General features: G+C 46.2%; 36 protein-coding genes (1 of these 36 running past the window's edge). 11 read left to right on the plus strand and 25 right to left on the minus strand.

The features are described 5' to 3' along the window. Positions 1-117 precede the first annotated feature (117 nt). The 16 genes from NCI00_RS19415 to NCI00_RS19490 all read right to left on the minus strand — a co-directional run bounded on the left by NCI00_RS19415 (position 118) and on the right by NCI00_RS19490 (position 28,693). Positions 118-360 (minus strand): sulfatase-like hydrolase/transferase, encoded by a 243-nt coding sequence (locus NCI00_RS19415; protein ID WP_253530321.1) that lies wholly within the window; start codon positions 358-360, stop codon positions 118-120. A 70-nt stretch (positions 361-430) separates the two neighbouring features. Next, on the minus strand, positions 431-2,959 hold the full coding sequence (locus NCI00_RS19420; protein WP_253530323.1) for an alkaline phosphatase D family protein: 2,529 nt from the start codon (positions 2,957-2,959) through the stop codon (positions 431-433). A 111-nt stretch (positions 2,960-3,070) separates the two neighbouring features. Continuing rightward, on the minus strand, positions 3,071-4,738 hold the full coding sequence (locus tag NCI00_RS19425; RefSeq protein WP_253530325.1) for a RagB/SusD family nutrient uptake outer membrane protein: 1,668 nt from the start codon (positions 4,736-4,738) through the stop codon (positions 3,071-3,073). A 4-nt stretch (positions 4,739-4,742) separates the two neighbouring features. Continuing rightward, complete coding sequence (locus NCI00_RS19430) at positions 4,743-8,147, minus strand: TonB-dependent receptor (protein ID WP_253530327.1); 3,405 nt, start codon at positions 8,145-8,147, stop codon at positions 4,743-4,745. 204 nt (positions 8,148-8,351) lie between these two features. Beyond that, a complete protein-coding gene (locus NCI00_RS19435; RefSeq protein ID WP_253530329.1) occupies positions 8,352-9,356 on the minus strand; it encodes a FecR family protein in 1,005 nt (334 codons plus the stop codon). A 12-nt stretch (positions 9,357-9,368) separates the two neighbouring features. Continuing rightward, positions 9,369-9,926, minus strand: a complete 558-nt coding sequence (locus tag NCI00_RS19440; protein ID WP_253530332.1) for a sigma-70 family RNA polymerase sigma factor — start codon at positions 9,924-9,926, stop codon at positions 9,369-9,371. Between the two features lie 360 nt (positions 9,927-10,286). Beyond that, positions 10,287-11,831 carry a sulfatase gene (locus NCI00_RS19445; protein ID WP_253530334.1) on the minus strand — a complete coding sequence of 515 codons (1,545 nt, stop codon included), beginning with the start codon at positions 11,829-11,831 and terminating at the stop codon, positions 10,287-10,289. Between the two features lie 108 nt (positions 11,832-11,939). Beyond that, positions 11,940-13,397: a RagB/SusD family nutrient uptake outer membrane protein gene (locus NCI00_RS19450; RefSeq protein ID WP_253530336.1), complete on the minus strand. Its 1,458-nt coding sequence runs from the start codon at positions 13,395-13,397 to the stop codon at positions 11,940-11,942. 28 nt (positions 13,398-13,425) lie between these two features. Beyond that, complete coding sequence (locus tag NCI00_RS19455) at positions 13,426-16,803, minus strand: SusC/RagA family TonB-linked outer membrane protein (protein ID WP_253530338.1); 3,378 nt, start codon at positions 16,801-16,803, stop codon at positions 13,426-13,428. A gap of 170 nt (positions 16,804-16,973) precedes the next feature. Beyond that, positions 16,974-18,098, minus strand: coding sequence for a FecR family protein (locus tag NCI00_RS19460; protein ID WP_253530340.1), 1,125 nt, complete (start codon positions 18,096-18,098; stop codon positions 16,974-16,976). 23 nt (positions 18,099-18,121) lie between these two features. Continuing rightward, a complete protein-coding gene (locus NCI00_RS19465; protein WP_253530342.1) occupies positions 18,122-18,733 on the minus strand; it encodes an RNA polymerase sigma factor in 612 nt (203 codons plus the stop codon). A 275-nt stretch (positions 18,734-19,008) separates the two neighbouring features. Beyond that, positions 19,009-21,495 carry a hypothetical protein gene (locus tag NCI00_RS19470; protein ID WP_253530344.1) on the minus strand — a complete coding sequence of 829 codons (2,487 nt, stop codon included), beginning with the start codon at positions 21,493-21,495 and terminating at the stop codon, positions 19,009-19,011. A 72-nt stretch (positions 21,496-21,567) separates the two neighbouring features. Further along, positions 21,568-23,280, minus strand: coding sequence for a RagB/SusD family nutrient uptake outer membrane protein (locus NCI00_RS19475; RefSeq protein WP_253530347.1), 1,713 nt, complete (start codon positions 23,278-23,280; stop codon positions 21,568-21,570). A 19-nt stretch (positions 23,281-23,299) separates the two neighbouring features. After that, positions 23,300-26,701, minus strand: coding sequence for a SusC/RagA family TonB-linked outer membrane protein (locus NCI00_RS19480; RefSeq protein WP_253530350.1), 3,402 nt, complete (start codon positions 26,699-26,701; stop codon positions 23,300-23,302). A gap of 189 nt (positions 26,702-26,890) precedes the next feature. Further along, positions 26,891-27,994 (minus strand): FecR family protein, encoded by a 1,104-nt coding sequence (locus tag NCI00_RS19485; protein WP_253530354.1) that lies wholly within the window; start codon positions 27,992-27,994, stop codon positions 26,891-26,893. A gap of 78 nt (positions 27,995-28,072) precedes the next feature. Continuing rightward, positions 28,073-28,693, minus strand: coding sequence for an RNA polymerase sigma factor (locus NCI00_RS19490; protein ID WP_253530357.1), 621 nt, complete (start codon positions 28,691-28,693; stop codon positions 28,073-28,075). A gap of 254 nt (positions 28,694-28,947) precedes the next feature. On the opposite strand from NCI00_RS19490, the gene NCI00_RS19495 reads away from it, so the two are divergent. Beyond that, positions 28,948-30,447, plus strand: coding sequence for a phage tail-like protein (locus NCI00_RS19495; protein ID WP_253530360.1), 1,500 nt, complete (start codon positions 28,948-28,950; stop codon positions 30,445-30,447). Between the two features lie 87 nt (positions 30,448-30,534). Next, on the plus strand, positions 30,535-31,956 hold the full coding sequence (locus NCI00_RS19500) for a phage tail-like protein (protein ID WP_253530362.1): 1,422 nt from the start codon (positions 30,535-30,537) through the stop codon (positions 31,954-31,956). A 73-nt stretch (positions 31,957-32,029) separates the two neighbouring features. Here the strand turns inward: NCI00_RS19500 and NCI00_RS19505 are convergent, their stop codons facing one another. From NCI00_RS19505 to NCI00_RS29380, 9 genes are all read right to left on the minus strand, one after another. Beyond that, entirely contained in the window at positions 32,030-34,228 is a 2,199-nt protein-coding gene (locus NCI00_RS19505) for a beta-galactosidase trimerization domain-containing protein (RefSeq protein ID WP_253530366.1), read from the minus strand. An 11-nt stretch (positions 34,229-34,239) separates the two neighbouring features. Further along, positions 34,240-35,427, minus strand: coding sequence for a right-handed parallel beta-helix repeat-containing protein (locus NCI00_RS19510; protein WP_253530369.1), 1,188 nt, complete (start codon positions 35,425-35,427; stop codon positions 34,240-34,242). A gap of 14 nt (positions 35,428-35,441) precedes the next feature. After that, complete coding sequence (locus NCI00_RS19515) at positions 35,442-36,131, minus strand: hypothetical protein (RefSeq protein ID WP_253530371.1); 690 nt, start codon at positions 36,129-36,131, stop codon at positions 35,442-35,444. 16 nt (positions 36,132-36,147) lie between these two features. Beyond that, positions 36,148-37,788, minus strand: coding sequence for a RagB/SusD family nutrient uptake outer membrane protein (locus tag NCI00_RS19520; RefSeq protein WP_253530373.1), 1,641 nt, complete (start codon positions 37,786-37,788; stop codon positions 36,148-36,150). A gap of 21 nt (positions 37,789-37,809) precedes the next feature. Beyond that, complete coding sequence (locus NCI00_RS19525) at positions 37,810-41,307, minus strand: SusC/RagA family TonB-linked outer membrane protein (protein WP_253530375.1); 3,498 nt, start codon at positions 41,305-41,307, stop codon at positions 37,810-37,812. A 162-nt stretch (positions 41,308-41,469) separates the two neighbouring features. Next, positions 41,470-42,468, minus strand: a complete 999-nt coding sequence (locus NCI00_RS19530) for a FecR family protein (protein WP_253530377.1) — start codon at positions 42,466-42,468, stop codon at positions 41,470-41,472. A gap of 21 nt (positions 42,469-42,489) precedes the next feature. Next, the gene (locus NCI00_RS19535; protein WP_253530378.1) at positions 42,490-43,047 is read right to left on the minus strand and encodes an RNA polymerase sigma factor; all 558 of its coding nucleotides are present in this window, start codon (positions 43,045-43,047) and stop codon (positions 42,490-42,492) included. A gap of 208 nt (positions 43,048-43,255) precedes the next feature. Then, entirely contained in the window at positions 43,256-44,365 is a 1,110-nt protein-coding gene (locus tag NCI00_RS19540) for a glycoside hydrolase family 88/105 protein (protein ID WP_253530379.1), read from the minus strand. 52 nt (positions 44,366-44,417) lie between these two features. Further along, positions 44,418-45,926 (minus strand): family 16 glycosylhydrolase, encoded by a 1,509-nt coding sequence (locus NCI00_RS29380; protein ID WP_256498286.1) that lies wholly within the window; start codon positions 45,924-45,926, stop codon positions 44,418-44,420. 384 nt (positions 45,927-46,310) lie between these two features. Between NCI00_RS29380 and NCI00_RS19555 the strand changes: the two genes are divergently transcribed. The 9 genes from NCI00_RS19555 to NCI00_RS19595 all read left to right on the plus strand — a co-directional run. Next, the gene (locus tag NCI00_RS19555) at positions 46,311-48,113 is read left to right on the plus strand and encodes an FAD-dependent oxidoreductase (protein WP_253530380.1); all 1,803 of its coding nucleotides are present in this window, start codon (positions 46,311-46,313) and stop codon (positions 48,111-48,113) included. Then, positions 48,083-49,912 (plus strand): 2-oxoacid:acceptor oxidoreductase subunit alpha, encoded by a 1,830-nt coding sequence (locus tag NCI00_RS19560; protein WP_253530381.1) that lies wholly within the window; start codon positions 48,083-48,085, stop codon positions 49,910-49,912. The genes NCI00_RS19555 and NCI00_RS19560 overlap by 31 nt, the downstream gene beginning before the upstream one ends. Positions 49,913-49,964: 52 nt before the next feature. Next, the gene (locus NCI00_RS19565; RefSeq protein WP_114459516.1) at positions 49,965-51,017 is read left to right on the plus strand and encodes a 2-oxoacid:ferredoxin oxidoreductase subunit beta; all 1,053 of its coding nucleotides are present in this window, start codon (positions 49,965-49,967) and stop codon (positions 51,015-51,017) included. Between the two features lie 258 nt (positions 51,018-51,275). Next, on the plus strand, positions 51,276-52,514 hold the full coding sequence (locus NCI00_RS19570; RefSeq protein ID WP_253530382.1) for a flavin-dependent oxidoreductase: 1,239 nt from the start codon (positions 51,276-51,278) through the stop codon (positions 52,512-52,514). A gap of 3 nt (positions 52,515-52,517) precedes the next feature. After that, positions 52,518-52,967 (plus strand): DUF3237 domain-containing protein, encoded by a 450-nt coding sequence (locus tag NCI00_RS19575; protein WP_114459517.1) that lies wholly within the window; start codon positions 52,518-52,520, stop codon positions 52,965-52,967. A gap of 101 nt (positions 52,968-53,068) precedes the next feature. Next, positions 53,069-53,836, plus strand: a complete 768-nt coding sequence (locus NCI00_RS19580; RefSeq protein ID WP_253530383.1) for a 3-hydroxyacyl-CoA dehydrogenase — start codon at positions 53,069-53,071, stop codon at positions 53,834-53,836. A gap of 119 nt (positions 53,837-53,955) precedes the next feature. After that, positions 53,956-55,323 carry a glycoside hydrolase family 140 protein gene (locus tag NCI00_RS19585; protein ID WP_253530384.1) on the plus strand — a complete coding sequence of 456 codons (1,368 nt, stop codon included), beginning with the start codon at positions 53,956-53,958 and terminating at the stop codon, positions 55,321-55,323. Between the two features lie 131 nt (positions 55,324-55,454). Further along, a complete protein-coding gene (locus NCI00_RS19590) occupies positions 55,455-57,479 on the plus strand; it encodes an OmpA family protein (RefSeq protein WP_253530387.1) in 2,025 nt (674 codons plus the stop codon). Positions 57,480-57,524: 45 nt separating this feature from the next. Then, positions 57,525-57,671, plus strand: the start of a protein-coding gene (locus NCI00_RS19595) for a metallophosphoesterase family protein (protein ID WP_253530390.1). It continues 1,146 nt past the right edge of the window; 147 of the gene's 1,293 nt are visible here — the first part of the coding sequence; the start codon lies at positions 57,525-57,527; its stop codon lies beyond the right edge, outside the window.

Raw genomic sequence — 57,671 nt, forward strand, 5'->3', positions numbered from 1 at the left:
TTATCAAAGCCAGAGGCCACCCGGACCGACTGACTTCTTTACTGGATTACAGCGATTCTATGATCAATATCAAGGTTATTTACTCTCGAAAGAAATCACTAAAGATGTGTTGATACTTTAGGTGAGCATACAGGCACGCGAGGGGGCACATTTGGCATTGGGGGTGTATGCGTTTTTGAACAAGAGTCCTTCTTTGGCTATGCGATCAAACGCGGGTGTGTTGACCCATTTTCTACCGTAAGCACTCATATCAAGCCCCGCATCGTCGGCGACGATGTAGAGGATATTGGGCTTTTGGGCGAAGCCCGTAGTAGATGCACCTATGAAGGCGATTAACGAAAATAAAACGTTTTTTAACATGCTCTCATCAAGTTGAATACGCCAAAAAACGCTGACAAGGTGTCTGAATCTTGTCAGCGTGGATAAAAAATCAAGAAATGCTTAGTTCTTCTTTGGGGTCACTACTTATTTCAATTCCTTTCAGGGTTTTTTGTGCGGTATCTTCGCCAACCACAATCGTATATTTCCCATTTTCAAAAACCGAAGCCACAAAACTATCTCCTTTGCTTCTCATTATTTGGATTACTTCTTGGGTCGCTTCGTTGATGATTTTAACCAGTTGATTGGGCTGCTTAAATTTCAAGCGAGGCAAATAACCCATGGCACGCCGCCCGTCATTGTCGTGTTGGTTGATCGTGAAAGGCCAACCGGGAAAGGTGTTTTCGGGGGTATCTTTGTCCAAATCAGCCAAAAAACGAAAAGCTTCTATCTTGATGGTTCGCGCTTGGGTGTCAAAAGTAATCAACCCAAACCCAGAGGATTTCATTTGAGATAGCAAGTATCGATTTTTTTCCTTGCTAAAATCATCTTCAGGGTTGCCAACGGCATAGATGTAATTGTCGTTTCCGAAAATATCACGATAACAGCCCGTATTTGGCAGATTATGTGCAGGTCTGTTGGTAAATGGAATATTGACAGCATCGGGCTGGCCCCATCTTGGATACCCTGTGGAAATAGCGGGCGTGCAGAAAGTCCATCCGCTATCGCGGGGTTCGTCTATGCTGTATTGTACCAAAAAAGGTACGTGTTGGTCACCGTTGATATGAAATGCAGCGGCTTTTCGTATTACTTTTAGCACTTCATCACGTTGTTTTTTTGGCCATCCTCCAGAGTCCATATCGCCAAAAAAGTACTCTTTTTGAGGGCCGTGGTGCGTACCTACATTGGAGAACAAAGTTTGGCTCAACAGCACTTTCATATCAGCATCTTGCCAATCTTCTATCCATTTGTGGAGAAATTCCATTTGTAAGTCCCCAAAAAAAGACAAGCTGTCGGCCTCCAACTCGCCTTGCTTCATTCGTTCCGTAACATGGTCTATACGTCCAACGCCTTTGCGAATCATCTCAGGGCCAGATTTAAAGAGGCGGTCGCTCACGATGGCAAAGCTCACGCGGCCATATTGGAGACTGGTAAACCAATTGGTAATACCGGATTTCAGGGTGTCTTTGGTGTAGGGGTCGGGCAAATGTCCACACTGGGTTTTATTGACCACATTGACCATTTTGGGCGTTTGTACAAATCCGCCGTGGGCATCTTTTACTTTTTCCCATTTTTCAAAAGAGACCAATTCACCTGCTTCCCCCCACAAATTCCCCTGAAAAACATCGTGGTCGTCGGGGGTGCAGATGGTGGGGCGGTCGCGCATGATATTCCCAAAAGCCCAGCCAAACATGTACCATTTCCCCAAATAGCTAAGAATAGATTTATCTTCTGGGAAACGTTTGATGGGATAGCCTCCATTTTCCTCATAGAGTTGGTCGCCCGAGAAAAAGAGCATATCAGGGTTGATTTTTTCCAAATTTTCAACCAATGGCCTGTACGGAAATCCAAGGTGATTTTGACAAGTAAGCCCTCCAAACTTTAACGGTCGGCCTGTGGGTTCTTGTCTAATCGTACCAGGGTATTCCGCCAGTTCGCCATCCAACTTATAAAGTACTTTGTACGAAACCTCATTTTTCGTATCCCAGTTGTCAAGCACAAAATGGGCGGTGTAGGAATCGGTTTCGATGATAGCCGTCTGAACTTTTTCCCACGCATTATTTCTGAACAAATGTAGATCTACCTGTTGGCTGTCTTTCTTGCCTACGGGCGGCAATTGGGCCGTCATTTTTAGTTTTGAGCGCGAAATCGTGTACATTGTCCATAGTACTGGCCCAAAGCTATTGTGGGGGATATAGGCTACTTTTGAGCCCGACAGCTCCATTTTCGTCCACCAAAAAGTACTGCCGTTTTTTAGGTTGATGTTATTCTCAAGGGCGACATATCCTTCTAACTCTCTATCCAACACAAAGTTTAGGCTTGCTTTTTGACGTTTGTTATCTACGGCAGTCAGCGTGAGGGTAGTTTTGCCATTTCCGCTATGGCCTGTTATCTCCAAACTAAATTTTTGGAAATTGAAGGAGGCGGGCAACGCGACCTTTTCGTTGGCAATAAAGAGCTGATGGTTTAAATCAACCCCTGCTTGGATGCCTTTGCCCGTAAAGCAAGTCGCTTTTACATTGATAGGGTCGGTTAGGTCTTTGATGCCAATGCTAAAACCTACCGCCCCAACGCCCTTTTTTTCTTCCAAAAGGCCTAATTCAGCACTTAGTTTGAAGTCGCCGGCTTCCTTTTGAAGGAAATGCGTCAAAAGTTGGAGTCGAGCATTTTCTCTAACTCCCGAAAATTCCAGTCTTTTGTTTTTAATTTCCCAATCTTCCATTGGCACGCTCCAAAACGATTTTCCAATCCAAATCCTGTCGGTAAGGTCAGAAAACGACTGCTTGAATTGTACGTCTTTGGTAAAGACGAGCCCTTTCAGCATAGAATTATCAACTTTTAGCAACTGATTTATTTCGGGTGAAACGACGGGCAAGGTCAGCCCTAAATTTTGTATAAATTGTCTTCTATCTAATTTCATTGAAAGTGTTATTGATTTGGAAACTTGTTGTTTAGGTATAAAAAAGAGTTACGAGACCTTATGATTGGAGGCTGTAACTCTTTAAATGATGTGGATATATTCAATGAATGCTTATTTTAGCTTTGGATTGACGTTAACCTCCGACTGCGGAATGGGCCAGCGGTCGTCAATTCCTTTTCTAAAACTCTTAGAAGTGATATACCATCTGAACTTAGGGTCAAGTTTTTTTGAGGTTTTGGCGTAGAGTTGAGAATTGGGAAAAGGTGCGCCCCAAAAATCCCCCTTTAGCACCTCCGCCCCAATATCCCAGCGGAAAATATCCCAAAGACGAATGCCCTCAAAGGCTAATTCTATTCTGCGCTCGTTTCTAAGGATAGGTCGGAGCAAATTAGGATCTGTTACTTTGATTGGAGGCATCTTTACGGAGGCGCGCCCACGTACGGCATTGATGGTTTGGTCTAAAAGTGCTTGTGATATGGGTTTCCCTGCTTCTAATTCGGCCTCTAAATAGCTTAACAACACCTCGGCGTATCTTATGATGGGCATATTGCCGCCGTAATCTGTCATCAAACTGCCATTAAAATTTTCGTCAAAAAACTTACGCAAGCCATAACCCGTTCTGGTCGCTTGTTTTGAGTAGGTAAGTTGATCCAATGATTTGGTAGAATCAGGGTGACACACATACGTTTTTGAGCCAAATTTTGAGCCATCCCACAAGAGATTATAGCGAAATCGTGGGTCTCTGTTTTCACCCATATTTTTATAGTTGAACTTAGGACTATCATAAGACAGCGGGGTGCCATCGTCGAAACCGTAGGCATCGGCTATACTTCCTGTTGGGTTGACGATATGCCAACCCGAAGCCACCGCTGGGAAGGCATGTTGAGTGAGCGCATTGGAGGTTTCGCCAGGTACATACTGCATACTAAAAATATTCTCACTGCTGTTTTCATTGGCGGGGGTAAAGAGCGATTGATAGTCGGGGTCTATTTTGTTGGCACCCAAATCAATGATTTGTTTATAGGCAGCAGCGGCTTCGGTAAATTTCTTTTCTGCAAGATAGATTCTTCCCAAAAACGCCAGTGCGGCCTGTTTGCTGGCTCTGCCCGTTTCGTCGGCTTTGAGCGCACCAAACGAAGGAAGATTGGCGGCAGCTTGCGTCAATTCGTCAATCACAAATTTTACAACTTCACTCTTAGGGGCTTTGTCCACATTATTGGCTTTATCGGGCGTGAGTGTTTTCTTTACTAACGGAACAGCACCAAAATATTGAGATAAATAGAAGTATTGGGTAGCTCTGATGAACAAAGCCTCCGCTTTCATGCGGTCTATTTTGGCTTGTTCCATTTTAACCTTGTCTATGTTTTCCAAAAAGTCGTTGCAAATGGCAATTCGGCTGTAAGAGCCTGACCAATAGCCAAGTATTATGGCGTTGTCGGGCAGTAAAGTGCCATTTGTAAGCCTGTTTTGCATAGAATTGTCGCCACGGCGATCGTAAAGATTATCGGTGGCAAACTCTAAAAATACCAATCCGCAATAATTCCACCAGTCTGTAGGCACTACCTGCGTACCGTAGGTCATACTGCCTCTATACACACCCGTTAGGGCAATTTTGGCATTGGGTTCGGAAGTCCAAAAATTATCTTTGGCAAAAGCATTGCTGGGAAACTGTTCCAGTGCTTTTTCACAAGAAAATGAAATGGTCATCAGTAGTGTCAGTACTATGGCTTTACCGTAGTAAGACGTTTTTATGATAAGGTTATGTTTGAGATAGTTCATATCATTAAAATTTTAAATTGATACCAAAAGTGTAAGTTCTTAAAATAGGATAGTAGTCACCTCCCGTATTGATTTCGGGATCCCAACCTTGTCTAAAGCTGTTGAAAGAGAACATATTTTCTCCTGTGACATAGAGTTTTAGATTGTTCAGCCTCATCTTTTCAAGGATATTCTTAGGTACGTTGTATCCAAGTTGAACATTTTTAACTCTCAAGTAAGCCGCATTGATGACCCAAAAGTCTGAAGTTACGGTATTGGGCGTGCCGCTATTTGTCACCTCTTCCAATCTCGGATAGGCTGGATACCTTGTGGGTTGGTCGGGATTAAATCGGCCATCCATTTGCCATTTTTGGATATTGCCCAAGTTAAAAAACGCATAGCCAGCATAGCCCGTCAGCGTGCCTTTGACTCCAGCCACCCCTTGCATAAACACTGAAAGGTCAAAATTGCTGTATGAAAGTCCTAAATTAGCACCGAAGGTGTATTTTGGGATACGGCTTCCAAGGTAAGCTCGGTCGTAGATTGGATCTACTTTGCCATCTGGCATACCATTGGGGCCACTGATGTCTTTGTACCTGATGTCGCCTGCTTGTGGTCTTGGCGTAACGGCCGTTTGTACTGGCCACTCACTAATATCACTGGCATTTAAGAAAACACCGTCTGAAAGATACCCATAGTACATTTGCATGGGAAAGCCGATGAACAAATCTGAGCCATTGCCCACGTAGCCGTTGGGTTGGTTTACATTTCCAAGGCCCAAAGTCAACACCTTGTTGTTGATAATTGAAAAATTTCCATTGAAAAAATACTTCCAATTCCCTTTTTTACCTCGGTATCCCAAGTCAAATTCCCAGCCTGTGTTTTCAACAGCTCCTGTATTGGTTTCACTGATCCCTACACCCAATACGGTGGACACGCTCGAAGAAGGCCTAAAAAGAATATCTCTTGTGTTTCTGTTAAAGTAAGTAACATTCAGATTAAGGCTACCATTGAAAAAACTGGACTCTAAGCCTAAGTCATAGGTCTCTGTTGATTCCCACTTGATGTTGGGGTCACGATAGAGGGCATAAGCGGCCCCTGTACTTATAGTGTTACCAAAGGGATAGTTCCTGCCTGAATTTAGCACCTGTTGGTAAGGGTAATTTCCGATATTTTGGTTACCCAATACGCCCCATGAAGCCTTCAATTTCATATCGGTAATCCAAGTAATGGGTTTCATGAAAGCTTCTTCCGAAACTCGCCAACCCACCGCCGCCGACGGGAAAGTAGCGTATTTGTTTCCTGCAGGAAATCTCGAAGAACCGTCTCTGCGTATGGTAGCCTCAAATAGGTAGCGCTCATTGAAGCTGTATTTGGCTCTCGAAAAGAGCGATTGAATCGCCCAAGCATCGTCATAACCACCGACACGTTGATTGGTAAATCCGCCCATGTCCAACACTGTGTAGTCATTGCTCGGAAAATCTTGTCTATACCCATTAAAATAAGACTCATTTTGCTCTTCAAACGAATAACCCGCCAACAAACTAAAGCTGTGTTTATTGATTTCTTTGGCATATTCGCCGGTGTATTGCATGGTTTTGAAAATCACCTTATTGCTCGATTGGTTCAAATACGCTTGATTCTGAAACACATTGGCATTTAAGCGTTGTGAAGCCAAATAAGACCTTTGCTCAAACAACGAAAAATTATACCCGCCAATCGCCGATAGGGTCAGACCATTGATGGGTTTCCAATCCAACTTACTATTGATACCAAATCTTGAGTTAGGATTTATCAAATAGGAGTCGGAGGCAAGCCAGGAGACGGGTGTACCACCGCTTTCGGGCCCTACACCATAATCGCCGTTGGAGGCTTGTCCCACAAAAATTGATGGGTATCTAATGGCATTCTGAATGAGCTGATCTAAGAAACCTCCTCCTTTATTGGCGGTAGCTTGTGGCTCTTTACGGGTTTCTAATGCGCCAAATATCCGTGTGTTCAACTCGATTTTATTACTTAGCTTATTTTGTATCGTCAATCGCTGATTGTAGCGTGTGAAGCTATTTTTTGCAACAATTCCTTCCTGGTTCAAAAACCCACCTGACAGGTAAAAGCGGTTTTTATCGTTTCCGCCATTCAACGTAACAGTATGCGCTGTTTGTAAACCCGACCTTGAAAAAATTTCCTCTAAAAAACGGGTATTTGGAAAATTGTCTGGGTCGCTTTGATTGCGATATTTTTCAATCGTAGCAGGCGAAAAACTCTGACTTCCTGAGGCAATGTTGTACATGGCGGCGTAGTCGGCAGAATTGACAAAATCAGGAAAAGCAGTGGCATCATTGAAACCCACATAGCCATCATAACTTACAGATAGCTTGTCGGATGTGCCATTTTTAGTGGTAATCAAAATAACGCCATTGGCAGATCTTGCTCCGTAAATTGCGGCAGAAGAAGCATCTTTTAAAACAGAAATGGTTTTGATATCATTTGGGTTGATGTCGTTCATCGTTCCTGCAATTCCATCTATCAAAACAAGTACATCGGGCGTAGCCCCAAAAGAGCCCACTCCTCTCACCCGAATTTGCCCCCCACTTGCCCCTGGGCGTCCTGTATTTTGAATCACAGTGACTCCTGGCATTTGTCCTGTGATGGCCTGAGATGCCTGCGTAACAGGGCGGTTGTCAATATCTTTCGAAGAAATCTGTGATACAGAGCCGATTACGTTTACTTTTTTTTGCGTACCGTAACCCACCACCACCACTTCTTCAAGGGCTTTGTTATCTACTTTCAGGCTTACATTTAGCTGGGTTTGGTTTCCTACCACTATTTCTTGTGACAAATAACCCACAAACGAAAACACGAGTACAGCATCAGCATTGGCCACGTCGACTTTATATTTACCATTGGCGTCGGTCGTTGTGCCGCGTTGCGTACCCTTCACCAAAATACTCACGCCTGGCAGCCCTGAGCCGCTTTCATCGGTGACGCTCCCTGTGATGGCAATGTCGGTTATTTCAGCTCTTTCTGTGGGTTCATGTATGTTTGGGGAGATTGCCCCCACACTCTCTTTTTCTTTTTTAAGCAAAATTCGGTTATCGCTCACCACATAACTCACCGCTAAGGGTTTCAATAACTCTTTCAATACTAAGTCTAAGCGTTGGTTACTAACTTTTATTTTTACCTTTTGGGTAATGTTGATGGCACTTGAACTATAAATAAATCGAACTTTGGCTTGCTTCTCAATCAGGTTAAGCACCTTTTTTATTTCAACTCCGTTGATGTCCAAAGATAGTGGCTGGTTTAGCACATCTTGCGCTTTGGACGTATGGGCCGACGAAATCCCACAGCAGAAAATAACAAACAGAATCTGTTGAAATGACATTTTCATAATAGTCCAAACTTGCGTTTGAATCTGTAAATTTTTGTACATAACTTGTGAAAGTTTTTAGGTTTTAGGGATCTTTTAACTGGGTGTGCTTTTTGTTTTGACGAACAAAGCCCAAATTGACGTTTGAGCGTGGTACACAGCAAGCCGATAATGTTGACGCAGTGTCGGCTTGTTTACATTTTAGATTATGCCATAGGCAGTAAATGCTGGGTTAAGGGGTTCATTAATATTGAATGAGCTACCTACTTACTGGCAGCCACTTCCTTGAATAAAGACGGTTGTACCGCGCACTTCGTATTTGGCACTGATAGAGGCGCATACGAAGTCCAACTGCTTATACATGGAGAGTCCGTTCAAATCGCCTGTGAATGCGCAAGCGTTGAGTACAGGATTGGCCACCACAATTTCTACTCCATATACCTTTTGTATAAGCGCCAATACCGTTTCAATGCTTGCTTCTTCAAATTGAAAGTCTGCGGAAGCAATATCAGCAACAATAACTTGAGGGGTGTCCACAATCTCTTGTCGAATGGTTTTTAATTCATTATCAAAGAGTGCTTTTTGATTGGGCGTTAATATCACACCGTGGAATTTCTTAGACAGTTCAGGCTCTTTTGCATAGACCGAAACCCGCCCTGTTTTTACGGACACCTCAATCATTTTTCCGTTAGGCTGTGGGCTAATGCGAAAACTTGTACCAAGCACTTCGGTTACTAAATTGCCCGATTGGACTAAAAAAGGTATCTTTTCATTACGTTTCACTTGAAAAAATGCTTCACCTTTCAGATACACGGTTCGGGTTTGTTGATTATAGTTTTCGTCGGTAATGATGCTGGCATTTTTTGCAAGAATCACAATACTACTGTCGGGCAGTACCACCTTTTGTTGCGAACTATCAATGTTTTTGGTCTCAATACCGTGCGTAGGCTGGCTGGCAAGCCCTGGGGATGTAGGGTTTATGAATACAAAATACCCAATGGCCAAAGCAACACAGGCAGCAGCCACTCCCGACCAAATCCATTTTAAATGCGGCCTTATTTGGGATTGCGATAGGGGCATAGCATTGGTCTGAATGCGTTGCCAAAGTCGGTTATCTATTGCTTGAAGTTCTGAGTTGCTTTCAAAAATTGCCTTGTCGTCGTGGTGGTTAAAGTGCAAATTCGCCCATTTTTCCATCAAAGCGATTTCGGTGGGAGAGCAATCGCCCTTCATAAATTTATCGGAGAGTATATCAAACTCATGCTTTGTCATCAGGACGAAATTTTAATTATCTGAATGAAAATCCTGCAAGTATAGTCGCAACATTTTCAAAGATTTAGTGATGTGGTATTCTACGGCTTTTTCGGTCAAATCCATTTGGGAAGCAATTTTCTTGACAGGGAGCTCTTCTATTTTACTCATCTTGAAAATTGTGGCGGTTTTTTCGGGCATTTTCTTCAAGGCTTGCTCGATAGCCTTCGACAATTCATTGACATTGAAAATCTCGTTGGTATCTATTTTCTCATACACCTCATGTAAAATCTGGTATTCGCGGTACTTGCGAAGGTTGATTTGGGATTTGATGAATTTGTTGGTCAAATTGCGGGCTGCGATAAAGAAATATACTTTCAGATTTTGAATTTGAGATTGTTGGCGATTTTGCCAGAGGCTCAACATCAAATCATGCACAATTTCTTCGGCTTCCTCCTTTGAACCCAGCTGTTGATACACAAATCCGTAGAGCTGACGCCAATACCTCCGATAGATTACTTCAAAGGCTTTCGCATCATCTTTTTTCAGAAAATCAATCAATATGTCATCAGTTAGATGAGGGTAGTGCATCTGTCAACTATCGTTCAATTTTGTTTAAGGTTCGCTTTCATCGCCAAATCCCTAAAATAATTTCTATTTTTATTTTAAATAATACCAAAACACCCAAGAATAGCGCATTGAGGGCAATAAAAAAAACAAGACAGACGAAGTAATGAATATCGCCTATCTTGTTTTCAATTCGCTACTTTATGTTATGAAAGTGCATCCGGTAGATATGTTTTCGCGCACGCACCATGTAGAGAATGTGGTGCTGTTGGAGAAGAAGTAGCTATGCCACAGTCGCTCGCAAGATGGGCGCGACTGTGGCGTTTTTTTACTTGCAAAAGTTCCGCAAACACTGAAAAAAGGGATGCGGCGACACGATAACGCCTATTCTGAAAATTGAGGCTTTAATACATTCCCGTTTTTATCCATTGGGTACAAAGCTCCTTCATTTTCCAGTTGTTTACACATGAGGTCGAATATTTGTCTGAGCTTTTTGGGCATTGTTGGAGCCAGATTATTTTGTTCGTAAGGGTCTGTTGAGAGATTAAATAGTTCAAATTGGGTATGAGCGGGGTTCAATTCAGGAAAATAATGATAGACAAGTTTCCATTCACCATTACGATAACTTGTAAAATATTTGCTTCGATGGTCATGCGGAAAGTGCATGAGGAATGTTGCGGGTTTTGAAACATTAGGCTTTCCCGCCAGATTGGCAGCCAATGAGAAGCCATCTATTGGATATTCTTTTGGTTTTTTTATGCTCAATAGATCTAAAATAGTAGGATAAATATCCATGATTGTTCCCAGTTGGGGTTGTACAGCGGCTTGCTTGATCGGCATTTTTTTCTGCCATTGATTGTTGGATTGAGGTTTGGCCCAAGCGGCAATAAAAGGGATTCGCATTCCACCTTCGTAGTGTGTTCCTTTTTTGCCCCGAAGTGGTGCAGAACTCGAAACCTCATGCGTAGGGCCAAGCGGTGCATCAGAGCCGTTGTCACCCAAAAATAAGATAAGGGTATTTTGAGCAATTCCTAATTTTTCTAACTCATCCATTATCTGACCTAATGAGTGATCTATTCCTTCAACCATGCTGGCAAACTTTTGGGCATCTTCACTCATTTTGTCCGTAGCATAATGTTCTTTAAAAGCGGGGTCAAAAGTAAAAGGGGTATGTACTGCATAATGGGCCATTTGCAAGAAAAAGGGCTTTTTGTTGGCTACCGCCTTGTCTATTTCCTTTTTGGCTTCGATGGTTAGGGCATCCGTTAAAAAAGTATCGGTTTGATGGTATTTTTCTAAATGGGGTACTTGTTGCCTTATGTTTCCATTGTTCAATTTTTGGGCGTAATTATCTTTCCCCAAATAGCTACCAGGATGCCCTATGGCTGTGCCGCCTATATTGATATTGTACCCCAAATTCAATGGATTTTCTGCTACAGACCCAAAAGGACCAAAGTGCGCTTTGCCTACATAGATGGTTTCATAACCTTGTTTTTGAAGCAACATGGGTAAGGTTGCTGTGTCTGTCTTTTCGAATCCTTTCCAGTTCCAGTCTTTTGGCCCAAAATCACCTCGGTTGTTTTCGTCAGGATTTATCCATTGGGTAGTTTTGTGGCGAGCGGCGTTTTGGCCTGTTATGAGACTTGCACGCGAGGGAGAACACACACTTTGGGCATAAAATGTAGAAAAACGTGTACCCAAAGACGCTAATCTTTCCATGTTGGGTGTTCGATACCATTTGTTTAAAGGGTGGCTTTTAGGCTTGCCTTTGGCGTCAGTAAGGAAAGGAACGGAAGTGTCCATGAGGCCCATGTCATCTACCAAAAAGACAATGATATTTGGCTGGGTAGGACTTTGAGACAGGGAAGTAGTTACGGCCAAGAAATAAAAACTACACAAAAAGGAAATTCTTGACAAGCTTGAAAACATACGAAGAAGGCTTTATGTAAGTTGGAGAAATTGGTTTTCTTAATTCATTTCAAAAAAGGTCATTTAAACTATAAATGACCTTTTTTGAACTCTAATCTTAAACAAAATTTAGTAGCCGTCATTTTGTTTAAGATTAGGATTTGCATCTATTTCGGCTTGTGGAAGAGGATAAAGCACATGAAAAGGTTTGGCGTTTTTACCTCTTTCTAAAGCACTTGAAATAAACCTACCCATTCTGATTAAATCTTCTCTACGCTTTCCTTCTGTAAAAAACTCCCAAGCCCTTTCTTTCAGAAGATGCTCCCGCAATGCTTCTTTTGTGGGAAAACTACTTAAAGTGATGTTTGGAACATTGGCTCGTTTTCTGATTTGATTTATTAAATCTATAGATATTTGATTGGGGCCTGATATTTCATTGAGTGCTTCGGCTCGGCTCAATAAAATATCTGCATAACGAATGACAGGAATGTCGTTTCCGTTGTTCTCTGATACGGCATTGGGATCTGGAATGTATTTGAAGCTCCGTGCATTGTCTAATGGTTTTCCATTGGCATCTTCAACGAGTTTTAATTTTGCCCCTTTGGTATCGGTATATTCAAGCAACATCATTTTAAAACGCCGATCATTCGGATCAAAAGATTTAATGAAGGATGTGTAAGTTCTGAATTGTGCACCATAATTTATCCAATTGGTTTGAATTGGATAGTTGGGAGGAAATGCATGGGGCATATACGTATTAGAATAACCTGCTTGTGCTACACAAGGATACACAAAGATAAATTCGTTATTGTTTTCATTATCAACAGAGAAAAGGGTCTCGATGGAAGGGAATAACTGGTATTTTCCTAAAGCAATGATTTCTTGGGCAGCATCTGCACTTTTTTGCCACTGCTTTGTATTCAAGTAAAATTTACACAAAACAGCCAGTGCCGTACCTTTATCTGCTTTGCCTCGTGCATTTGCTTTTACAGGCAGAAATTTGGCCGCTTCGCTGAGTTCTTTTGCAACAAACTCATTGAATTCTGTATCGTTTGGTCGAGTTAGTTGGAAGTCAGTTGTTTTAGTTGTTAATAAGAGCGGTACTGCCCCAAAATAGCGGTGCAAGTGCGTATATGCCTCCGCCCGTATAAACCTCGCTTCTGATTTGTAAAGATCTAATTTTGCGGGAGAAATAGAGGTAATATTGTCGATATTATCCAACAAAACGTTAGCATTTCGGATAGCGCGGTACATACGTGCCCAGATAGAAAGGAGAAAAGGAGAAGAGGCATCCCATTGAAAATTGATGTAGGGTAAGGCATCTTTTTCAAATTGGCCTCCGCTTTCCAGTGTAATATCCGTCGGGAATTCTGAAAGGGTAAATTGATCTTCTCGCATCCCGCCCCCGGACTGTACTTGCAGCTGGCTATATGCACCCACCAATACATTCTGGATACCAGTTTCATTTTTCAAAAACTCTTCCGGCGCGTACTGTGTATATACTTCTTCCTTCAAAAAATTATCGCAACTTGACCCAACAAACAGTAGGCCGCCAAAGATTATCAACTTAAGATATGTATATTTCATTTTCTTTTTCTGTTAAATGTTTGTGTACTCAAAAACCAATGTTTGCCCCCAATCGAAGGGTTTTATTGAGAGGATAGTTGTTGTAACTAGCTCTTTCTATACCTGTTCCAGAGGCATTGGCATCGGGGTCAAAGCCTTGAAAGTCGGTAATTGTCAATAGGTTGTCGGCAGCAACATAGACGGATAATGAACGCAAAAATTTCTTTTTGGGCAAAGAAAAATCGTACGAAAGGGTGATGTTTTTCATTCGTACAAAAGAAGCATCAGTCACGGTAAGACTATTTACGGCCAATGCCCCCCCGTAGGAACTTGGATTGACGCCCGAAGGATATTGGGCGGTAGGGTTGCTTGGAGTCCATCTGTCAAGGTAATGAACCGCAATACGATTACGTTCAAAATTGACAGGGTAGAGTGATTCAACAATATTGTTATCCATTGTTTTAATGCCATCCACCGCCGTCATTAATACGTTAAGATTAAATCCTTTGAATGAAAAGTTATTGCTAAAACCTGCCGTGATATTAGGAAACGGACTGCCAAGAATGGTTCGATCATTGGGGTCTATTTTGCCATCGTTGTTTTGGTCTACAAACCTTGGGTGACCTGGCTTGGCATTGGGTTGGGCAGAGCCAGTAATTTCCCCAGTATTTTGGAATATGCCATTTGTTTCATATCCATAGTAAGCCCTCATGGGATAGCCTACTTTTACAATGGCATAGTTGGCCGTGAAACCTACCCCTCCCGTAATAATTTGTGGAATGTAATCGGGTAGCTCTTTGACTTCATTTTTAAGGGTTGACAAAGTAAAGGTAGTACTCCACTTAAATTTATTGACCAAGTTGTTGGTTTGAAGTGTCAAGTCAACGCCTTTGTTGAGCACTTTCCCGAAATTCACTCGAATACTTCCAAAGCCAGAGATATTTGGTAGCGGCTTGTTAAACAATTGGTCACGGGTTGTTTTGCGGTAATATTCAAGTGAGCCACTGATACGTCCGTTTAGTACACTAAAATCCAATCCCAGGTCTATTTCTTCGGTTGTTTCCCATCTTAAATCAGGATTAGGAATTCTAGCGGGTTCTACACCTTGTACTAAACCATCGCCAAATACGGCTCTACCACCTGCAATAAAAGTCTGCAAAGTTTCAAAATTTCCGATGGCTTGATTACCACTTTGGCCATAGCTTGCTCTGAGTTTTAGCTCATTAAAAACATTGACTGCCTTCATAAAAGGCTCTTCAGAAATCCGCCATCCTACAGCCAGCGACGGAAAAATAGCATATTTTTGTTGTTGAGAGAACCGGGAAGTACCATCTGTTCTGATAGAAGCTGTGAGTAAGTACTTATCCTTGAATGTGTAGTTAAACCTTCCGAGATAGGAGTTAAGTTTATTGACGGAATGGCCGCTACTGATATTGTCTCCTTTGTCGCCATCTCCGCTTTGTAGAAGGTCGGTGAGGGTTGCATCCGACAAAAAGCCCCTCGAAGATGCCCCAAGTGAGAGTGAATTAAATTTTTCGAGAGTGGCTCCGAGAACCACCGATAATTGGTGATTTTGGGCAATTACTTTATTGTAGGTGGTATAAAACTCTCCAAGCCAATGTAGGTTTTCGCCTGACGACACGCTCCCAATACCTCCTGATGATAACCCTTTTTGTGTTAATCGGCTTGTGTAATTATCATTTCTTGTATTTTGGATATCTCCCCCAAACCGCAAGGTGGCAGTCCAGCCTTTTAAAAGGGTATAATCGGCAGATAAGACCCCAAAAGTACGATTGTCAGCCTCTCGTTGGTTTGTACCATAGAGTAGTGCTAAAGGATTCTCCAAAGAGATGAGTGGATTAAACGAGTATTGTCCGTTTTCATTTATTTCTGCCGATATGGTAGGATCAAACTGTAATGCAGCATTGATAGGCCCCGCGTTTTCATTCCCCGAATTGGTTGTCAGAATCGTTTGTGTTATGGCCCTGTTTGTATTAATATTTAAACCAAGCTTTAGGTTTTTGATGGGATTGAGTTCATAGTTCAAACGGATGTTGTATTTTTTTAAGTTAGAGCCTATTACCACACCATCTTGATTTAAATAGTTGAGGCCAATATAATACCTTGATTTTTCGGAGCCCCCAGAAAAGGAGAGCTGATGATTCTGAGCAAGTGCATTTCTGAAGATGGCATCCTGCCAATCAGTACCTTGGCCAATGGCAGTGATTTGGTCTTGTGTGAATTTGGGTGCACTACCTGATTCTAACGAAATATCGTTTAATACCTTCATGTACTGCTGGGTACTCAACAAATCCATTTTTTTAGCTACACTTTGTACACCAAAATAGGTACTATAATTCATGGTAGGAGCGTCACTTTTCCCTTTCTTGGTAGTGATAAGAACCACCCCGTTGGCAGCTCTTGAACCGTAAATAGCAGCAGCGGAAGCATCTTTCAAGACCTGGATAGATTCTATATCTTCGGGGCTAATCGAAGAAGCTGTAGCCCCTGGTAAACCATCAATTACAATGAGTGCATCATTGCTACTGTTGATTGAACCCGCCCCCCTGATACGAATACTTATTGCCCCACCAGGTGCTGAACTACTTTGGCTGATTTGCACGCCAGCTGCCCTTCCATTGAGCAATTGTAAAGCTGAGTTATTAACTCCCTGTGTGAAATCTTTCTCACTGATTGATGCTACAGAGCCCGTCAAATCACTTTTTTTCTGGGTACCATATCCCACCACCACTACTTCTTGTAAGGCTTTGGTATCTGTAAGTAGTGAAACATTCATTTGAACTTTGTTGCCAACAACCAGTTCTTGCGAAAGATACCCTACAAACGAAAATACCAAAATCGCTTTTTCGTCAGGCACGTCTATTTTGTATTTTCCACTGGCATCGGTCGTTGTGCCTTTTTGAGTTCCTTTCACCAAAATACTCACGCCAGGCAATCCTCCCCCGCTTTCATCAGTTACGGTTCCCGTAACGGTTTGGTCTAATTTAGGGTCGAGGGTAGTTGGAACGGGCTTGGGTTCGGCTTCTTCGGGTAGGTTGCCCAAAATACGTCGCATCAAAACAATCTTGTTGGCTTTGATGACTTGGTAGCTGATTTGTCGCGGGGTGAGAATACGCTGCAATACCGACTCTAAGGTTTCGTCTTTGATGTCAATGGTCAGCTTTTCGTCGTTGGCGAGTACTCCTTTTTGGTAAGAAAAAACAACGTTCGATTTTCGCTCAATGCTTTTGAGCACAGATTTGAGGTCTGTATTTTTCAAATTGAGCGTAATTTTTTCCTGAAGCCGTTCTTGGCCAAAGGTATTCTCCGCAAAACTGAGGGTAGTCAGCAGACAAACGAGCAGCAACGGGGTGAGGGTGATTTTCATAAGGTAGAAAATCTCTTTTCTGGTAAAGAAATTTGACATAGATTTGATTGTTTTTGTTTTGGAAAAGGCAAGACACGAAAACGCGGTGCTTCGTACACACCTGCGGATTCAACAAGGGAAAGATGTGACAGCATCTTTCCTCTTTTTTTTGTTTGGGGGAGTTAAGGGATTTTGGGTTTACATATTTGTTGGGTTTAACGACAAATGATTTACTTGCATCCTTTCGATTCGATAATAATCTGGGCATCAATCTCTTTGTAAGCCGCACCGATAGTCTGACAAATTACTTCGAGCTGGTCGTATAGAGAATCATCGCTGATGGTAGTGGTCAAAATACAGCCTGAAAGCGCATCTTCGTTGTAGCGGATTTCAACGCCAAACAACTTTTCCAATTCCTCAAATACCTCCGCTACTTTTACTTCGTCAAATTGCCTTTTTACGAAGGGGCTTTGTGAGACAATGGGTACGGGAACCTCTACCAAACTTCGGTTTAGTACTTCGTTAGTTCGGTTAAAAATAGCCTGCTGATTGGGCAGCAAGAGCAATCCTTTGGTTTCGGGGTCGGCAATGTCGACGCGATTTTGTTTAAATACCGATACCCTGCCCGTCTGTACTTTTACCGTTACTTGCTTGCCATTTTCGAGAGCTGATACCCTAAAGCTTGTTCCCAATACTTTGGTAGTCAATTCGTTGGCATAGACATAAAAGGGCTTGGCAGGGTTTTCGGCTACTTCAAAAAACGCTTCTCCGCTCAGTACCACTTCGCGGCGGTTGGTTTCAAAATGTACAGGAAAACTCAGACGGCTTCCCTTTTCCAAATGTACCATTGTGCCGTCTTCGAGGCGTATTTTTTTGGTGGTTGGGCCATCGTTTGCCACTTCCTGACGGGGGCTTTTTTCTTCAACAACGGCTATTAAATCTTGATAACTGACTTGGTGGTCGGGTTGCCTTGTGGTCCAAAGCCAAGCTACTCCTGCTAAAAACACCAAACTTGCCGCCCACTTGAAAGCTGAATGCCCGCTTCGGCGTACTGGCCCGGCCGTTGTTTGCCAAAAGCGACGTACCAATCCAGTTGGTGCTTCTATTTCATCTCCTTCGGAAATGATGTCTTCAATGTTGGCCCAAACTGCTTTTTGATTGAGGGTGGGGGTATTTTGTCCTTCGGCCTTTTTTACGGCCAAAATCAGTTGTTGGGCCTGTGCTATTTCGTCGGCTTTAGCAGGGTGTTTCTTTATAAATGCCTGCCAAAAAGAGTCTTCTTCTTGAAACAACACCCACCGCACAAACGAGTCGTTGTGCAAGAAATCATTACGTTGAAAATGGTCGTAATTCATGGTATCGAAAACTAAAAAGGTGGTTAATTAATAAGGTGGGATATTTGTAAAAGTAGCAGCAAAATTGGGTGTATGCCTTTGATAGTGAGGCGTAACACGCTATATGCCTTAAAAAGCAAATTGCTGACCGACTGCTTGCTGAGGCTCATGAGTTGGGTCATTTCGTCGAGGCTCATACCGTGATAAAAACGCAGATTGATGGCTTCCTGCTGGCGTTGGCTTAGCTGGGCAATGGCTTTGGCAACGGCCTGCGTTTGGGTAATATGGGTTTCTTGTTCAATAGATTGTTGTTCCGACGAAAACGCCACCAAAAAATCAAGAAAATCGTTGATATCTTCAGAGGTTTCGAGCAGGTCGTTTCGGGTATTTCGGATTACCTGATGGCGCAATGCCCGAAACAAGTAAAACTTTACACTTTCTACGTCGGCAAGGTGCTGTCGTCGTCGCCATAAATCCACAAAAACGTCCTGAATGGCGTCTTCGAGTTGTTGTTTGTCGTTGCAGTACCGATAGCCGTAGTTGGCCAGTACCTCAAAATAACGGTTATACAACTGCTCAAACGCCCGCACGTCGCCCTTCTTAAAAGCAATCCAAAGGGTTGTTTCGTCGGTGTTGTTTTGGGGGCTTCTCTTCATATTTTTGGCAAACACTTCGTTATCTGCTTGGCATATTACCATTTATTCTAAAACAAGTCACAAATCAGTTATAAGTACAGGTACAGGGGTTGTAAAAAAATACCCTTCATTCTGAAATATTTTTTTAGAAAAATGTAAAAAGCTCCAATAAGAGGCAATTTGCTATGGTGGGTGGTTGTAAGACACGGGTCAAAGCCTTAAAAAACAAATCCCCAACGGAAGCCCGCTGGGGATTGATGCTGTTCATTACCTATCTTTTTTTACAAAAACTTCAACTATTGATATGTCAACCAAGCTGTTGCCTCACAATTTTTGTCGGCCGTAAAACGTACCCACCGGGCTTGAAATGCATCTGGGAAAGTGTACTCAAAGGTTTCGCCTGGTTTTACGGTCACTTGTTTAAAATTCATCCAAGGGCCGTGGCCGATGGCTTCTGCTTGAATGCTGAACGTAACGGCCTGATTTGCGTTGTGCGAAAGTTTGAGGCTTTTTTTGTCATAAAACCCAATCAAATACGCATCTGAAGGAGTACCAGCGGTTACTTGACTATTTTTCCACGGGCCGCCTTGACCAGTGGGTTTTCCTAACTTCCAAAGGTCGTCGATGGTGCCCGCCCATACTTTGGCTTTTCCGTCGTTTGAGGCGATAATATGCTCATTGGCAGCCGTTTGGTTGTCGAGGCCTGTCATAACCAATAAGCCACGGTACGATGCATAATCGTGCACGCTGAGCGAGTGAGATGCTACGGGTCTGATTTTAGCAAAACCATCGGCATTTTCGGCGGGGAGTTCGTAGAATGTCCCGTGGGCGTTCAATAAATCGCGCTCGGTGGCTACTTCCCGGCAAATTCTGAGCGAGGCACTGTTGGTTTTGTTGGTAAATGCTTCATTGCCTTTGGGCAATCTCCATCTGCGGCCGCTGTCGTCAATGATAAGCACCGAGGCTTCATCCACCGATATTACGTCTTTAGGAATGGCAAACTTATCGCGGATAAACTGCGCCGTTTTTGGGTCTTCTTTTTTAACCAAATTCATGGCGCTGTCCAATTCGTAATAGCCGTTTTCGGTGAATTTTCCGTTGGAGAATTGCCCTGCCAAAAGCCCCATCGCGCGGCGATTGTCACCCAAGCCGTACATAAGTCCTCCCGAGTAATTTGAAGAACCGATGTTGGTTAATCCAGTAAACATTTTGTCGGCTGTTGGCTGAAACCGGGAGGCATCGCTGTAATTAAAATTGACGGTTGCGGTGGTGGCGCGGTTGCTCTTTACCCGAATCCATTCCCCTGTTTCATTGGCGTTAAAAGTCACGGCAACGCTCTGACCTGCTCCCGCTTCTACCGCACGCAACGACTTCCAGTTTCCTTTTCCATCTATGTCTGTTTCAAAACTAAAGCTAACGCTCTGATTACCTGCGTTATGAATCCAAGCCATGCGTTTGTTCCATCCCGCAAATAAGAAAGGTTCTGACACGGCATTGGCCTCAATTTTTTCGGCCAGCCAAACGGCTCCCTGCGCGGTGTTGGGGCCTAATTCGTCAGGGGTATTGAACGAAGTAAACCAAAGATTGGAGTTGGATTGTCCGGGGCCTTCGATGTTTCCTTTGGTTTTGCGTTTGTTCAAAAACTCTTTTTGGGCTGAGTCGTCGCAACCAAAAACCAGTTGGTTATTCCAACGAGCGTAGTCACCAATGACTTTTAAGTAAGCCGAGCGCGGACGAATGCCAGCGGTATTTTTGGACGTAAATGTTTGAGGGAAACGCCAAAACATTCCGTGCATGGTCATCAGATAATCGGGTTTGTCGGCAGTGCCGATGTCGCGGATGCGGGGCCATTCGGTGTTCCAGCCGTGGGCGCCGTCGTAGCTATGGCTGGTTTTGGGTAGACGGAAAAAAGACCATTTTCCACCATCACGCACGCCCAATAAAACTGATTTATGGTCCCAACCCGTAGCCCAAATCGGGTCGGTATCGGGGTTTTTGTTGCCATAAATTCCGCCCGGACCTGTTACTTCCACAAACTGATTACGGCGAACTACCTTCCAGTCTTTGCCGTTCCATTCGGCCAAAACTCCCGCTTCAATGTCAAATTGCTTCAGCGCCTGCGGGCCTGATTCGCCGTTGTTGGAATACACCATTACGCCCTGTCCAGAATAAACGCCTTTGCCGTGTGCACCGGGCAGAAGCATGCCACTGTGGTTGTTGGCTACGTCGTTTTCCTTCTTTTCTTTGACATTCCCATCTTGGTACAATAGTTTGGTTTTTAGGGTATTTACGTCCATTTCGTAAAATCCTTCTTCCATGGTAGCTATCAGGATTTTGCTTTGCGGGTCGGTCAGTCCACGCGCCAAACCCGTGTAGCGACCGGGTGCTTGCGTGTACGGAATGGTACGCACGTTGCGTTGGGCGTTGATGGCGTAGGGGCCGATAAACAATTGATTGCTTTCTTTGTGAATCATGCGGTTGGCGGGCGTTCCCCCCGTACTTTCGGGCCGAATGGTTCGCTGCAAGCTGGGCGTGATTTCGTAGAGTTTATCCGATGAACCAAAGGGTAAATGTGGCCCGTAGGTAATCACCCAAAGGCGGTCAGCCCAAGGCACTACTGCACCCGTTCCGCACTCACCTTCGTTATTGTAATAGGCGAGGTGGGGGTAAATCCCACTAAATTGGGGGTAGGAGGGCTTGGGTTGGGCGTGGGTGGGTGAGCAAATCAGCACTAGCCCCATTGCTATTCCTGCCCAAATAAAGGCGGTTTTATATGTCTTCATTGTGAACTTTGAATTCCTTATTTAGTTAAATGTTGGGTTTTAACTTACGAATATTGACGGTAAATAATGAGCCTAATATCCGTCGTTTTGCTTCATATTGGGATTGATTTGGATTTCTGAGGTGGGAATTGGCCACAAATATTGGCGGTCGTTCCAAGCCGTGGGCACTAGATTTTTGATGAGACCCGTTTTTGCCATTTCGCTAAAGTCGGGGATTCCGTCTTGGTCAATCGTAGGCGTACCAGGAAAAAACCACAGATTTTGATTCACTACTTTAGACCGTAAATCAACGGGGTCGAGCATTCCATAAATGGGTCGGTTGAGCACTTTGCCCGCAATGCCCCAACGTACAATGTCCATGTAGCGAAGCCCTTCAAAAGCCAATTCCATGCGGCGCTCCATGCGCAATTCGCGACGTAGCTCGGCTTGGTTGGTAGTGGTGATGGCGGGGTAAGCAGTGGTAGCCGAAAGCGCGGCTTTGTAAGCCCTTGCCCGCACTGAATTGATGGCGTCGAGTACCGATTTGTCAATTTGATTTTGTTCAATCTTAGCTTCGGCATACATCAACAATACATCGGCATAACGTACGATAATCTGCTCAGGCTCAATCAAACGACCATTGAGCAGCCACGAATCGTCGACGCCTTTTTTCCAAATCAACCCATTGAAAGACGCAAACTGCGCGTTGGCGCGGTTGTCGTTGTTGGTGACTTTGGTGTTGGTGCTGATACGCGTTACTTGCAGGGCGTTGGGGTGCGGGTCATAAATAAAGCCTAAATGCGGCTGTCCAAACTCCACGATGGTAGCGGTGCAACGCGGGTCGCGATTTTTGAAGGGGTTACGTGGGTCATAGAGTGGCGACTTATCAATGGTTTTTCCGTCGGTACAGAGATAGGAGCAAAACAAATCCCAAGTAGGATTGGCCGCCGCAAAGCCTCCCGAATTCCGACTGATGATGTCGGAGGTAGGGCCTGTGCTCACTTTCAACTCCAACGAACGCGGAATCGAGAAGATAATCTCTTTTGCGTTTTTGGTGCTTTGCAAAAACAGATTGCCGTAGTCGGAGTGCAGCGTGTACTGGTTTAAGTCCATGCAGGCTTTGGCGGCGTCACTGGCTACTTTGTAGTCTTTTTCGTAGAGGGCAAAGCGTGCTTTTAGGGCCATGGCAACGCCTTTGGTGGCGCGCTTCACGGCCGACGCGGCATAACTCGTCGGTAAGTTTGCAATGGCAAAATCGAAATCTTCGTAGATTTTTGTGATGACCGTTTTTTTGTCGGTACGGCCTTTGGTGTAAGCATCTTCGATACTGATAACATCGTCGCTATAAACTACATCGCCAAATTTATTGACCAGCTTGGCATACTGCGATGCGCGGTGGAAACGCGCCTCGGCCAAGTAAATGTCTAATTTGGCTTGGTTTACTTTGGCTTTCGTTTCCGCGCTATTTAGCGCCACAATGGCTCTGTTGGCACGCGCAATGGCCTTGTAAGAATTGCGCCAAAGGGTGGTCGAAAACGCCCATTGACTCGTCACCGTTCCTGATTTGATGGGCGTAAGGGTTTGGCGATAAAAGCCATCATCAGAAAGATAATTGATGCTCATTCCGTCTTCATCCCATTGCCAAAAATCAATGCGATAGAGGTCGTTGAGTGCCAACTGAATCTCGGTTTCGTTGGAATACCACTTTTCGGCCGACGGCTCGGCAAGTGGATAGAGGTCCAGTGAATTTTGGCAGGAAGCCAACAATAGTAAGCTTAGTGCTGTGCTGTATATCTTATTTTTCATTGTGAGTCAGAGAATTATATTAAAAACCAATCGTAAAACCTCCCAAAACCGTCGAAACAATACCCATTCCTTCGGGGTCCCAGCCTTTAGGATATTTGTTGAGTGAGAAAACATCGGTGGCATTGATGTAAAAACGGATGTTGTTTGACATGATTTTTCGAGAAATATTCTGGGGAATCGTGTAGCCAAACGTGATGTTTTTCAAACGAAAATACCCGCCGTTAAACAACCAAAAATCGGATAATGCGCGGTTCAGCCCTTTGTTGGTTTCGGTAAATCTTGGGTATTTGGCGGCCAAATTTTGCTCAGCGGTATTGTTCATACTCCAAGTGCTACCATCCATATAGACAGGAAATACACCCCAGTTTTCGGCATTGTAGTCGGTATAAGATAAGAGTGAAGTGTTCTGATAACCAATGCCTTGAAAAGTAACGCCTAAATCAAAACCGTTGTAATCCAACTTGAAGTTGCCGCCATACATCCATTGGGGCTGCGAGCTACCGAGCAGCACGCGGTCGTATTCGGGGGAGATTCTCCCGTCGGGTACGCCGTTAGGGCCGCTGATGTCGGTGTATTTCATGTCGCCCACTTTTACGTTGGTATTGAGTTTGGGGGAGTTGTTGACATCTTCTTGGGTTTGGTAAATCCCTTCCGAGCGGTATCCGTACCATTCGTCAAACTGACTGCCTTTTCTCTTGATTCGGTCGCCGATAAACTCCGTACCGCCCAAGTCGCCCATAACCGACTGAAATTGAGAGAGATTAAACGAGGCTGAATATCTCAACTTGCCGATATTGTCGGTCCAGCCCAAGTCAAGGTCGATGCCTTTGGTGGTCATCACACCCGTGTTTTGGTTGGGGTTTTCGAAGCCCACAAAAATCGGAATCTGCAATGCCAGCAGCATGTCTTTTGTTTCTTTGTAATACACATCGGCGGTGAGGCGCAGGCGATTTTTTAAGAAATAGGCGTCAAGTCCCAAATCCGTCGATGCCGTTTTTTCCCAAGAAATATCCTGAATGGCATACTGCACTTGGGCGGCGGTTTGCTGCGCTGTTACGAGATTGTTTTGATAAAATAAGGCATTACTAAAACTCATGATTCCGACCGACGGATAGTTGCCGATGCGCTCATTGCCAAGCGTTCCCCACGAAGCACGAAGTTTGAGGAAAGAAACCAGGTTCTGTCTTTTGAAAAAATCTTCTTCGCTGATTACCCAACCCGCCGAAATCGAAGGAAATGTACCCCAGCGGTAATTGGCGTTGAAGCGCGAGGAACCATCGCGACGCACGTTGGCCTGAATCAGATATTTGTCTTTATAGCTATACGTCAGACGCCCGAAATAAGAACGGTAGGCCGTTTCAAAAGCCGTTCCGAAATTGTCTCGGAAGGCGGCTGGGCCTTGGTTCAGATAAGGGTAGTTATCAAAAAGGTACTGGTCACGAGAAGCGCCCATTGACTCGCCTTTGAAGTAGTAATTTTCGTAGCCAGCCAATGCCGTAAAATCATGATTACCAACGGTTTTGAGGTAGTTGGCCAAAAGCTGCGTGGTGATGCTGTAATTGGTGGTACGGTTTTCATCCAAGCGCGTGGTAAGACCGCCACCTATCAACGAAACCACGTATTGGTTGGGGTCGTTGGCGGCATAAATATCTACCTTTTTGTTGAATCGTTTTTGGTTGTTAAAGTCAAATATCGGTGCGATGATTCCCGATAACTTCAAGCCCTCAATGGGTTTGAGGTCAAGCGCCAATCTCCCCCCAACTTGATTGTAAGTGTTGCGATCGGTGCCGCCGTATTTAACCTTGGCATACACGTTTTCGCCCGCTTTTCCGTCGGCAATGCGGCCATCGGCCCAGATTGCGGGATAAATAGGCGAAGAAATCCGAGTACGATACAACGGGTCACTGGCCGTAGGGTCTAAGGCATTGGTTCTTTTGAAGTTAAAATCGACCGTTCCGCCAATCAGTTTATTGATGGTAAAATCGTTGTTTGACCGAACAAAAATCCGATTATAATTTTTGTTGTCGTAAAAACCGCCTACTTTCTCATAACGTACTGAGGCATTGGACTTAACAAATTTAGACCCGCCAATGACACTGATACTGTGGGCTTCTCGTGGGGCTATCTTATTGAGGGTCAGAGCCATCCAATCCGTATCGGGGTATCTGTCGGGGTCAGAAAGGTGTTTTTGGTTATAATCCGTCAATAAATCTTGGCTAAAAGTAGGAAAGCGGTTGGCACCGTTGCCAGCATCGTTCCAGCGGAGTTCGTTGACAAGCTCCATATAACGCTGCGAACGCATATAATCGGGCAACTGCGTAGGCGTGTCAAATCCATTTTCGTAGCTGTACTGAATAGACGCTTGGTCGGTTTTGGCTCTTTTGGTCGTAATCAAAATCACCCCCGAAGCCGCACGTGAGCCATAGATAGAAGCCGACGCCGCATCTTTCAGCACCGATAGGTTTTCGATGTCGTTGGGGTTGACCTGATTTACATCGCTCACTGGCACACCATCCACGATGACCAATGGGTTTGAATCGCCGATTGTAGTAACTCCTCTTATTCTTATGGTTGCGCCTCCCATGGCGCCGTTGGCCCCGTTGCGGGTCACCGTCACGCCAGACATGGCCCCTTGTAGAGCTTGTGCCACTTGGGTTTCTTTGCGCTCTTTAAACATCTCACTGTTGATGGTCGAGACCGCTCCAGTCAGGTCTTTTTTTCGCTGAACGCCGTATCCCACGACCACCACTTCTTCGAGGGCTTTGGTGTCGAGTTTTAGAGACACATTGAGCGTTGTTTGGCTACCGATTTTTATTTCTTGAGAAAGGTAGCCCACAAATGAAAAAACCAGTACCTCATTGTTGTCCGACAGCGCCAGTTTGTACTTTCCGACGGCGTCGGTGGTTGTACCGCGTTGGGTGCCTTTGATGAGCACGCTGACGCCCGGCAATCCCTGCCCGTTTTCGTCGGTTACAGTTCCCGTCACGATTGATTCGGTCAGTTGATATTCCAACGATTTGGTGGGCAGGTCATTTTCCCAAAGCCCCGTTGTGGAGGCGTTGTCTTTTCGTAAGACAATGCGATTGCTGACCTGTATGTGTTTGATTTTTAGGGGTTTTAGAAGACGGGTTAGTACGCTCGACAATGGTTCGTTGGAGGCGTTGATAGTTACGGGGCGGTCGAGTTGTAAGGCTCTTGAGTTGAAGGAAAATTTCACCTGTGCCTCCTTTTCGAGTTGGAGTAGTACTTTTTCCAAAGCTATATCCGAAACATTCACACTTACCTTTCGGTCAAGCATACTTTGACCCTTTACTGGGGTGGCCATTGCAATGCTCGAAAACACGATGGCCAAGGTGAGTTGTAGGAGTGACGTTTGCACAATTCGATATAGTAATCGTTTGTTGGTCAATGTTTTTTTCATACTTTTGACTTGTTTTAAGTTAATACTTTTTACGGAGGTATTGGCAAAATCCTCCCCGTGCCCTTAGCAGAGGGCATGTCAACGGAACACGTTAGGGGAAGCATCGGGCGTCGAAAATGTAGCAGCATTTCGACGCTTTTTTGTGGGTAAGCAGGGGTATTGTTAGGTCATAGGCAGCAAATGTCGGGGTTAGTTACATCCTTCTGATAAAATAGTGATTCGGTTGCCGTTCATTTCATAACGGGTCGTGTTGCCCAAACTCTCGCAAATAATCTTGAGTTTTTCGGGCAGGGGTTGGTCGCTGAGGGAAGTCGTAAGATAGCAGTCTTTCAATTTCTCCTGCGGGTAGTCAATCTCCACCAAATACGCCTGTTCAATGGTTTTCAGGATTTGGGCAACGGGTACGTCCGAAAATTCAAAACTCAGTTGTTCGATGGCAGTAACTGATTGTGCATCAGGTTTTTCGCGGGTTAAATCCGTTATTTTCTCGAAAATAAGTGTTTTCCGGGCAAATCGAACTCCCTGATTGGGCAACAACTGCACCGTTTCGTTATTCAACTGCGAGATGGCTTGGTTGGAGCTTACGTTTACTTTTCCCGTCCGTACTACTATTTCCACGTTGGGTTGGTCGGTGTAAGCTTTCACGCGAAAACTCGTCCCGATAACCTTGGTGACAATCTCGTTGGCAAAAACGAAAAAGGGTTTCTTCGGATTTTTGCTAATTTCAAAAAAGCCTTCGCCCGACAAATACACTTTGCGTTCGTCGCCTTCAAAGCTTTTTGGATAGCTGAGCTTGCTTTTGGGCTGAAGCAGTACCGAGCTGCCGTCAGAAAGGGTAATCAACTGTGGTTTATGGGTGTTGTTGGCCTGTTCAATCAGTCCTTGGCTATCTTGGTTGATAAGTTCGGTATAAGTAAGTGTATTCTGCGTCAATGTTTGGCGCTTAAACAACCATCCCAACGCAAGTCCCAGCACCAAAACCGCCGCGATACTGCGCCACCCAGCACGACGCCAAAGCGGAATCGAAGGCACGGTAGTTTCCTTTTCAATGGATTTTATTTTGTCACGGGATGCCTGTAACGCAGCGGCAACTTCGGACGAAGAAAGAGTTGGCTCAGGCACTCGGGTGGCCAATACCCACAACCGAGCTTCGGCCACAAGTTTGGCCCGTTGGGGGTTTTCTACCGTCCATTCTTCCCAATGTTCACGTTCTTTTCCTTCCCGAACCCATTTTTGGAACGATTCATCGGCCAAAAAATCTTCAATCTTTTTATAATGGTTGCGCTGCTGCATCTGAAATAGTGTTTCAAATGCAGAGAGGACAGGCTTTGGGGCCGATACTCACTAACGTGGTACTTTTTTTTGAAAAATTTAAAGTATTCTCGAAAAGAGCATAAAAAGGAGGGTTAAATCACCCTTCCATTCTTTGCGGAGGTGTTGGATGCAGCGGTGCAGAAGATTGGAAACCGACTGGTGATTGATGTCGAGCATCTCACCGATTTGCTCAATCGTTAGTCCTTGATGATAACGCAGATAGAGCGCTTCTTTTTGCCGAGGAGGCAAGGCGTTTATCAGGCGGTTGAGTTGCGAAACCTGGGCTGAGGTTTCTTCGTCGGCAATGAGTTGGTCTTCGATGGAAAAATCCAACGAAAATTGCACAGCATCCAAGGGCGCGGTTTGTCTAAAAATAGTATCACGCTCGTGCAAACGCGCTATACGCTTCCTGACGCTTGAGAGGAGGTAGGCTTTGACTACTACGTTGTCGCTCAGAGTGTTGCGATAAAGCCAAAGGTTTACAAACACATCCTGAACGCAATCCTGCACCCGTTCGGGGTAAGAACTCAACGAATTTCCGTAGTTGATCAGCGAACGATAGTACCGCTCAAACAGGGCAGAGAAAGCCAATTCATCGCCTGCTTTGAGGCGCTGCCAGAGGGTTTCGTCAGTGAGTGAGGAGTTTACCACTTCAAATACGGGTTGAATTTTATTCAAAATTCAACAAAAGTAGGAATAAATAAAACTTTATGAAGATTCGGCACTTAAATTCAAGATATAAATGCGCTTCAAAAATAGGCGTATTTTCTGGGATGGCTTACAAGTCAGGGCATTGGGTATCGTTTTGCCGTTGAATAATATTTTACAAAAAAAGTAGAAAACAGCACCGCTTCTAAAGGCATTGATATTTATATTGGAGTTAGAATTTATTAATGCAGCGTTCGTTTTTTTACCCTAAACTTTACTTGTTCATGAAAAAAACACTCATTTTAACCTATTTCATTACATTTTCAATACTTTTTACGGCCTTAGGGCAGTCTACCAGTATCTTGCCGGGCATCATTTTGCCGCAAATGACCACCGCCCAGCGCACGGCTCTTGTATCTCCACAAAACGGCATGTTGGTCTACGATACCAACACCCAAAGTTACTGGTATAGGCAAGGGGGAACATGGGTAAGCCTCGCGGTAGGAGGGGGTGTAAGCAATTATTGGCAGTTGGCAGGCGCAGGTGGCAATGAAATCCAGAATGTGAATACGGGTGGGTTTTGGTCGGCCAATCCTACGGGGCTGACCAGCTCAAGTACTAACACTACCCATCCCCCCACTGCGCCAGTGAGCGGCGCGGGCACACGGTTGATGTGGATTCCTGCCCGCTCGGCTTTTCGGGTAGGGACAGTAGAATCAGAGGGAAGTAATTTTTGGGATGCCGCGAATATAGGGTTGTTTTCATTCGCCTCTGGGTACAATACGTCTGCTACTGGAAGCTTTTCTACGGCTCTTGGGGCAACTAACACTGCCAGCGGTTTTGGCTCTACGGCCATGGGTGTTTTAAGTACCGCCAATAGCAATTATGCAACGGCGATGGGGAATTTTACCGTAGCTAGTGGTAATTCGGCTACCGCCATGGGAAATAATGCCATTGCTAGCGGTAATTCATCGACCGCCATGGGAATTTCTACTACCGCTAGTGGTAGCTTTTCTACTGCCATAGGAAATACTACTACCGCTAGCGCCAGTAGTGCCATTGCCATAGGAACCAGTGTTGTTGCCAGTGGGGCTGGTTCTACTGCCATGGGTAGTAGGGTAAACACTAACGGAAAAAACGGGGCTTTTGCCATCGGTGATGCCGACCCATATCAGCAAGGTGCAACCATTGTAGGATCTCCCAATCAATTTGTAGCTCGCTTTGCCAATGGCTATTGGCTGATGACCTGCGGTGACACAGGCAACGGTAACCCTTCCAATAATGTACGCACGGGCATCGTAGCCGGGCCGGGAGCCAATGCCTGGTCGGCCATCTCGGATTCTGCCAAAAAAGAAAAACTTTTGCCCATAGATGGTGAGGGTCTACTGCACAAAATCGCCAAATTCAAACTCACAACATGGAACTACAAAGGCCAAGACCCCAAAGCCTTCCGTCATTATGGCCCGATGGCGCAGGATTTTTACGCGGCTTTCGGCCATGATGGCTTCGGTACTATTGGTTGTGATACACTTATCAACCAAGCCGATTTTGACGGTATCAACTTTACGGCTATTCAGGCATTGGTTAAAAGAACCAACGAGTTGAGGCTAAAGAGCGATGAGCTAACGGTGATGAATGGTGATTTGAGAAGTACCAATGACGAATTGAGAATGAAAAATGAAGCTTTGGAGGAGCGATTGGCCAAGATGGAACAGGAATGGGCCGCATTGAGGCAAATGTTGGAGAATAAAACCACGGCAAACACTATTATAGTGGAAAGATAGCTCAATACAGTCATAAATAATTGATTTGGAGGTACTTTTGTTTTTGTTCTGTAGCGAAGCTCACATTGTCCATTATCTCCTATTCTCATGAAAAAACTATTCATTTTTGCTTGCCTCATTACCCTTACCTCCCTCTTGACCGCCTTGGGGCAGTCCACCACCATCTTGCCGGGCATTCTTTTGCCGCAAATGACCACCGCCCAGCGCACGGCCCTTGTCTCGCCACAAAACGGCATGTTGGTCTACGATACCAACACCCAAAGTTACTGGTATAGGCAAGGAGGAACATGGGTAAGCCTCTCGGTAGGAGGGGGTGTAAGCAATTATTGGCAATTGGCGGGCGCAGGTGGCAATGAAATCCAGAATGTGAATACGGGTGGGTTTTGGTCGGCCAATCCTGTAGGGATGACGAATGTTTCCGATAATACCACCAATCCCCCCACTGCCCCCGTGAGCGGAGCGGGCACGCGGTTGATGTGGATTCCCTCCCGCTCGGCTTTTCGGGCAGGGACAGTGGCGTTAGATAGGAGTAGTGATTGGGATGCCGCGAATATAGGGCTGTTTTCATTCGCAACAGGGTACAACACCCGCGCTGGCGGAAGCTATTCTACAGCTATGGGTCATTTTACCATTGCCAGTGGCAATTACGCCACGGCTCTGGGAGCAGGTACCACCGCTAGTGGCAGTTACGCCGCGGCCATAGGAATAGGTGCCCGGGCCACTGGTAATTATTCTGTAGCTTTGGGATTTAGTACACTCGCCAGTGGTCCAAGTTCTACGGCAATGGGAGATATTACTACCGCCAGTGGTATTACATCAACCGCAATAGGAACCAGTGCCGTCGCCAGTGGCCATTATTCTACAGCCATGGGGTATAAGGTAAACACCAATGGAAAAAATGGCTCTTTTGTCATTGGCGATTACGACCCCTACCTTCAAGGAGAGACGATTGTAGGATCTCCCAATCAATTTGTAGCTCGCTTTGCCAATGGCTATTGGCTGATGACCTGCGGTGACACAGGCAACGGTAACCCTTCCAATAATGTACGTACGGGCATTGTTGCAGGGCCTGGGGCCAATGCGTGGTCGGCTATCTCGGATTCTGCCAAAAAAGAAAAACTTTTGCCCATAGATGGCGAAGGGCTACTGCATAAAATTGCAAAATTCAGACTTGCCACTTGGAACTATAAAGGTCAAGACCCCAAAGCTTTCCGTCACTATGGCCCCATGGCGCAGGATTTTTACGCGGCTTTCGGCAAAGATGGCTTCGGTACTATTGGTTGTGATACACTCATTAACCAAGCCGATTTCGATGGCATCAACTTTGCGGCCATTCAGTCATTGGTCAAAAGAACCAATGAGTTGAGAAGTACCAATGACGAATTGCGCATGAAAAATGAAGCCTTGGAAAACCGATTGGCCAAAATGGAAAAAGAGTGGGAAGAATTGAGGCAGATGCTGGCGAGTAAGACTATAGAAAACAATATTACAACCGAAACCAAACATTAAAATATCACTCCCCCTATGCCCCTTGAAAGGGCGATTGTATCAATATTTAGGGGTTTAATAAATAATAACACGTTTATTTTTCGGCGCGAATCCAACGACCGCCCTTTGTCGCTAATGTGAGTTGCTTGATGTTGACCGTTTCACCCGTGATGGCGTCCGTAATCCGTTTGTATTTCAGATTTTTAAAGTCAAGTGCGACGGTTTTGGCGGCAGCATCATTCAATAAAAAATAATGATCTGCTTCGGGAGCAGCCAAGCGATATACCAAAGCGTTAGGACAGGAATAAGGTGATGAATAGGCACTAAGGGTATATTGCAAAATGGGTAAAGAAGACTTTTCAGCATTTTCAAACGCATTGAGTGATGCCTGAAAACCCAGCAGTATGGCCTTGCCTTTGCCGAGGGTATGTTCCAACACGGCGGGTTTGCCGTTGTTGTATTTTTCAACAACGCGGGCCGCAGTAGCTGTTGAGTTGATGGTAAAGCCCTGCACTTCTTTACCTGCGATAGTGAGTTGCCGATTGGTGCCCGAAAATTGAAAATCATCAATAGTCGCCCCAAAAAGCTGCTCAAAATCCGAGCCTTTACCCGTCGGAAGATTGACTGTATTTTCATCGTACCAGCCCGAGGGCAAGTCCATGACCAGTCGTCCGCCATCCTGCACGTATTTTTTCAATAGGGGCAACAATTCTTTTCGCATCGTGAGCATGGCCGGTAAATAAAGCACTTTGTAACGCCCAGCTAAACCTTTGGATAAATCGTTGGGGGTGACGTATTCAAAAGGTATGTTGTTGGTCATGAGCATATTGCTGATGCCGATTCGCGCTTTGACGGGCTGGAATCGAAAATCATCCCGTCCGGGTATGCTCATGGCACCCCAAGTAGCCTCATTTTCCCAATCGTACATAATTCCGACGAGGGGTTCTTTGTGGGCTTTCCATAGTTCAAAACGGTATTTTTGCATGGCTTTTCCCAATTGTCCGATGGCAATGGCGCGGTCGGTAATCTGTCCGTTTCGGTCTAGCAGACTGTATTCGCCGCCTTCTTTTCCGGCGCTTCGGGCATTCCAGCACCAAATACCGAATCCCTTGAAGCCCGCGGCCAACTGACTGAGGTAGAGCTGCATCAATTCATCGGGGCCGACGTAGTAAGAATTGTTGTGTCCCGGATTTTTTTCACCATCCATCTGCATCGGCCCGCCAGTACTTTCCCAGCCGCCCGTCCAGCCGCCTTTATTGAAGTCATTCATCATCGACGCCTGCTGGTAGAGCGACTTGGTGATTTCGCCTTTGACCAGATTATAATGCCACGAAAAGTGCATGGAAGGGTAAAAAGAACCGTATTGCGTCAGCACGTCGGCGATGCCTTCCATATCTACTCCGTACCACGCAAAAGGGTGAAAAACAGCCAATTCACCGCCGCCACGATAAGGCGCATTGGCATCAAAACGATTGAACTGTGTGGCAGATTCGCGGATACGACCCAAATTGTGTTCCACCTTGAATCGGTAAATGTCTTTGACGTGATTGTACTCGCGGCTCGTGAGTGTACGCCAATTTTTCGCTACATCCTCCCAGTCACTGAATACCCGCTGTTCGTTCAGGAAAAGCCCCGCGTGGTATTGATTCCAAGCTTGGTTCAAATTTTCTACGGTATGGTAACGCTTTTTGAGCCATTCCAAAAACAAGGCTTCCCCTTTGGTACTGAGTTCCACCCCACGTCCGCCGATTTCGGGGTCGTAGGCCACGCTCGTGACCCGCATGAATTTTTTATCTGGACTGTCTTGGATGTATTTTTCTATGTTTCGGATTCGTTTTTGGGCAACTTCTTTTTGGTAATTTACCATTTTTGGATGCTCCAATATTTCGCTCATTGACAGGGTTTTAGCAATACCGAGTTGTTCCAAAAGGGCAGGGGTTATTTCTTCGTAGCCACCTTCGCCGTACCACCACGGCATGATGCCTTCTTCCAAGGCTATCAATGAAATTTGCTCAATGGTCCAGGTTGGTAAGGGCATGATTTGTTTCAGAGCGTTGAAGCCCAGCTTTTTCATGTTTTGGAAATGCACCCGCATTTCTTTCTCACCTTCGTTGGGGTGCTGCACATACACGACTCCTGCTGGCATGGGCGCCAACTTCCTGAATTTTTGCTGCATGGGTGAGTCATGCAAAGCATCGTAGCGTTGGTGCAGGTACGGGTCGCTTTGGGCGTGAATTTGTGTAGAGGTGCTGAAAATCAGAAGTATAACGGAGAGGCGGTATGAGAATTTCATGATTATAAGGCTTAGGGTTGAGCTTTGACGGCGTAAAATGTGCCTCCTTTGGGCGGTGCATCGGGGCGCAAAAAAACATTTGGTTTACCAAATTCTGTTGTCACCTGATAAACTGTATTGGGTTGGGCGGCGCCCATTTTTCGGTTGTAGCCAGACACGCCCTTGGAAATGACCGTATTGTTGAATAGCAGATTTTCGGGGCCAGGCGGGCGGTGTTTGTCGGGAGCACCGATGCCGATGGCGTCCCAACTATGCCAAACGGGCGTGGCGATGCGGCATTGTTCTACCAGGTTATGACCGTAGTCTTGGTCGTGAAAGTTGACATCTACTTCAAAATCACAGCGATAGACCACGTTATAAGACGCGCCCGGACTCATGATAGCGAAATGGCGAATCCGTCGGACTGTTTCGTTGTAAAACAGGCAGTATCTGGAACCCCAACACCCGTAATATCCCCCATGAAAAGAGTCTTTTTTGACGTAGGCGCGGTCCATGAAGTTATTGCGACAGGTGATATGTTCACAATTGCCCAAACCCAGCGGATGTGTGCCGGCCCAAAGAAAGTTACAATTGTCCACCCACGAATTGCGGCTATTTCTAAAAATAACCAAGTGTACAAATAGCGTAGTATCGCGGGTTTCGTGTTCGTGAAAGACCCGACGGTCCCAAGCGGCATTGAAATCGGATTTGTCGTAAGGTTCAAAATCGACGGCGGCGTACCGAAAAGTAAGGTCTTCCAATCCCACCCGTTCGGCATTGTTTATTTCAAACGCTACGAGGTGTTTTTGGTCGGGGGCGTATTTGAAAAATATCTTTTTCATCACCACTTTCAACACCGTTTGGTCTTTACTTTCGCCACGCAGTATTACATTTGACTGCAACGTTACGGGTTTTGAAATAATGTACTCTCCATTTTTGAGTAAAATGACTCCGCCGCCCAGTGCCGCAACCTCATCAATCGCCTCCTGTAAATTATCCTTAGGTGTAATCGTTTTTTGGATTTTTAGGGTATTTCTCAACGGAATGCCACCTTGTACGCCCGCTTTGGCCCATTCTTTCATGTCGGGAAAGCGCGGGTCAAAGCGGGATTCATCAAAAACTTGTCCCGCATCGCCGACTTGGTGTTGGGCAAAAACTGGTACCGAAACTCCAATAAAGAATAACAAATACTTTATTGGTCTTATACCTATAAAATTCATGGCTGTTAATAGAATCACTGTTTAGCATAGGTCGCCGTAAACACAATTAATCGCCCGCCCCAAGAGGCGTTTAGGGTTTGGTTGGCGGGTGTAATAGGTACTATCGGCACGTTGATATTCCCCTGGGTATTGAAAGTAATGGTCATTTGTCGGTCGGTTAGGGAGGTAATCGTCGGTGAATAATTGGTATACGTCGCAGCGGTATAGACGGGTGCACCGGCGGCGTTGGGGGCAACGGTTCCGTGAAAAACAAAATCGTAGTTCCAACGACTGATTTGGCCGCGCGTGTAGGTCGGGCGACCGATACGAAGCAACGTAGCTTCTTGGCCTTCATCATTGACTTTCGCCAACGAAAAATTTCCCTGTTGACGAATGCCCCGATTGGCCAGCCAAAACGTATCAGCAGTAGCCGTGCGAGCGGCTAAATAGAGCGTGTCGGTAAAGGGCATAATGGGGTTGGCACGCCCAGCCACCAACAGCGGAGCGGTGGTTGGCGTGACGGTCACCAACGTGTCGCGGGAGCGGGGAACAAGCCCCACCTGGTACTTCATCGTGAGCGACACTGGCACCCAAACGCCCTTGATTTGGTCACGCAAGGCACTATCATTTGACACCGTAGGAAAAGGGGGATTTTCGCACGCCCAGAATGACGAAACGAGCATTAGGGCGCAACAAACAGCCAAAATTGGATGAGATATTTTCATATTTTTCATTCTTTTTTTAATCATTTTGGACTAAAAGCGGATTGCGGTCAATCATGGTTTGCGGTACCAAAAACACCAGCAAACGGCTATTCCAAGGTACATCGTTGCAGTTGCCCAAGGCACAATCTACACCGCTTGGCGATGCAGGGCGGTCGCCGGGGTTGAGTGGTTGTTTCAGTCTTTTGACATTGTGAATCCGTGTTCCCTCGCTGAAAGTTTCGTGGATAAATTCCGTTCTGATTTCTTCCAATAGATTGGCGGGTGTCGTGGTCAATGCTGGTAAACCTGCCCGGGTACGAACCGCATTTAAGTCAGTCAATGCCAAGGCCGTGTTGCCTTTGCGTTGGTTCATTTCGGCGCGCATTAATAAAAATTCGGCAGAGCGGAAGAGTACAATGTTGGAATTTACTCCCTGCACAGGCCCTAAATTGGTCGTCCCCAATGAACCCCATTTTCTCGAAAACCAAAGTCGATTGGGGCTGTTCCAAGCCGTTGCAGCCGTAGTTGCTTGCGTGGTGTCAAGGAGAGTTCTGTAACGTAAATCGCGCTGACGGTCAAAATCAGCCAAGGTCTTAAAGCGTTGGCTCATACGTAGGTTAGGTCCCGAAGTAAGGTTGTTGACATTGGCCAATTGAGCTGCAGTATAAACACTTTGAAGGGTATAATGCGTACGCAAAGGTGCGCCGTTGGTGGTACGGGAGTTTCGTCCCACAACGTTGACCAATTCAAAAATCACCTCATCACGATTAGCAGAATTAGTGCTTGGCATAATACCAGTACGCTGGAAAAGTTGTGCCAACATTTGATTGCCGGGTACCAACGGAAAACGGTTGGCATTGCCCTGTCCGAGCAAACGATTACACACCGCCAAACAGCTGTCCACATTGTCCTGCTGCCAATAAACCCGCGCCATGAGAGCGAGTGCGGCGTATTTGTTGGCGCGCGGCTGCATATCGGGCAGGTGTTGGGCGGGATTATAATTTTCAGGCAGGAGTCGTTCGGCAATGCGCAAATCGTTCAAAACACTGTCATATGCGGCTTTTACGCTCAAACGAGGATAGGCCAAATCGCCAAACTCCGATACCGATTTATAATTTCCGACGGGACCAGGATGCGAATTGTCGGGGGTATGGCCCCACGGATAACCGATGAGGCGCGTTTGTTCAAAAATGCACAACGCACGTACAAAACGGGCATCGCCTTCGATGCGTCCTTTTTGCAGGTTGATGTCCTTGCGGGGGTCGGCTTCCCCGGGTGTTTGTACCTGATTGCTTTGCAGGATTTCAAGTACGTTGTTGGCGTTGTTTAATCCAAAGGTTGACCATTGTAAAAATTCTGCCTGATACCCGTAATCTTCCTCGCGGTGCGTCCAAGTGTACACTCTTGACGAGCGACTCGGGCTATTGCGGTAGTTTACATTATTCACGGCCACTAAATCACCAAATGTTTCGCCAATGACCAGTGCATTGCCTCCAAAGGCCACTTCCCGGGCGATGCCCGAATAAGCTCCCGTCATCAAAATATCCAATTCCTGCACCGTACGCACATTTTGCGCTTGGATGAGGGTTTTGGAAGAAACTTCGTCTAAGTATTTATCGCAGGAAACACTGCCGAGTGCCACGGCAATTACTCCCAGAATGCTATATGTTTTTTTCATGAGTGCTTGGTTGTCAAATAATTAAAACCCAAAGTTGATGCCGACTAAGAGGGTGCGCACCTGTGGCAAATCATTGTTGGTGACTCCCGGAGAAAGCGTTGCCGTGGAGCCGTCGGCACCGCCGTTGCGAAATACTTCGGGATCCCAACCCGTAAATTTGGTAAAGGTGAGCAGGTTTTGTCCGGTCAATGAAATTCGTGCTGTGCGGAGACGCAATTTTTTGGCCACCGACGCAGGAAGCGTATACCCGAGCTGCACGTTTTTGAGACGAATAAATGAGCCGTCGTGCAAGAATCGAGAAGATTCAAAGCCCCGTGCGTTGGAATTCCACTGCATTCGGAAAGCCCCCTCGGTTTTGTTGAGTTCATCGCGCAGACTGCCGATGCCCGGGCTTTCGGCCCTTAACACCTGACCAGTGGTTGGGTAGCTTTGAGTACGTTGGGCTTGGTCATAAATCCAGTTACCGTATTGGTAGTAAAACAGAAAGTTAAAATCAATTTTACGGAATTGAAAACTGTTGGTCAAACCACCGAAAAGCACTGGGTACGGCGTGCGATTTTCGAGAATAAATTGATTGTTGCCGGCATTATTGGCAATGGTTCCATCCCACAAAGCCCCCGTTTTCACGGTTTGCCCCGTATTGTTGAAAACGACCCGGTCGCGCTCGTAAAAGAGTTCATTACCTGTATTAGGGTCAAAACCAGCAAATTGCGCCATGTAATAGTTGCCCAAAGGATAGCCTGGTGTGGCAATACTCGGCCCAGCAATGACTTGGAAGGGAAAATTAAGGAAAGGGGCGGTGTAGGTACTCAACACCGTATTTTTGTTGTGGCTGATGTTAAAATCGGTCGTCCATCGGAAATCCTTTTTCGTGATGTTGCGGGTGGTGAGACTGAATTCTACCCCACGGTTGCGAACGGAGCCGAGGTTGATGGTCATGGAGTTGTTGATGGTGCCAAACAACGGCCCCAGTGCGTAATCCAGCAGCAAGCCTTCGGAGTCTTTGTTGTAGAAATCAAGCGTACCGCTGATGCGTTTGTTCCACAGGGTAAATTCAATGCCCGCATCAAATTGCTTGGTAGACTCCCACGTCAGGGCGGAGTTGCCGGGATTGGTAAATTGACCTCCCTGAATCCCGCCGTAAATGGCGGCATTGTACCCCACAAACGTAAAGTTTTTTTGCCACGAGAAATTTCCGATTTCGGCGTTTCCGGTGCGGCCATAGCTGGCGCGGAGTTTCAGGAAGTTGACAAATGAACTGTTGCTTAGGAAGCTCTCATCACTGATGACCCAGCCCACCGACATCCCCGGAAAGGTAGCCCAGCGGTTTTCGGGACCAAAGCGCGACGAGCCGTCGGAGCGCAGACTGACTTCAAACAGGTATTTGTCTTTGTAAGCGTAGTTGATTCTTCCAAAATAAGAGACAAATCGAAACGATATTTCGTCGTTGAAAAGAATGGTTCGGGTAGTGTCCAAGCCCGTTTTGGCCCCGGGTGGTACGCGCTCCGTGATGTAGGTTTCGTTGTCAGAAATGCGGTTTTGGAGGCTATTCCCTGCCAACACACCGATACGGTGGTTTTTCCCTAATTCACGTGTGTAATTGATGGTGTTGTTCCAGTTAGAATTACGGTTCAGCACGTCGCGGTTTTCAGCGCGACCTTCTCCCGTCCGCTCTGCCCCCTGAATTCCCCTGGGATACAAAGTGGGATTAAGCAATATATCATTTCTGGTTTTTTGGTAATCGGTGCCAAATTCTGAACGGATGGTTAAGCCTTTGATGGGTTCAATTTGGGCAAAAAAGGTGTTGATATTTCGGAAAGTGTTGGACTTATTGGAATAGTTGTTGCGGTAAAAGACGGGGTTGGTACCGATGCTCAGCGTATTGTTGGTGCCGTTGGCGATGCCGTTGAAAAAAGACCCGTCGGGCAATTGAATCGGGTAGGCAGGCAAGGCCGATGTGAGGCCATATTGATACGAGTTTCCCAGCGGAACCATCTCATTGTCAATGCTATTGACCGAAACATTAGCGCCCAGTTTGAGGATTTTGATGGGGCTGTATTCTACATTTACGCGTCCGCTCAAACGGCGTAAACCCTGTCCAATAATAATCCCGTCTTCTTTACGGTACGAGCCGCTTCCGTAGATTGTCAGGTTTTTTGCACCACCGCCTGCACTCAGCGTAGCTTGCTGAAAACCACCCTGTCGTAGCACTTGGTCGAGCCAATTGGTACGGGTGTTGTAGAGGGTAGTGGAGTCAATCAATTGATTATCAAAAGAGGCTGGCAAAGAACCCCGCAAAATACCCGTTGGCACTAAGTTGGTCAAATTGGAAGAAGCTGGGGCCAGTCCAGCCTGCACGTTGTTGCGGGCGGCTCGTTTCAAAATATTAAAATGGTCGGCGCCGTTGTCGATGAAATCAACGCGATTGGTGGCTGTGTTGACCCCCTGTTGGTAGCTAAAATCAATGGTAGGTTTACCTTTTGCCCCTTTTTTGGTGGTGATTAAAATAACCCCGTTGGCCGCCCGTGAACCAAACAATATGGAGGCTGAAGCATCTTTTAGGACTTCCATCGACTCAATATCGTCGGGATTGATTTCGGCCAATGGATTCATGGCTACGCCGCCCGTACCGAAGGCGGAACTGTTAACGGGCTGACCGTCAATGACAATCAAGGGCTGCGAATTGGAATTGATAGAAGCCACCCCGCGCACGTTGATACGCACAGCCCCGCCGGGCGTACCGCCCGCCTGTGTGATTTGAACCCCCGCCGCACGCCCCTGAAGGGCTACATCAGGACTGGCGGCGGTATTGGCGCGAATATCGGCCGCTTTCAACGACGCAATGGAGCCTGTAACATCGCGCTTGCGCTGCTCGCCAAAGGCCACTACCTGTACTTCATTGAGTGAGCGTTCATCGGGAAGCAGCGTAATGTTGATTTGACTCCGATTGCCGACCATAATTTGCTGGGATAAATATCCTACATAGCTGATGATTAAGGCCGTGTTTTTGTCTGGAACGTCAATTTTAAAGTTACCATTAGCATCGGTTGTGGTGCCTCGGGACGTGCCTTTTATCAAAATGCTCACGCCTGCCATCGTCACACCTTTTTCGTCCTTAATTGTGCCGCTGATGGGTAACTCAATGGGTTGAATGACCGCCGCTGGCTGTTCTTCTTCGTTTGGGAGTAAGCTTTGTTCGTTTTTTCTCTTTTTGAGCAAAATACGGTTTTCAATCACTTCATATTCAATTGCAATCGGCTTCAGAATCTCATCCAGAACCGTCGAAAGTTTACGTTTGCTGACATTCAGCGTCAGGCGTTGGCTGGATTTTATCTTGGTGCTGTACACAAATTTCACCTCCGCTTGCTTCTCTATTTGGCTCAAAATGTCTCTGAGTTCGAGGCGCTCGCCAATGACCGATATAGGTCGGTTGAGTACTTCCTGCGCTTGGGTATCGTAGGCCCATGCCATGCTGGCGAACACAACATATAGGAGCATTTGTGAAAATGTAATTTTCATAACCTTCCATAAGATTTTTGGAATCGGTACGTTTTTTTTCATAGATTTACTTGTTTTTTAATGGTAAATAATTGAAAAACAGGCCCTCCCACAGATTGGCGTTTGTAGAGGGCTTCACTTTTGAGTCAAAAATGTTCGTAGCATTTTTGACTCTTTTTTTTACTAACATCCGTCACCGTAGATAAATACCACGGTGCCTCGTTTTTCGTAGGTGGCATCGATGGATTTACAGATGAGTTCCAGTTGGGTAAATAGTGAAAGACCGTTTAAGTCGGCGGTGATGTGACAGTCCTTGGCGTTAGGATTGGCAATCATGAACTCTAGGCCATATAATTTTGAAAGAGCATCCAAAACCTGTTGAAGGGAGGCTTCCCGAAAGTCGAGCTGGGGCGGGGCCCTCTCAATGCTAACAATAGGCACAGGGTCATCAACGATACTCGGAACGATGTTTTTGGACGCCACATCAAACACTACCCGTTGGTTGGTTGTAAGAATGACCCCATTGCGCTCGGCGGGGCGGTTGGGCTTTTCGGCATAGACCGACACTTTTCCCGTTGTGACCGACACTTCAATCGTTTTGGCTTTGTCGTAGTGTTTGATGCGGAAACTTGTTCCGAGCACTTCCGTGGTCAATTCTCCCGTGTGGACCACAAAGGGCTTGGTCACGTTTCGTTTTACCTTAAAGAAAGCCTCGCCGATGAGATGTACTTCTCGTTTGGCTTTGTTATAATTTTTGTCGTAGATGATGCTGCTGTTTTGTTTCAGCATGACCACCGTACCGTCTTCCAGTCGTACTTTCTGCTCTAACATAGTTGTGTTTTTTATTTCAATCCCAACCTGTTCGGGATCTTTGAGTACGGTTGTTTCGTTGTTTTGCGGAACTTTATCGCTAGAAAACCACACAAACCCTACCACTAAGCAGGCCGCTACTCCTGCCAACCACGCCATTTTAATCATCAATCCGTTGGACGCAGGCCGAATCTGGGTGTGTATGTTTTGCCAGATTCGTTTTTCGATTTCTTTTTTTTGGGATTGTAAGGGAGGAAGGGGGTGATGCTTGGGTTGAGTGTTGTACCAGTCCGTCAAAAGTTGGTCTTCTTTTGGGGTGGTTCGGCCTTCCAAATATCTTTTCGACAAGTCGTTGAATTCTTGCTGTGTCATGTCTGGGTGTGTTAATGGCATTTAATTATCGGATTGGAAGGGTTTGAGGTTCTCTTTCAAAAACTTCAATGATTTGGTAATGTGATACTCAACGGCCTTCTCGCTGAGGTTGAGGCCGAGCGCAATTTCACGAACGGATTGATTTTCGAAGCGGCTGCGTTTAAAAACTTCGGCGCTTTTTTCGGGCAAACGGCTCAGGACGTTTTCGACCGCCGCCGATAATTCGCTGAAATTGACGATTTCATCGGTGGCGTAGTGTTGATGGATTTCCTGAAAAATGAGGTATTCTTGGTATTTTCGGTAACTAATCTGCGACTTGATGTAGTCGTAGACCTGATTTTTGATGGCAATGGTTAGGTAGAGATCTAGGTGCCGTATCACTACTTCGGTCCGACGGTTCCAGATGGTCAAAAATACCTCCTGCACCAGTTCTTCGGCTTCTTCTCTCACACCCGTTTGGTGGTAGGCAATCCCAAAAAGTTTGTACCAATAGCGGCGGTAGATTTCTTCAAAGGCCGAAATCTTACCTTCCCGCAGAAACCCAACCAACCGTTCATCGTCTAGTTGCTTTACATTCATACGTTTTACCCCATTTACCTGTACAGTAGAACAACTCTCGTAAATCCCTAAAAAGTTTTGAAAAATAATTGAATAATACTGTTTGTTGCTTGTGCTGGAGGTTTCATTTGGCCATTTTCTGGTAGGAATTCACAAAAAAAGGTTCGCGTTGTTTACCGAACGCGAACCTTTAGAGTTGTCTTTAATTCCAAAAAACTGGCAATAAACGCTATTTCAGTTTTAGCATTTCGCTGCCCGCCATTAGGAAAGCACCCGTGCCGAAATTCTGCCAACTGTCTTTGTCAGCGGGTTTGGGGTCATAACCGATGTTTTGTACCCAACCTATTTTTCCACTTTCTTGCTGACATTCTTGCAGTGCTTTCCACGACTTTTCGACGGCAGGTTGGTAGGTTTTTGCTTCCAACAACCCGTTGTTGATGCCCCACGCCAACCCAAACGTAAAGAACCCACTGCCGCTCGCTTCACCGTGCGCAAATGACTCCGGCGACAGCAAACTCGTACGCCAAAGGCCGTCGCTTGGCTGAAGTTCTTTGACCCGCGCCGCCATCGTTTTAAAGAGGTTTTCGTAAAATGCCCTGTGTTTGTAGTTCTTGGGCATATCTTCCAAAATCAAGGCCAATCCACCCAATACCCATCCGTTGCCCCGCGACCAGAAAATTTTGTTTCCGTTGGTTTCCCGTTTATCCGTGGTAGCACCCGTTATCACAAAACGGGTATCTCGGGCAAACAATTTTTCTTCTTTGTCAAAGAGCAGCTCATACGTTTCCATATAGTAGCGGTGCATTTCGTCGAGGTATTTTTGGTCATTTTTCAGGATGGCGTACCGGGTAAGCACGGGAGGAGCCATAAACAGGGCATCGCACCACCACCATAATATTTTTTGCTCGGCATTTCCTTTACCCACTTTCCAATCCTGCGGTTCAAAGAGGTGCTCATGAATCCACTTTTCAGTAGGGGCAAGGTTTACGTCTTTGTTGCCGATGGAGTTCAGGTACAAATAAGATTGAGAAATGGCCACGTCGTCGGCGTGGAAATAGCGGTCGTAGGTTTTCCATTGATTACGTTTGCCCATATCAACCAGAGTGTTCAAAAATGCAGGATTTTGCGTCGATTTGTGGGCGCGCATCACGCCAGCATAATAAGCCCCGTTTGTCCAGTCGGTGGGTGCTTTCGCGAAAATCGGGTTGGCTTCCTGCCACTGCATGGCCCTGACCATGGCTTGCTCAATGGTGGATTTCCCACTCCCTTTGAATGTTTTACAAGCTTGAAAGGAAATGGTAAGGAGGACGGCAACGGCGCTCAGCAGGATTCGATTCATTTTGTGTTAATTAAAGGTCGTTTCAATTTTTTGGAGGGATGAGCGGTTTTGATTACTGAAACACGCGCACATAATCTACTTCCATCTTGGCGGGGAAAACGCTTTCGTCAATGCCTTTTGCACCACCCCAATTGCCGCCCACGGCTACATTGAGCAACAAGTACTCTGGCTTATCAAAGGGCCATTCATTGACGGTTTTGTGTTCGTTAGGAATACTTAGATAGACGTTGCCATCCAACAGAAAATCAATTTTCTCGGGCGTCCAATCAACGGCGTAAACGTGAAATTCGGTGTAGGGATTTTTAATGAAAATCTTCTTTGATTTTTGGGTTCCCTTCACGTGGTTGTAGGCTTGGGTGTGGATAGTGCCCACGAGCGTATCGGGGTCGTAGCCGACGTGCTCCATGATGTCGATTTCGCCGCATTTGGGCCAACCGGCGGTTTGGATGTTGCTGCCCAACATCCAAATGGCGGGCCACGTGCCGCGCCCTTTGGGCAATTTTGCCCGTACTTCGAAGCGACCGTAAGTCCATTCGGCTTTTCCTTTGGTTAGGAGCCGGGCAGAAGTATAGTCTCGGTTTTCAAATTTATTTTTGCGGGCCGTGATGGAAAGAACACCGTTTTTAACGAGGGCATTAGACGTATCGGCGTTGGTGTAATATTCCAACTCATTGTTTCCCCAACCTTTGCCGCCGACTTCATAGCCCCATTTGGACGCATCTGGCAATCCAGAATAATTAAATTCGTCACTCCAGACCAATCTGCGTTTTTCTTTGGCAAAACGTGCATCACGTACCAAGGCTTTTTCGGGTTCGTCGGTTGTTAAATAATCAATGTTCCGAACTAAAAAGTAATCCATTACCAAGGTGTCATTTACGGTCCAGGCGTTGGTGGCAACGCCCAGTTTTTTGGCGTTGGCAATCCATTGCTCGTCTTTTTGCAAAACGCTGAAGTGATAATCCAGCCCACCGATGTTGTCGGCTTGAAGTTGCGCCGCTGAGATATTCCCGTTGAGGTATTGCAGCTTTGCGTTTTTGTCTAATTCCCGCACTTTTTTCAGGATGTCGTAGTCAAAACTGATGTACACTACCCATTTTTGGGCCTTTAACTGTTGAACGGTCTTGACTACTTTTTCGGCCAAAATCATGGCGCGCTCTTTGCCCGCAGGTGAGGGTTTGATTTCGGTCACGAGCATGGTTTTGGTTTGTTTTTTACCCGCTTTCAGGTATTCTTCCAACGTCGGAAGCTGCTCGCCGTTTTTCAAAGGTTTTTTGATAAGTTCGGCATAATCGGTTTTTTCGATGTCCATTCCTTCGTAATGTGCGTCGTGATTGATGACCAACACTTCATCTTTGGTCATTCTAACGTCAAATTCTGAGCCGACACAACCCAGTTTGATGGCGTTCTCTAATGATGCAATGGAGTTTTGGGGGGCTCCCGTGTTTTTCCAAGCTCCTCGGTGGGCAACGATTTTGTTGTTATGAAAGGATTGGGCCTTGGAGAAATAAGAAAAAGATAGTGCCCAAAATGCTAAAAATAAGGAGATTACGTGCTTGTTCATTCGTATGGTTTATTGGTTCAAAAGATGATTGCCTTCTGTTAAGGAATACAGTGTGTTATAAAAATGGTGGCTTCGTTTTTACTGGTTATTACTTTCAAAGGCAAAATTTGCTATTTTCTTCTCATGTAGCCTTCAGATTTGAAATTCCGTAAAATACCATTGAAAAAATCACGTAACCTTCAAGTAATATTTGGATAACATGGTCTTTGATATACCAAACAAAATACAGTAATTGCCAAAAAATAGCAAATTAAGCACAATTAACTAATGAAAATACCCATCAAATCGTTTGCCTTCCTTCCTCCAAAAACGTTTATGTATCTTCTTTAACTTTTGTTTATTGTTGATTAACTTGCGTACATTGATTATTCAAAACGTATCTCCTTGAAACCGACTGACATTAAAAACCCGGAATATTTCCACAAGGTTGTGGACTGTCAATACGCGTGTCCGGCGCATACACCTGTACCCGAGTACATTCGGCTCATTGCGGCCGAACGCTACACCGAGGCCTACATGGTCAACTGGGAATCCAACGTTTTTCCCGGTGTTTTGGGTCGTACCTGCGACCGCCCCTGCGAACCCGCCTGCCGACGCGGGCGCGTGGAAGAAGAGCCAGTGGCGATTTGCCGCCTTAAACGCGTAGCGGCTGATAACAAGGGGGATGTAACGAGCTTTATGCCCCAAGGCCCTTTTATACCAAACGGTAAAAAAATAGCCCTCATCGGTGGTGGCCCCGCTTCACTGACTGTGGCCCGTGACTTGGCTCCGTTGGGCTACGAGGTCCATCTGTATGATGACCAACCGATGGGCGGAGGGATGATGCGCAGTCAAATTCCCTCGTTTCGTTTGCCCGACAGTGTGCTCAACGAAGAAGTGGGTTTTGTGCTTGATTTGGGCATTCATACGCATTTCAATACTCGCGTAAACAGCCTACGGGATGTTTTGGACCAAGGTTATGATGCCGTATTTGTGGGTACGGGCGCGCCTAAAGGAAAAGATTTGGCCGACTTACCGGGCCGTTGGGATGCCAAATCCCACGTCCACATCGGGATTGAGTGGCTGGCGAGTGTGGCGTTTGAGCATACGGCCAAAATCGGCAAAAAAGTAATCGTTTTGGGCGGTGGAAACACGGCCATGGATTGCTGCCGAACTTCTCGCCGCTTGGGAGGAGAAGAGGTGAAAGTGGTGGTGCGCAGTCCATTCAAAGAAATGAAAGCGTCGCCTTGGGAAATCGAGGATGCGCTTCACGAAGATATTCCGATTCTGGAATGTCATGTTCCGAAATCGTTTGTGGTGGAAGATGGCCAACTCAAAGGAATGATGTTTGAGAAAGTGGAGGCCAAATACGAAAACGGCCGCCGCAAACTCGTCTCAACGGGTGAGCCTGACGTATTCATCGAAGCCGATGATGTGCTGGTGGCTATCGGACAAGAAAACTCATTTCCGTGGATTGAGCGCGATTTAGGCTTGCAGTTTAACGAATGGGGCTTGCCGGTACTGGATGAAAAAACCTTCCAGTCAACCATTCCCAACGTATTCTTCGGCGGTGACTCGGCCATGGGGCCCAAAAACGTCATCACGGCCGTAGCGCAGGGACATTCGGCGGCGGTCTCGATTGATTTGTTTTGCAGTGAAAAATCTGTCCATGACCGTCCTTCTCCGTATACCAATCTGATCAGTCAGAAAATGGGGATTCACGAGTGGATTTACGATAGCCCCGTCTCCGACGATGAGCGTTTTAAGGTGCCGCACGCCGACAAAGCGTTGACCCTGAAAGACCGTAAAAAAGAAGTGGAGTTGGGCTTTAGTCCCGAAACGGGCTTTAAAGAAGCTCAGCGTTGCCTCAACTGTGACGTACAAACGGTATTTACCGAAAATAAATGTATTGAATGTGATGCTTGCATGGATGTGTGTCCCACGTCGTGTATCACGTTCACCGTCAATGGCGAAGAAGAAGATTTGCGTTCGCGGCTTCTAGTTCCCGCCGATAATTTATCCCAAGATTTGTACGTTTCAGATACGCTCAAAACAGGCCGTGTGATGGTCAAAGATGAAGATGTGTGTCTTCACTGTGGCTTGTGTGCCGAGCGTTGTCCTACGTCAGCGTGGGATATGCAGAAATATTTGTATTCAGTAACCAAAGCAGGTAATCAATGCGGAATCTTACAGGAGTTAACGACTTAGTAGTACGGTTTGCCAACGTCAACGGGACGGGTTCGGCCAGTGCCAATAATATGTTTGCGATGTCCATTTTCCGAATGGGCATCCCCATGACCGCCAAAAATATTTTTCCTTCCAATATTCAGGGATTACCGACCTGGTACGAGGTGAGAGTTAGCGAGAAAGGCTATTTGGGCCGCCGCGAAGGAGTAGACATCATGCTGTGTGTCAACCCGCAAAGCATGAAACAAGACGTAGCGTCGGTCAAACCGGGTGGGTATTTTTTGTACGATAATACCAAAAACCTGCACAAAGATTTTATCCGCGAAGACGTCAATTATATCGGCATTCCGATGATTGGGATTTGTATGCGGCTCTACTCTGATGCTCGTCAGCGGCAGTTGTTCAAAAATATGATTTACGTGGGCGCATTGGCGGCCCTGTTGGACATTGAGTTGGAGGTGGTGAAAGGCATCATTGCTGATGAATTTAAGAAAAAGCCCAAACTCATTGAGCCCAACGTGCAGGCCATGATGGCGGGTGTAACCTACATAAAAGAAAACTACGAGCATCCGTTGGGACTGCGTGTGGAGCGCCGCGACTTGGTGGGTGATGCCATCGTCATCGACGGCAATACCGCCTGCGGAATCGGGGCCGTGTACGCGGGAGCTACGGTAGCGGGTTGGTATCCTATTACGCCATCTACTTCATTGGTGGAGGCATTTGCTAAGTATTCCAATCGTTTGCGCGTTGACCCCGAAACGGGCCTTAAAAAAGTGGCAATCGTACAGGCCGAAGACGAATTGGCCGCCTTTGGCATGGTGCTGGGAGCCAACTGGAACGGTGCCCGGGCGTTTACCGCCACCAGCGGTCCAGGGCTTTCGTTGATGAATGAGTTTTTGGGACTGGCGTATTTTGCCGAAATCCCCGCCGTATTGGTGGATGTGCAGCGTGGCGGGCCTTCTACAGGGATGCCCACGCGTACGCAGCAATCGGATTTGCTGTTGGCGGCCTATGCTTCGCACGGCGATACCAAACACGTATTGTTGATTCCGAGCAATCCGTCCGAATGTTTTGACTTTATGGCCGATGCCTTCGACTTGGCCGAACGCCTCCAAACGCCCATTATTGTCATGACCGATCTTGATTTGGGCATGAATGAGCACTTATCCGCGCCCCTGAAGTGGGACGATGCCCGTCGCTATGACCGGGGGAAAGTGTATACCGCCGAAGATTTGGACGCATTGAGCGCCATGGGCAAGCAGTTTGGACGTTACCTTGACGTGGACGGCGACGGTATTCCGTATCGGACGCTCCCGGCCACGCACCCGACCAAGGGCTCTTTCTTTACGCGGGGTACTTCCCACGACGAATATGCGCGCTACACCGAAGACGGCGTGAAAAATGCGCAGGTGCTGGATCGTTTGTCTAAAAAATGGGATACGGCCAAGGAAATCCTGCCGCTGCCCGAGTTTTATCAGGCCCAAAACGAAAGCAACATCGGCATGATTTTCTTCGGCACCACGACCTACGCGGCCTTGGAAGCGCTCGATTTGCTGAAACAAGAAGAAGGAATTACGCTAGACGCCATGCGCGCCACTGCTTTTCCGTTCCATGCTTCCGTGGAGGCGTTTATCGAAGCCCACGACCAAGTATTTGTGATTGAGCAAAACCGCGACGCGCAATTCCGTACGCTGTTGATTAATGAATTGGAAATCAACCCAAAGAAACTAATCAAAGTCTTAAACTACGATGGTATGCCCATCACCGCCGATGCCATTCGTAACGGTATTGCCAAGCATTTGGAAGCGATTAAGTTGTAGATAGGAATAATATAAATAACCTTGTATAACGGTTAACCGAGAAAGAATTCCAATGACGTATATAAAACCAAAATTTCGTCACCCCGACCTGCCCAAAAATGCGGTAGGCTTCACTAAAACAGATTATGAAGGGGTGATTTCGACGCTATGCGCGGGCTGTGGGCATGATTCTATCAGCGGCTCCATCGTGCAGGCGTGCTACGAGATGTCGATTGAACCGCACCGCGTGGCAAAACTGTCGGGTATCGGGTGTTCGTCCAAAACGCCCAATTATTTCCTCAACAACTCACACGGGTTCAACTCCGTCCACGGGCGGATGCCGTCGGTGGCTACGGGGGCCAACATGGCCAACCGTGACCTAATTTACCTCGGTGTATCGGGCGACGGCGACACGGCTTCGATTGGAATGGGGCAGTTTGTGCACGCCATTCGTCGTAACCTCAACATGCTGTACATCGTGATGAACAACGGTTGCTATGGTCTGACCAAGGGACAAGATTCGGCCACAGCCGATGCGGGTTCGGTCAGCAAAAGCGGTTCCGTCAATCCGTTTGAAGGCATTGATTTGGTGGGTATGGCGCTTGAATTGGGCGCTACGTTTGTTGCGCGCAGCTTTTCGGGCGACAAAACCCAGCTCGTACCGCTCATCAAAGCGGCGCTTTCACACAATGGCTTTGCGCTGATTGACGTGCTTTCTCCTTGCGTAACTTTCAATAACAACGTGGGTTCTACCAAGTCGTACGATTATGTTCGCGACCACATTGAGGCGTTGGCCGAAATTGGGTACGTTCCCGAAAAAGAAGAGATTACCGTTTCGTATGACAGTGGCAGCTCGGTAGACGTCGAACTCCACGACGGTTCGTCGGTACAGTTGCACAAGCTCGCCGACGGCTGGGATCCGCGCGACCGTCAGGCGGCGATGAGCCGTTTGCAACAAGCCAAAGCCGAAGGCGAAATCCTGACGGGATTGGTGTACGTAGACCCCGATAGCAAGGATTTACACGAAATCATCAAGTCAGATAAGCGTCCGCTGAACAGCCTAAAAGAAGAGGATTTGTGTCCGGGGGCGGGAGTACTGGCCATGATTAACGACGAGTTTAGATAATTTCTGGCACTCAATAGTCAAACCGCGTAGGGTGAGTCCCTGCGCGGTTTTTTGTTTTTGGCAATATGATTCCCAGATTTGAATTAACTTGTCAGCTTTTATGCGTTTGAGCATGAATATTGGAGTGTTTGAACCGTATTGCGTTGTAAGCAACCATCGTGCTCGGTTGCTCGCAACCGAGCGCACCAGCATTCCCTTTTAAATCTCTGATTATTAGCGACTTTGCGTAATTTTATTTAATATTCAGTTTTAAAAAATATGAAAGTACTCATCATTGGGGGAGGAATTGGTGGGTTGACCACCGCCCTTTGCCTACATAAGCTCGGATTGGAAGTAAAAGTCTTTGAATCGGTCAAAGAAGTAAAACCGCTGGGGGTAGGTATCAATTTACTTCCGCATTCGGTTCGGGTCCTTACCCACCTTGGCCTGCAATCCATCATTGCCCAAAATGCCATTGAAACGACCGATTTGGCCTATTTTAATAAATTTGGACAGCCTTTTTGGAGTGAGCCACGCGGGCGATTTGCGGGATACAAATGGCCCCAATTCTCAGTCCATCGTGGTAGGCTCCAACAACTGCTGTTTGAAGAAGCCACGCGGGTGTTGGGCAGTGAGGCACTCCTCACCAACCATCATTTGGCCTCTTTCGAACAAAATGAAAGGGAAGTCATCGCGCATTTTGTCAATAAAGAAACGGGACAAAACATCGGGCAGGAGCGGGGCGATTTGCTGATTGGGGCGGACGGAATCAATTCGGTGGTGCGACAGCAACTGTATCCCAACGAAGGCCCCCCGGTGTATTCTACTAATATCTTGTACCGAGGCACTACGCGGATGAAGCCGTTTCTGAACGGAACAACCATGGTGATGGTGGGGCATAATGCCCAAAAAATAGTGGCGTATCCTATTCATCCTGAGTCAGATGCTGATGGGAACAAGCTCATCAATTGGGTGGCAAATGTGCGTGAAAACGAGCAACAAAAGCTAGAAGTAAGGGATTGGAATCGCCCCGCAGACCAGCCGCGATTAGTTAATTTATACAGAGATTGGACGTTTGACTGGCTTGATGTACCTGCCATGATTGCGGGAGCCAAAGTGGTATATGAATTTCCAATGTCGGACCGAAATCCGTTGGACCGCTGGACGTTTGGCCGCGTAACTTTGCTCGGCGATGCCGCCCACCCCATGTACCCGATTGGTTCCAACGGGGCGTCGCAGGCGATTTTGGATGCCGATTATTTGGCGGAATGTTTGAAAAATACGCAAAATCCTACAGAAGCGTTAATGGCTTACAACGATGAGCGCGTGCCTGCTACGGCAAAAGTGGTGTTGCAAAATCGCGCCAAAGGTCCCGACGAAATCATGGACCGCATGGAAGAACGTTTTCCCAAAGGTTTTTCTGAAGACCAGATTCCGCGCGCTGAGTTGGAAGAGGTAATGAATCGGTATAAACAAATTGCGGGGTTTGATATTCAGACCCTTAACCAAAAATCATGAAAGATGGAGTTGAAATTCGCTTTTGAGCTGCGGGTAGAAGTGGCAGAAATACAAGTGTTGGGAGATACGCCAAAGGGCAATCGTCGGATGATACCCATCAAAGGGGGGACGTTTGAAGGGGCAAAAATAAAGGGAACGATTCAGGCAGGAGGCTACGATTGGCAGTTGATTCGAACCGATGAAGTCGCCGAAGTAGACGCACGGTACGTACTGAAAACCGACGATGGAGCATTGATAACGATTGTCAATCAGGGACTTAGGCGGGGCCCTGCGGCGGTGATGAAGCGCCTTGCGGCGGGGGAAGAAGTATTGCCGTCGCAGTACTATTTTCGTTCCATTCCCGTGTTTGAAACCGCTGACCCCCGCTACGCTTGGCTCACGCAGTCGGTTTTTGTGGCCACGGGTGTGCGCAAACCCGATAAAGTGTTGATTCAGGTGTATGAGGTTTTATAGGGCATTTTTAAAGCCACTTTATAAGGTTTAACAAAACGCTTGCGTGATGGGTTAAGGGATTTATACTAAATTGTATTCCAGAAGTTTTAACATCAGCAACAATGAAAATTCAGGAGAAAACATTTTTGATTACGGGGGGCGCTTCGGGTTTGGGAGCGGCCACGGCCAAAATGATTGTTGAAGACGGGGGTAATGCGGTTTTGGCCGATGTAAATACCACGGTGGGCGAACAAACGGAAGCAGAGCTGGGCGAAAACGCGCTCTTTGTTCATACTGATGTTACAAACCCCGAAAGCGTCCAAAATGCCATTGATACGGCGATTGATGCTTTTGGTGGACTAGATGGCGTAATCAATTGCGCAGGAATCGGCCCCGCTGAGCGGGTGGTGGGCAAAAACGGCCCCCATTCACTGGAGCGTTTTACCAACGTCATCTCCATCAATCTTATCGGTACTTTCAACGTGATTCGTTTGGCGGCGGCGGTGATGCAGCACAATGAGACTGAAGAAAGCGGCGAGCGCGGAATCATCATCAATACGGCTTCGGTGGCGGCCTTCGACGGTCAAATTGGCCAAGCGGCCTATTCTGCCTCGAAAGGTGGAATTGTGGCAATGACGCTGCCCATCGCGCGCGAGTTTGCCAAGTTGGGAATTCGGGTCATGACTATCGCACCGGGTATTTTTGAAACGCCGCTGCTGATGGGAATGCCTGATGAGGTAAAGGCGTCGTTGGGGCAGCAGGTTCCGTTTCCGTCGCGGCTTGGCAAGCCGCATGAATACGCGGCACTTGTCAAGCATATCATTGAAAATCAGATGCTTAATGGTGAGGTAATTCGTTTGGATGGGGCGATACGAATGGCGGCAAAATGAAACCTAGAAGGGTAAAAAACTTAGGGAATATGTCTAATAGTAGCCTAAAAAGCGGCTCTTTTGTAGAAATAGCCGCTTTTTTGTAGTTTTGGCGCTCCCTAACCTGTTATTGTTACCCCATGAGACATTCGTTATTTACAGTATTGCTTTTAGTGTTGTTGATTCCTTCTCTGTTTGCCCAAAAAAAACGGCGAGTTACCAAAAAAGCCAAGCCTGTTGCGGTGGTTAACGTTACCCAAAATGCTTTTCCCTTGAAAATCAGCCGTGATGGGCGCTACCTGACAAATCGAAATGGTCAGGCTTTCTTAATGAACGCCGATGCAGGCTGGACATTATTTCATAAATTGAAAATAGAAGAAGCGCGTTTTTATTTAGAACACCGTCATTCTAAACACTTTAATACTGTTTTTGTGCAATTATTGCCCCCCGAGCCCAACCAGACCAATGCTTACGGGGAGGCTCCATTTGCAAGGAAGGGGGATTTTACTACCCCGAATGAAAAATACTTCGCGTACGTTGATGACATCATAAAAATGGCGGCCCGGATGCAGTTGTTGGTGGCGATTGTACCCGCTTGGCTGGGCTGTTGTGGCACGAACTGGTTTGAGGTACAGACTGTCAACGGAACCGACAAGTGCCGCGATTTTGGCCGATACCTTGGTCGTCGATTTGGCAACCATTCCAATATTCTCTGGATTATGGGCGGCGACCGTGATCCGCTACGCGAGGAGGCAGTGCAACGGGCCATGGCAGAGGGCATCAAAGAAACCGCGCCCACTCAGTTGATGACTTACCACGCGGCAAGTTCTCATTCGAGTACCGATGTATTCCCTGCCGAAAAGTGGCTTGATTTTAGCATGGTATACACGTATTTTCGGGGAAAGCAAGGTGTCTGGACTTCTGATATGCCACACGTATACGAGGTGGCCTTGAAAGAAACCCAAAAGTCACCAAGAAAAGCCTTTATCTTGGGTGAATCGCAGTACGAAGATGAAAATGTAGGTAACGCGCTGATGATACGAAGGCAGGCGTATTGGTCACTTTTGGGGGGAGGAAGCGGCCAATGTTACGGAAGTTCGGTGTGGGCTTTTGGGGAAGGCTGGCGTCAAAAACTTGACTTGCCCGGCGTGGCTCAGATGAATTTATTTCAAAAAATAATGAACGGATTGCCTTGGTATCTTTTTCGGCCCGATACTACTTCTAACCTCTTGGTAGAAGGACGCGGCACGTACGGCAGTGATGATTATGGGGTGGTATCTATACTTCCAAATAACCGAATGGCCATGATTTATCTGCCTTCCAGTAGAACGATTAAAGTGAACGTAGAAAAAATTAACGGAAGTAATATCAGGGCTTTATGGATAAGTCCACGCACCAATAATCGGTTCATTGGCGGGTATTTTAAGCCACAAGGAATTCGAGAACTTATTCCGCCAACACTCGACGAAGATTGGCTGTTGTTATTGGGCAATGTAGGAAGAAAGTAGTAGGCCTTGGATAAATATATCCCCAAAAGCGCAACAAATGAATGGCTTTATGAAGATTAGGCCTGTTTCTGGAACGATTTTTGATTATTTTTACAGCATTGTTACTCCATAAATTTATTTCTCAACTCTTCATGATGGCCAAACATATCGGATGGTGGTGGTGTGTTCTAGCTTCGGTTTGCACGAGTCAGGCGCAGGAAGTGCAATGGGCTGGCAAGTTAGTGGGGTTTTCATCCGAATTTCGTAAAGAAACCTACGGGCAAGAGTACCGGGCCGTCCAGGTTTTGGGAGCGCCCAATACCATCCCTCCCTTCGGAGAAAGTGCCTGTGCGTGGTCTCCGTACAACGCCGATTCCAACGTTGAAGAGTGGATTAAGGTGGCTTTTGAGAAGCCGCAAAAAGCACGCCAGATTCTTATCGTCGAAAATTTCAACCAAGGCTGTATTACGCAGGTATATGCTTATGATGAGGCAGGAAAGGAGGTTTCGGTGTGGACAAACTCTGGGGCCGCCGCCGCTGAGGTGGGTCGGGTTTTGGTTGTAAACGTTCCTGATTCTACGATGCTGATTAGCTCCGTAAAAGTGTCACTGAATCCTGCCCGGGTCAAAGGCTATAACCAGATAGATGCCATCGGCTTGACGTTAAGTAACAAGCCTTTTGAGTCAAAAATCAATGTTTTTAAAGATGCCCCCAAAGAAATCATCAAAGAGAATTTGGGCATCGGTGTAAATACCAAAGCGCAGGAAGTGGCCCCCATTATTTCGCCCGACGGAAAAACCATTTTTTTTACAAGAGGGAAATACGAAAAAAATGTGGGAGGCGCGGAGAATCAAGATGTATGGTTTTCTACACGGCAGGGTGACCAGTGGAATGAAGCGCAAAACATGGGGGCGCCCATCAACAATGCCGACAACAACGCCATCGTGAGTATTTCGCCCGACGGAAAAACATTGTACCTCATGAACGTGTATCGTCCAGATGGCACAATGACGTTTGGTTTGTCGAAATCCACCCGCACAAAAACGGGCTGGACAACACCCGTGGAATGTAAGATTGAGGATATTTATAACCTTGACAAAAAGAACAATACCGAGTTCACACTTTCGCCCAAAGGAAATGTGTTGGTGATGTCGGTCAAGCGTCAGGATACCAACGGCGACCGTGATTTGTACGTTAGTTTTCTCAAGGCCGACGGCTCATGGAGTAAGCCACTCAACATGGGTTCAATCATCAACACCGCTGACGTAGAAAGTGCGCCCTTTATCGCAACCGATAACAAAACCCTCTATTTTACGTCTTACGGCCATGCTGGTTATGGGGGTGGGGATATTTTTATGACGCGCCGTTTGGATGAATCGTGGACCAAATGGAGCCAGCCCGAAAACTTGGGACCCGCCATTAATACACCCCAATGGGATGGTTTTTTGAGCATTCCTGCTTCGGGAGAATATGCTTATGTAAGCTCTATGCAAAACTCATTGGGCGGGGAGGATTTGTTTCGTTTTAAGGTTTACAACGCCATTCGCCCCGAGCCGGTGGCGATTATTTCGGGCAGTGTGATTGATGCCGACACCCGAAAACCCGTCACGACCGAAATTTTGACTAATTTATTGAAAGACAATACCAACGTTTCTAAAGTCGAATACGACCCCGAAACGGGTGAGTATAAACTTATCTTGCCGGTTCAGCAATCGTATCGTTTGAGTGCGGTGAAAGATGGTTTTTTTCCGTTGGATGAGATTGTAGATTTGTCGAAAGACAAACGTTTTCGCGATATAAAACGGAATATTTTGTTGGTTCCCATCAAAGAAGGCAAGAAAATTACGCCAAATGGAATCATGTTTGAGCAGAGTAAATTTGAGCTGCTAAACGAAGCCTTGCCCGACTTAGACCGAATTGCTGAAATGATGGTCAAATATGCCAATATGGAGCTGCTCATTGAGGGCCATACCGACAATCAAGGCGATTTTAAGCTCAATATGGAACTCTCAGAAAACCGAGTGAAAGAGGTAAAAAAGTATTTGGTGGGCAAAGGCATTGCCGAAAATCGTCTTCAGGTGAAAGGCTGGGGCTCTACCAAACCCGTCGCGAGCAATGAAATAGAAGAAACCCGTAAAAAAAATAGACGGGTGGAGTTTACGATTCTAAAGGTTTGATTTTAGCATTTTTTTGTTTAATTCGCTGACTTTAAAATAAGTCAGATGCCTGATACCCCCAAACGAGATTTAAAAGAGTACGTTGACGTAGGTCATTCTGAGCTGGAAAACCACCTTCGTACCCAAAACGCCCAATTTCAAAGTGCCCTTGAGGAGGCCGAGGCGGGGCGAAAGCTCACCGATTTTTTATGG

Origin of the sequence: Runella salmonicolor (genome assembly GCF_024158025.1) — a bacterium.
GTDB classification, from domain to species: Bacteria; Bacteroidota; Bacteroidia; order Cytophagales; family Spirosomataceae; genus Runella; species Runella salmonicolor.

Excerpts from the sequence above, each read along its gene's own strand:
- NCI00_RS19495 (WP_253530360.1), top strand. The coding sequence starts at position 28,948 with ATGAAAAAAACACTCATTTTAACCTATTTCATTACATTTTCAATACTT.
- NCI00_RS19440 (WP_253530332.1), bottom strand. The coding sequence starts at position 9,926 with ATGCACTACCCTCATCTAACTGATGACATATTGATTGATTTTCTGAAA.
- NCI00_RS19520 (WP_253530373.1), bottom strand. The coding sequence starts at position 37,788 with ATGAAAAAAACATATAGCATTCTGGGAGTAATTGCCGTGGCACTCGGC.
- NCI00_RS19525 (WP_253530375.1), bottom strand. The coding sequence starts at position 41,307 with ATGAAAATTACATTTTCACAAATGCTCCTATATGTTGTGTTCGCCAGC.
- NCI00_RS19480 (WP_253530350.1), bottom strand. The coding sequence starts at position 26,701 with ATGAAAAAAACATTGACCAACAAACGATTACTATATCGAATTGTGCAA.
- NCI00_RS19590 (WP_253530387.1), top strand. The coding sequence starts at position 55,455 with ATGATGGCCAAACATATCGGATGGTGGTGGTGTGTTCTAGCTTCGGTT.
- NCI00_RS19510 (WP_253530369.1), bottom strand. The coding sequence starts at position 35,427 with ATGAATTTTATAGGTATAAGACCAATAAAGTATTTGTTATTCTTTATT.
- NCI00_RS19470 (WP_253530344.1), bottom strand. The coding sequence starts at position 21,495 with ATGAAGACATATAAAACCGCCTTTATTTGGGCAGGAATAGCAATGGGG.
- NCI00_RS19450 (WP_253530336.1), bottom strand. The coding sequence starts at position 13,397 with ATGAAATATACATATCTTAAGTTGATAATCTTTGGCGGCCTACTGTTT.
- NCI00_RS19535 (WP_253530378.1), bottom strand. The coding sequence starts at position 43,047 with ATGAATGTAAAGCAACTAGACGATGAACGGTTGGTTGGGTTTCTGCGG.
- NCI00_RS19575 (WP_114459517.1), top strand. The coding sequence starts at position 52,518 with ATGGAGTTGAAATTCGCTTTTGAGCTGCGGGTAGAAGTGGCAGAAATA.
- NCI00_RS19475 (WP_253530347.1), bottom strand. The coding sequence starts at position 23,280 with ATGAAAAATAAGATATACAGCACAGCACTAAGCTTACTATTGTTGGCT.
- NCI00_RS19540 (WP_253530379.1), bottom strand. The coding sequence starts at position 44,365 with ATGAATCGAATCCTGCTGAGCGCCGTTGCCGTCCTCCTTACCATTTCC.
- NCI00_RS19500 (WP_253530362.1), top strand. The coding sequence starts at position 30,535 with ATGAAAAAACTATTCATTTTTGCTTGCCTCATTACCCTTACCTCCCTC.
- NCI00_RS29380 (WP_256498286.1), bottom strand. The coding sequence starts at position 45,926 with ATGAACAAGCACGTAATCTCCTTATTTTTAGCATTTTGGGCACTATCT.
- NCI00_RS19415 (WP_253530321.1), bottom strand. The coding sequence starts at position 360 with ATGTTAAAAAACGTTTTATTTTCGTTAATCGCCTTCATAGGTGCATCT.
- NCI00_RS19565 (WP_114459516.1), top strand. The coding sequence starts at position 49,965 with ATGACGTATATAAAACCAAAATTTCGTCACCCCGACCTGCCCAAAAAT.
- NCI00_RS19435 (WP_253530329.1), bottom strand. The coding sequence starts at position 9,356 with ATGACAAAGCATGAGTTTGATATACTCTCCGATAAATTTATGAAGGGC.
- NCI00_RS19430 (WP_253530327.1), bottom strand. The coding sequence starts at position 8,147 with ATGTACAAAAATTTACAGATTCAAACGCAAGTTTGGACTATTATGAAA.
- NCI00_RS19530 (WP_253530377.1), bottom strand. The coding sequence starts at position 42,468 with ATGACACAGCAAGAATTCAACGACTTGTCGAAAAGATATTTGGAAGGC.
- NCI00_RS19570 (WP_253530382.1), top strand. The coding sequence starts at position 51,276 with ATGAAAGTACTCATCATTGGGGGAGGAATTGGTGGGTTGACCACCGCC.
- NCI00_RS19460 (WP_253530340.1), bottom strand. The coding sequence starts at position 18,098 with ATGAATTACGACCATTTTCAACGTAATGATTTCTTGCACAACGACTCG.
- NCI00_RS19580 (WP_253530383.1), top strand. The coding sequence starts at position 53,069 with ATGAAAATTCAGGAGAAAACATTTTTGATTACGGGGGGCGCTTCGGGT.
- NCI00_RS19465 (WP_253530342.1), bottom strand. The coding sequence starts at position 18,733 with ATGAAGAGAAGCCCCCAAAACAACACCGACGAAACAACCCTTTGGATT.
- NCI00_RS19585 (WP_253530384.1), top strand. The coding sequence starts at position 53,956 with ATGAGACATTCGTTATTTACAGTATTGCTTTTAGTGTTGTTGATTCCT.
- NCI00_RS19445 (WP_253530334.1), bottom strand. The coding sequence starts at position 11,831 with ATGTTTTCAAGCTTGTCAAGAATTTCCTTTTTGTGTAGTTTTTATTTC.
- NCI00_RS19425 (WP_253530325.1), bottom strand. The coding sequence starts at position 4,738 with ATGAACTATCTCAAACATAACCTTATCATAAAAACGTCTTACTACGGT.
- NCI00_RS19420 (WP_253530323.1), bottom strand. The coding sequence starts at position 2,959 with ATGAAATTAGATAGAAGACAATTTATACAAAATTTAGGGCTGACCTTG.
- NCI00_RS19515 (WP_253530371.1), bottom strand. The coding sequence starts at position 36,131 with ATGAAAATATCTCATCCAATTTTGGCTGTTTGTTGCGCCCTAATGCTC.
- NCI00_RS19485 (WP_253530354.1), bottom strand. The coding sequence starts at position 27,994 with ATGCAGCAGCGCAACCATTATAAAAAGATTGAAGATTTTTTGGCCGAT.
- NCI00_RS19505 (WP_253530366.1), bottom strand. The coding sequence starts at position 34,228 with ATGAAATTCTCATACCGCCTCTCCGTTATACTTCTGATTTTCAGCACC.
- NCI00_RS19455 (WP_253530338.1), bottom strand. The coding sequence starts at position 16,803 with ATGTCAAATTTCTTTACCAGAAAAGAGATTTTCTACCTTATGAAAATC.
- NCI00_RS19560 (WP_253530381.1), top strand. The coding sequence starts at position 48,083 with ATGCGGAATCTTACAGGAGTTAACGACTTAGTAGTACGGTTTGCCAAC.